Annotated in this window: 50 protein-coding genes (1 of these 50 only partly in view); 15 read left to right on the top strand and 35 right to left on the bottom strand. The window is 70.3% G+C overall.

Annotated elements, in window-relative coordinates; all coding sequences use genetic code 11:
• Both ABT130_RS11430 and betA read right to left on the bottom strand, forming a co-directional pair.
• A protein-coding gene (locus ABT130_RS11430) for a quaternary amine ABC transporter ATP-binding protein (protein ID WP_350954905.1) crosses the window boundary here: on the bottom strand, nucleotides 1–802 show its 5' portion. It extends 278 nt beyond the left edge of the window; only the first 802 of its 1,080 coding nucleotides appear in the window; the start codon lies at nucleotides 800–802; its stop codon lies off the left edge, out of view.
• A 345-nt stretch (nucleotides 803–1,147) separates the two neighbouring features.
• The gene (gene betA / locus ABT130_RS11425) at nucleotides 1,148–2,788 is read right to left on the bottom strand and encodes a choline dehydrogenase (RefSeq protein WP_350926375.1); all 1,641 of its coding nucleotides are present in this window, start codon (nucleotides 2,786–2,788) and stop codon (nucleotides 1,148–1,150) included.
• A 132-nt stretch (nucleotides 2,789–2,920) separates the two neighbouring features.
• Between betA and ABT130_RS11420 the strand changes: the two genes are divergently transcribed.
• Entirely contained in the window at nucleotides 2,921–3,718 is a 798-nt protein-coding gene (locus ABT130_RS11420; protein WP_350926377.1) for an IclR family transcriptional regulator, read from the top strand.
• Here ABT130_RS11420 and ABT130_RS11415 read toward each other — a convergent pair.
• From ABT130_RS11415 to ABT130_RS11405, 3 genes are all read right to left on the bottom strand, one after another.
• On the bottom strand, nucleotides 3,684–5,972 hold the full coding sequence (locus ABT130_RS11415) for an FdhF/YdeP family oxidoreductase (protein ID WP_350926379.1): 2,289 nt from the start codon (nucleotides 5,970–5,972) through the stop codon (nucleotides 3,684–3,686). The genes ABT130_RS11420 and ABT130_RS11415 overlap by 35 nt on opposite strands.
• A 71-nt stretch (nucleotides 5,973–6,043) precedes the next feature.
• On the bottom strand, nucleotides 6,044–7,195 hold the full coding sequence (locus tag ABT130_RS11410) for an aromatic ring-hydroxylating oxygenase subunit alpha (protein ID WP_451936005.1): 1,152 nt from the start codon (nucleotides 7,193–7,195) through the stop codon (nucleotides 6,044–6,046).
• A 46-nt stretch (nucleotides 7,196–7,241) separates the two neighbouring features.
• Nucleotides 7,242–7,589: a bifunctional 3-phenylpropionate/cinnamic acid dioxygenase ferredoxin subunit gene (locus tag ABT130_RS11405; protein WP_350954823.1), complete on the bottom strand. Its 348-nt coding sequence runs from the start codon at nucleotides 7,587–7,589 to the stop codon at nucleotides 7,242–7,244.
• A gap of 226 nt (nucleotides 7,590–7,815) precedes the next feature.
• On the opposite strand from ABT130_RS11405, the gene ABT130_RS11400 reads away from it, so the two are divergent.
• Nucleotides 7,816–8,787, top strand: a complete 972-nt coding sequence (locus tag ABT130_RS11400) for a helix-turn-helix domain-containing protein (protein ID WP_350954902.1) — start codon at nucleotides 7,816–7,818, stop codon at nucleotides 8,785–8,787.
• A 10-nt stretch (nucleotides 8,788–8,797) separates the two neighbouring features.
• On the opposite strand, the gene ABT130_RS11395 is transcribed toward ABT130_RS11400, so the two are convergent.
• Nucleotides 8,798–9,229, bottom strand: coding sequence for a hypothetical protein (locus ABT130_RS11395; RefSeq protein WP_350954822.1), 432 nt, complete (start codon nucleotides 9,227–9,229; stop codon nucleotides 8,798–8,800).
• Between the two features lie 483 nt (nucleotides 9,230–9,712).
• On the opposite strand from ABT130_RS11395, the gene ABT130_RS11390 reads away from it, so the two are divergent.
• A complete protein-coding gene (locus tag ABT130_RS11390) occupies nucleotides 9,713–10,618 on the top strand; it encodes a hypothetical protein (RefSeq protein WP_350954821.1) in 906 nt (301 codons plus the stop codon).
• On the opposite strand, the gene ABT130_RS11385 is transcribed toward ABT130_RS11390, so the two are convergent.
• Both ABT130_RS11385 and tnpA read right to left on the bottom strand, forming a co-directional pair.
• Nucleotides 10,615–10,776 (bottom strand): hypothetical protein, encoded by a 162-nt coding sequence (locus ABT130_RS11385; RefSeq protein WP_350954820.1) that lies wholly within the window; start codon nucleotides 10,774–10,776, stop codon nucleotides 10,615–10,617. The genes ABT130_RS11390 and ABT130_RS11385 overlap by 4 nt on opposite strands.
• 179 nt (nucleotides 10,777–10,955) lie before the next feature.
• Nucleotides 10,956–11,384: an IS200/IS605 family transposase gene (gene tnpA, locus ABT130_RS11380; protein ID WP_350954818.1), complete on the bottom strand. Its 429-nt coding sequence runs from the start codon at nucleotides 11,382–11,384 to the stop codon at nucleotides 10,956–10,958.
• 24 nt (nucleotides 11,385–11,408) lie between these two features.
• Here tnpA and ABT130_RS11375 point away from each other — a divergent pair, with 24 nt between their 5' ends.
• Nucleotides 11,409–12,551: an RNA-guided endonuclease InsQ/TnpB family protein gene (locus ABT130_RS11375; RefSeq protein ID WP_502992120.1), complete on the top strand. Its 1,143-nt coding sequence runs from the start codon at nucleotides 11,409–11,411 to the stop codon at nucleotides 12,549–12,551.
• Between the two features lie 53 nt (nucleotides 12,552–12,604).
• Here ABT130_RS11375 and ABT130_RS11370 read toward each other — a convergent pair whose 3' ends face one another.
• The 10 genes from ABT130_RS11370 to ABT130_RS11320 form a co-directional block, all read right to left on the bottom strand.
• Complete coding sequence (locus ABT130_RS11370) at nucleotides 12,605–12,940, bottom strand: Atu4866 domain-containing protein (RefSeq protein WP_350954814.1); 336 nt, start codon at nucleotides 12,938–12,940, stop codon at nucleotides 12,605–12,607.
• A 77-nt stretch (nucleotides 12,941–13,017) separates the two neighbouring features.
• On the bottom strand, nucleotides 13,018–13,707 hold the full coding sequence (locus ABT130_RS11365; RefSeq protein WP_350954812.1) for an Atu4866 domain-containing protein: 690 nt from the start codon (nucleotides 13,705–13,707) through the stop codon (nucleotides 13,018–13,020).
• A 28-nt stretch (nucleotides 13,708–13,735) separates the two neighbouring features.
• A complete protein-coding gene (locus ABT130_RS11360; protein ID WP_350954810.1) occupies nucleotides 13,736–13,888 on the bottom strand; it encodes a hypothetical protein in 153 nt (50 codons plus the stop codon).
• Nucleotides 13,885–15,957 (bottom strand): flavin reductase, encoded by a 2,073-nt coding sequence (locus ABT130_RS11355; RefSeq protein ID WP_350954808.1) that lies wholly within the window; start codon nucleotides 15,955–15,957, stop codon nucleotides 13,885–13,887. The genes ABT130_RS11360 and ABT130_RS11355 overlap by 4 nt, the downstream gene beginning before the upstream one ends.
• Before the next feature lie 105 nt (nucleotides 15,958–16,062).
• Nucleotides 16,063–16,839: an SDR family oxidoreductase gene (locus ABT130_RS11350; RefSeq protein WP_350925434.1), complete on the bottom strand. Its 777-nt coding sequence runs from the start codon at nucleotides 16,837–16,839 to the stop codon at nucleotides 16,063–16,065.
• Between the two features lie 139 nt (nucleotides 16,840–16,978).
• Nucleotides 16,979–17,821 (bottom strand): SDR family NAD(P)-dependent oxidoreductase, encoded by an 843-nt coding sequence (locus tag ABT130_RS11345; RefSeq protein WP_350954806.1) that lies wholly within the window; start codon nucleotides 17,819–17,821, stop codon nucleotides 16,979–16,981.
• 186 nt (nucleotides 17,822–18,007) lie between these two features.
• On the bottom strand, nucleotides 18,008–18,892 hold the full coding sequence (locus ABT130_RS11340; RefSeq protein ID WP_350954803.1) for a helix-turn-helix transcriptional regulator: 885 nt from the start codon (nucleotides 18,890–18,892) through the stop codon (nucleotides 18,008–18,010).
• 597 nt (nucleotides 18,893–19,489) lie between these two features.
• Entirely contained in the window at nucleotides 19,490–23,059 is a 3,570-nt protein-coding gene (locus ABT130_RS11335; protein WP_350954800.1) for a family 78 glycoside hydrolase catalytic domain, read from the bottom strand.
• A gap of 162 nt (nucleotides 23,060–23,221) precedes the next feature.
• On the bottom strand, nucleotides 23,222–23,524 hold the full coding sequence (locus tag ABT130_RS11330) for an ATP-binding cassette domain-containing protein (protein WP_350954798.1): 303 nt from the start codon (nucleotides 23,522–23,524) through the stop codon (nucleotides 23,222–23,224).
• A 393-nt stretch (nucleotides 23,525–23,917) separates the two neighbouring features.
• Nucleotides 23,918–24,745: a helix-turn-helix domain-containing protein gene (locus tag ABT130_RS11320; RefSeq protein WP_350954796.1), complete on the bottom strand. Its 828-nt coding sequence runs from the start codon at nucleotides 24,743–24,745 to the stop codon at nucleotides 23,918–23,920.
• Nucleotides 24,746–25,114: 369 nt separating this feature from the next.
• On the opposite strand from ABT130_RS11320, the gene ABT130_RS11315 reads away from it, so the two are divergent.
• Nucleotides 25,115–25,663: an NAD(P)-binding domain-containing protein gene (locus tag ABT130_RS11315; RefSeq protein WP_350954794.1), complete on the top strand. Its 549-nt coding sequence runs from the start codon at nucleotides 25,115–25,117 to the stop codon at nucleotides 25,661–25,663.
• A gap of 269 nt (nucleotides 25,664–25,932) precedes the next feature.
• Here ABT130_RS11315 and ABT130_RS11310 read toward each other — a convergent pair whose 3' ends face one another.
• On the bottom strand, nucleotides 25,933–26,679 hold the full coding sequence (locus ABT130_RS11310) for a sulfite exporter TauE/SafE family protein (RefSeq protein ID WP_350954792.1): 747 nt from the start codon (nucleotides 26,677–26,679) through the stop codon (nucleotides 25,933–25,935).
• Nucleotides 26,680–26,832: 153 nt separating this feature from the next.
• Between ABT130_RS11310 and ABT130_RS11305 the strand changes: the two genes are divergently transcribed.
• The gene (locus ABT130_RS11305; protein WP_350954790.1) at nucleotides 26,833–27,177 is read left to right on the top strand and encodes a toxin-antitoxin system YwqK family antitoxin; all 345 of its coding nucleotides are present in this window, start codon (nucleotides 26,833–26,835) and stop codon (nucleotides 27,175–27,177) included.
• 28 nt (nucleotides 27,178–27,205) lie between these two features.
• On the opposite strand, the gene ABT130_RS11300 is transcribed toward ABT130_RS11305, so the two are convergent.
• A complete protein-coding gene (locus ABT130_RS11300; RefSeq protein WP_350954789.1) occupies nucleotides 27,206–27,979 on the bottom strand; it encodes a MerR family transcriptional regulator in 774 nt (257 codons plus the stop codon).
• A gap of 156 nt (nucleotides 27,980–28,135) precedes the next feature.
• On the opposite strand from ABT130_RS11300, the gene ABT130_RS11295 reads away from it, so the two are divergent.
• From ABT130_RS11295 to ABT130_RS11285, 3 genes are read left to right on the top strand one after another with little or no spacing between them, the layout of a single operon-like run.
• Nucleotides 28,136–28,951 carry a carotenoid biosynthesis protein gene (locus tag ABT130_RS11295; protein ID WP_350954787.1) on the top strand — a complete coding sequence of 272 codons (816 nt, stop codon included), beginning with the start codon at nucleotides 28,136–28,138 and terminating at the stop codon, nucleotides 28,949–28,951.
• A 41-nt stretch (nucleotides 28,952–28,992) separates the two neighbouring features.
• Entirely contained in the window at nucleotides 28,993–29,187 is a 195-nt protein-coding gene (locus ABT130_RS11290) for an NAD(P)-binding protein (RefSeq protein ID WP_350954785.1), read from the top strand.
• A 31-nt stretch (nucleotides 29,188–29,218) separates the two neighbouring features.
• The gene (locus ABT130_RS11285) at nucleotides 29,219–30,424 is read left to right on the top strand and encodes a glycosyltransferase family 2 protein (protein ID WP_350954783.1); all 1,206 of its coding nucleotides are present in this window, start codon (nucleotides 29,219–29,221) and stop codon (nucleotides 30,422–30,424) included.
• A 166-nt stretch (nucleotides 30,425–30,590) separates the two neighbouring features.
• On the opposite strand, the gene plsX is transcribed toward ABT130_RS11285, so the two are convergent.
• The 9 genes from plsX to ABT130_RS11240 all read right to left on the bottom strand — a co-directional run bounded on the left by plsX (nucleotide 30,591) and on the right by ABT130_RS11240 (nucleotide 40,894).
• Entirely contained in the window at nucleotides 30,591–31,562 is a 972-nt protein-coding gene (gene plsX / locus ABT130_RS11280; protein WP_350954781.1) for a phosphate acyltransferase PlsX, read from the bottom strand.
• 104 nt (nucleotides 31,563–31,666) lie between these two features.
• A complete protein-coding gene (locus ABT130_RS11275; protein ID WP_350954779.1) occupies nucleotides 31,667–32,044 on the bottom strand; it encodes an NAD(P)-binding protein in 378 nt (125 codons plus the stop codon).
• 282 nt (nucleotides 32,045–32,326) lie between these two features.
• The gene (locus tag ABT130_RS11270; protein WP_350954777.1) at nucleotides 32,327–33,925 is read right to left on the bottom strand and encodes an AMP-binding protein; all 1,599 of its coding nucleotides are present in this window, start codon (nucleotides 33,923–33,925) and stop codon (nucleotides 32,327–32,329) included.
• Nucleotides 33,926–33,966: 41 nt separating this feature from the next.
• Nucleotides 33,967–35,412: a carboxylesterase/lipase family protein gene (locus ABT130_RS11265; protein ID WP_350925404.1), complete on the bottom strand. Its 1,446-nt coding sequence runs from the start codon at nucleotides 35,410–35,412 to the stop codon at nucleotides 33,967–33,969.
• Entirely contained in the window at nucleotides 35,409–36,719 is a 1,311-nt protein-coding gene (locus ABT130_RS11260; RefSeq protein WP_350954775.1) for a M28 family peptidase, read from the bottom strand. The genes ABT130_RS11265 and ABT130_RS11260 overlap by 4 nt, the downstream gene beginning before the upstream one ends.
• On the bottom strand, nucleotides 36,716–37,513 hold the full coding sequence (locus tag ABT130_RS11255; RefSeq protein ID WP_350925400.1) for a carbohydrate ABC transporter permease: 798 nt from the start codon (nucleotides 37,511–37,513) through the stop codon (nucleotides 36,716–36,718). Before ABT130_RS11255 ends, ABT130_RS11260 begins: the two co-directional genes overlap by 4 nt.
• Entirely contained in the window at nucleotides 37,510–38,442 is a 933-nt protein-coding gene (locus ABT130_RS11250) for a carbohydrate ABC transporter permease (RefSeq protein WP_350954773.1), read from the bottom strand. The genes ABT130_RS11255 and ABT130_RS11250 overlap by 4 nt, the downstream gene beginning before the upstream one ends.
• Before the next feature lie 142 nt (nucleotides 38,443–38,584).
• Entirely contained in the window at nucleotides 38,585–39,883 is a 1,299-nt protein-coding gene (locus tag ABT130_RS11245) for an ABC transporter substrate-binding protein (protein ID WP_350954771.1), read from the bottom strand.
• A gap of 135 nt (nucleotides 39,884–40,018) precedes the next feature.
• Nucleotides 40,019–40,894 carry an alpha/beta hydrolase family protein gene (locus ABT130_RS11240; protein ID WP_350954899.1) on the bottom strand — a complete coding sequence of 292 codons (876 nt, stop codon included), beginning with the start codon at nucleotides 40,892–40,894 and terminating at the stop codon, nucleotides 40,019–40,021.
• Between the two features lie 66 nt (nucleotides 40,895–40,960).
• Between ABT130_RS11240 and ABT130_RS11235 the strand changes: the two genes are divergently transcribed.
• Nucleotides 40,961–41,641, top strand: coding sequence for a TetR/AcrR family transcriptional regulator (locus ABT130_RS11235; RefSeq protein WP_350954769.1), 681 nt, complete (start codon nucleotides 40,961–40,963; stop codon nucleotides 41,639–41,641).
• A gap of 43 nt (nucleotides 41,642–41,684) precedes the next feature.
• Here the strand turns inward: ABT130_RS11235 and ABT130_RS11230 are convergent, their stop codons facing one another.
• From ABT130_RS11230 to ABT130_RS11220, 3 genes are all read right to left on the bottom strand, one after another.
• Nucleotides 41,685–43,688 (bottom strand): hypothetical protein, encoded by a 2,004-nt coding sequence (locus ABT130_RS11230; RefSeq protein WP_350954767.1) that lies wholly within the window; start codon nucleotides 43,686–43,688, stop codon nucleotides 41,685–41,687.
• Nucleotides 43,685–45,274 (bottom strand): hypothetical protein, encoded by a 1,590-nt coding sequence (locus ABT130_RS11225; protein ID WP_350954765.1) that lies wholly within the window; start codon nucleotides 45,272–45,274, stop codon nucleotides 43,685–43,687. The genes ABT130_RS11230 and ABT130_RS11225 overlap by 4 nt, the downstream gene beginning before the upstream one ends.
• A gap of 126 nt (nucleotides 45,275–45,400) precedes the next feature.
• Nucleotides 45,401–46,441, bottom strand: a complete 1,041-nt coding sequence (locus ABT130_RS11220) for a LacI family DNA-binding transcriptional regulator (protein ID WP_350954763.1) — start codon at nucleotides 46,439–46,441, stop codon at nucleotides 45,401–45,403.
• Between the two features lie 352 nt (nucleotides 46,442–46,793).
• Here ABT130_RS11220 and ABT130_RS11215 point away from each other — a divergent pair, with 352 nt between their 5' ends.
• From ABT130_RS11215 to ABT130_RS11195, 5 genes are read left to right on the top strand one after another with little or no spacing between them, the layout of a single operon-like run.
• The gene (locus ABT130_RS11215; protein ID WP_350954761.1) at nucleotides 46,794–48,092 is read left to right on the top strand and encodes an ABC transporter substrate-binding protein; all 1,299 of its coding nucleotides are present in this window, start codon (nucleotides 46,794–46,796) and stop codon (nucleotides 48,090–48,092) included.
• Nucleotides 48,086–49,039 carry a carbohydrate ABC transporter permease gene (locus ABT130_RS11210; protein WP_350925383.1) on the top strand — a complete coding sequence of 318 codons (954 nt, stop codon included), beginning with the start codon at nucleotides 48,086–48,088 and terminating at the stop codon, nucleotides 49,037–49,039. The genes ABT130_RS11215 and ABT130_RS11210 overlap by 7 nt, the downstream gene beginning before the upstream one ends.
• Nucleotides 49,036–49,851: a carbohydrate ABC transporter permease gene (locus tag ABT130_RS11205; protein WP_350925381.1), complete on the top strand. Its 816-nt coding sequence runs from the start codon at nucleotides 49,036–49,038 to the stop codon at nucleotides 49,849–49,851. Before ABT130_RS11210 ends, ABT130_RS11205 begins: the two co-directional genes overlap by 4 nt.
• Nucleotides 49,848–50,846 (top strand): serine hydrolase domain-containing protein, encoded by a 999-nt coding sequence (locus tag ABT130_RS11200; protein WP_350954759.1) that lies wholly within the window; start codon nucleotides 49,848–49,850, stop codon nucleotides 50,844–50,846. The genes ABT130_RS11205 and ABT130_RS11200 overlap by 4 nt, the downstream gene beginning before the upstream one ends.
• The gene (locus ABT130_RS11195) at nucleotides 50,843–53,524 is read left to right on the top strand and encodes a family 78 glycoside hydrolase catalytic domain (protein WP_350954757.1); all 2,682 of its coding nucleotides are present in this window, start codon (nucleotides 50,843–50,845) and stop codon (nucleotides 53,522–53,524) included. The genes ABT130_RS11200 and ABT130_RS11195 overlap by 4 nt, the downstream gene beginning before the upstream one ends.
• A gap of 97 nt (nucleotides 53,525–53,621) precedes the next feature.
• Here ABT130_RS11195 and ABT130_RS11190 read toward each other — a convergent pair whose 3' ends face one another.
• The 3 genes from ABT130_RS11190 to ABT130_RS11180 form a co-directional block, all read right to left on the bottom strand.
• A complete protein-coding gene (locus ABT130_RS11190) occupies nucleotides 53,622–54,503 on the bottom strand; it encodes a glycosyltransferase family 2 protein (RefSeq protein ID WP_350954755.1) in 882 nt (293 codons plus the stop codon).
• Nucleotides 54,504–54,623: 120 nt separating this feature from the next.
• On the bottom strand, nucleotides 54,624–55,967 hold the full coding sequence (locus tag ABT130_RS11185) for a hypothetical protein (RefSeq protein WP_350925373.1): 1,344 nt from the start codon (nucleotides 55,965–55,967) through the stop codon (nucleotides 54,624–54,626).
• 7 nt (nucleotides 55,968–55,974) lie between these two features.
• A partial coding sequence (locus ABT130_RS11180; protein WP_350954753.1) for a hypothetical protein occupies nucleotides 55,975–56,286 on the bottom strand: 312 nt, incomplete at its 5' end.

Raw genomic sequence — 56,286 nt, 5'->3', positions numbered from 1 at the left:
GCACGTGCGAGCGGGGCACGTCCCTGACGAACTCGCGCACGTAGTCGTCCACGGGCGCCCCGACGACCTCCTCAGGCGTGCCCAGCTGGACGAGCTCGCCGTCGCGCATGATGAGGATGCGGTCGCCGAGCTTGAGCGCCTCGCTCAGGTCGTGCGTGATGAAGATCATCGTCTTGCCCACCTCGCGGTGCAGCCGGATGACCTCGTTCTGCATGTCCCGCCTGATCAGCGGGTCGAGCGCGGAGAACGGCTCGTCGAAGAAGAGCACGTCGGGATCCACCGCGAGCGCCCTGGCCAGCCCGACGCGCTGCTGCATGCCGCCGGAGAGCTGGTCGGGGTAGGAGTCCTCGGAGCCGGAGAGCCCGACGAGCTCGACCATCTGTCTGGCCCGCTCGTAGCGGGCCTCCTTCCGGGTCCCGCGGATCTCCAGCCCGTAGGCCACGTTGTCCAGGACCCGCCGGTGCGGCAGCAGCCCGAAGTTCTGGAAGACCATGGCGAAGCGGTGGCGGCGCAGCTCGCGCAGCTGCCTGTCACCGGCCTTGCGGATGTCCGCACCGTCGAACAGCACCTCACCGGCCGTCGGCTCGATGAGCCGGGTCAGGCAGCGTACGAGGGTGGACTTGCCCGAGCCGGACAGGCCCATGACGACGAAGACCTCCTGGGGCCGCACGGTGAAGGAGACGTCGCGGATCGCGGTCACACAACCCGTACTGGCCCTCAGCTCGCTTCGCGAGAGCTCCTGGAGCGGGGTTCCGACGACCCTGTCGGCACGCGGGCCGAAGACCTTCCAGAGACCGCGCACGTCGAGGACGGTCCGCTGATCCTCCGCGACGAGATCTCTCCTGTCGCCGTCGAGGTGGAGATCTGACACGAAGGGGCATCCTTCCGGTCATCGCGTAGCTCGTTGCGTATGGCGCATCGGAACGCTTAGCGAGGAACAGAATCGACCCTTTTCCTTCACTCAGTCAAGGCTTTACGAGCTTCGTTACCATGCCAGCCCAATCGTAAGAAACCCACCCCCGCCATTACCTGATCGGTGAACAGGCACGACGGCCGGTTACCCGAACGACTTCTTCAGGGCGCGGGCGAGCGGCACCCCGGCGAGAGTCCGACATGCCAGGTGAAAGCGGACCGAACGGGCCCACGGTCAGCGGGCGGAGCCGTCGCGATGCCGGTAGAAGTCGACGTGCTCGGCGGCGAGCGGGGTGTTGCCCAGGATCAGGTCCGCCGCCTTCTCCGCCACCATCATGACCGGCGCGTAGATGTTGCCGTTGGTCACGTACGGCATCACCGAGGCGTCCACCACACGCAGTCCCTCGAGGCCGTGCACCCGCATGGAGAGCGGGTCCACCACGGACATGTCGTCGACGCCCATCCGCGCGGTGCACGAGGGGTGCAACGCGGTCTCGCCGTCCCTGGCCACCCAGTCGAGGATCTCCTCGTCGGTCTCGACCCCGGGCCCCGGCGACAGCTCTCCCGCGTTGAACTCGTCCATGGCCGGCTGGTTGAGGATGTCCCGGGCGACGCGGACCGCCTCCACCCACTCGCGCCGGTCCTGCGCGGTGGACAGGTAGTTGAAACGGAGCGCCGGGTGGACCCGGGGATCGGTGCTCCTGATCTTCACCGAGCCTCGGGAGTCCGAGTACATCGGCCCGATGTGCACCTGGTAGCCGTGCCCGCCCGCCGGAGCCGAGCCGTCGTAGCGGACCGCGATGGGCAGGAAGTGGAACATCAGGTTGGGGTAGTCGACATCGTCATTGCTCCGGGTGAAGCCGCCCGCCTCGAAGTGGTTGGTCGCACCGGGGCCGCTCCGCGCGAACAGCCAGCGCGCGCCGATCCACGGCCGGTTGCGCCACTTCATCGCGGGCTGCATGGAGACCGGCCGCCTGCAGCCGTACTGGATGTAGACCTCCAGGTGGTCCTGGAGGTTCTCGCCGACGCCCGGCAGGTCGTGCACGACGTCGACGCCGAGGGCACCCAGCTCGGCGGCGTCGCCCACCCCGGAGAGCTGGAGCAGCTGCGGTGAGTTGATCGCGCCGCCGCAGAGGATGACCTCGCCCGCGCGGACCGTCCGGCCGTCGTACTCGACGCCGACGGCGCGCTTTCCCTCGAAGAGGATTCCGGTGACGAACGCCCGCGTTCTGACCTCCAGGTTGGGGCGCTTCGCGACCGGGTGCAGATAGGCGCGGGCGGCGGACAGCCGGCGCCCCCTGCTGATGTTGCGGTCGAACCGGGCGAAGCCCTCCTGGCGGTAGCCGTTGACGTCGTCGGTCAGCGGGTATCCGGCCTGCTGCACCGCCTCGAAGAAGGCCCCGAACAGCGGATTGCGCACCGGTCCGCGTTCCAGCACGAGGGGCCCGCCCCGCCCGCGCATCGGGTCGGCGGGGTCGGCGGCCAGGCAGTTCTCCATGCGCTTGAAATACGGCAGGCAGTGGGCGAAGTCCCAGGTCTCCATGCCGGGGTCGGCGCCCCAGCGCTGGTAGTCCAGCGGGTTGCCCCGCTGGAAGATCATGCCGTTGATGCTGCTTGAGCCACCCAGCACCTTGCCCCTGGCGTGGTAAATGCGGCGGCCGTTCATGTGCGGCTCGGGCTCGGAGGCGTACTTCCAGTCGTAGAGGCGGTTCCCGATGGGGAAGGGCAGCGCGGCCGGCATGTGGATGAAGACGTCCCACGGGTAGTCCGGGCGACCCGCCTCCAGCACCAGCACCCGGTTGGCGGGGTCGGCGGAGAGCCGGTTGGCGAGGGCGCTTCCGGCCGAGCCACCTCCAACGATGACAAAGTCGTACATGTCCGCCTCGCCTCGCTCAAGCAGGAACAGTGTTCGAAATTGTAGCTAATGGCGCAATAAGGTGCACTATTCGCAACGGATATTGTCGTCCCCGATGACGTTCGTTCCCTTTCCAGCACCTACAGTTGCGCTATGGGCAACGATCCTCTCGGCGGTCGCACCGACAGCAGCGGTGGAGTCCAGTCCGTCGACCGGGCCATCACCATCCTGGAGATCCTCGCCGAGCGCCGCGAGGCCGGGGTGAGCGAGATAGCCCAGGAGATATCGGTGCACAAGTCGACGGCGTTCCGGCTGCTGGGCGCGCTGGAGGCGCGCGGCCTGGTCGAGCAGGCGGAGGACCGGGGAAAATATCGCCTCAGCTTCGGCCTCATCCGCCTCGCGGGCGGGGTGGCCTCCCGGCTCGACCTGACCCAGCAGAGCCGCCCGGTCTGCCGCCGTCTCGCCGAGGAACTCGGCGAGACGGTCAACCTGGCGGTGCTGCGCTCCCACTACGCGGTCAACCTGGACCAGGTACGCGGGCCCGCGGCGGTCACCACGCACAACTGGGTCGGCCAGCTCACCCCGCTGCACGCCACCTCCAGCGGGAAGGTCCTGCTGGCCTACCTCGACGAGGCGCACCGGACCCGGCTGGTCACCGCGGCCGGCCTGGAGCGCTACACCCCGAGCACGATCACCTCCGCCGCCGCCCTGGACAAGCAGCTTCTCCAGGCCCGCGAGCGGGGCTACGCGGTCACCGTCGAGGAGTACGAGATCGGCCTGAACGCCATCGCCGCACCCATCCGCTCCTACGACGGTGAGATCGTCGCCGCGGTCAGCGCGTCAGGCCCCGCGTACCGCTTCGGCGAGGACCGGCTGCACGAGCTGGCACCGCTCGTGATCGCCGGCGCCCGCGACATCAGCCATCGCCTGGGGTACGCCGGACGAGCCTGACCACCACGCTCTTGGAGGTGGGGGTGTTGGAGGTCTCCGCGACCGAGTCGAGCGGCACGAGCACGTTGGTCTCCGGGAAGTACGCGGCGCAGCAGCCGCGCGCGGTCGGGTAGGCGACCGCACGGAAGGACTCCGCCCTGCGCTCCCCGTCGGGCCACTCGCTGACCAGGTCCACCATGTCCCCGTCGGCCAGATCCCGCTCGGCCAGGTCGTCGGCGTGCACGAAGACCACCCGGCGGCCGTTGCGCACGCCCCGGTAGCGGTCGTCCATGCCGTAGATCGTGGTGTTGTACTGGTCGTGGCTGCGGACCGTCTGGAGCAGCAACCGCCCCGGCGGCACCCGCAACACCTCCAGGTCGTTGACCGTGAAGTTGGCCTTGCCCGTCGCGGTCGGGAAGCGGCGCTCGTCGCGGGGCGCGTTGGGCAGCGCGAAGCCGCCGGGAGCCCGGACCCGGACGTTGAAGTCGTCGAACCCGGGCACCACCCGGGAGACGCGGTCGCGGATCGCGTCGTAGTCGGCCGCGAACTCCTGCCACGGCACGTGCGGGTCGTCGCCGAACAGCTCCACGGCCAGCCGGCAGACGATCTCCACCTCGGAGAGCAGGTCGTCGGAGGCGGGCCGCAGCTTGCCCCGCGAGGCGTGCACCATGCCCATGGAGTCCTCGACCGTGACGAAACGATCGCCGTCGCGTTCGGTGCGCCCCAGCGTGGGGAGGATGAGCGCCTCGCGCCCGCACACGGCGTGCGAGCGGTTCAGCTTGGTGGAGACCTGCACCGTCAGCCTGGCCCGGCGCATCGCCTCCTCGGTCGCCGCCGTGTCGGGGGTGGCGGACACGAAGTTGCCGCCCATCGCGATGAAGACCTTCGCCTGCTCGGAGCGGAGCGCCCTGATCGCCTCCACGGTGTCGAAGCCGTGCTCGCGGGGCGGCTCGAAGCCGAACTCGTCGCGCAGCGCGTCCAGGAACCGGGCCGGTGGTTTCTCGTAGATGCCCATGGTGCGGTCGCCCTGGACGTTGGAGTGGCCCCTGACCGGGCAGACCCCCGCGCCCGCGCGGCCCACGTTGCCACGGAGCAGCAGGAAGTTGACGACCTCCCTGATGGTGGCGACGGAGTTCTTGTGCTGGGTGAGCCCCATCGCCCAGCACACGATCACCGACTTCGCGCCCAGCACCTCCCGTACGGCCTCCTCGATGGCCGGGCGGTCCAGCCCGGTCGCCTCCTCGACCTCCGCCCAGTCCAGGGAACGCAGGTCCTCGGCCCAGTCGTCGAAACCGTGGGTGTGCGCCTCGACGAAGTCACGGTCGATCACGGTGCCGGGGGCGGCCTCCTCGGCTTCGAGCAGCAGCAGCGACATCGCCTTGAAGAGCGCGAGGTCACCGTTGAGCCGGATCTGCAGGAACCGATCGGACAGCGTCGTACCCTTGCCCACCAACCCCGACGGCCGCTGCGGGTTCTTGAAGCGGAGCAGTCCGGCCTCGGGCAGCGGGTTGACCGCGACGATCCGGGCGCCTTCACGCTTGGCCCGTTCCAAGGCCGAGAGCATGCGCGGGTGGTTGGTGCCGGGGTTCTGACCGACCACGAAGATCAGGTCGGCCCGGTACAGGTCCTCCAGCGAGACCGTGCCCTTGCCGATGCCGAGGGTCTCGTTGAGCGCCGAGCCGCTGGACTCGTGGCACATGTTGGAGCAGTCGGGCAGGTTGTTGGTGCCGAACCTGCGCACCAGAAGCTGGTAGGCGAACGCGGCCTCGTTCGAGGTGCGCCCCGAGGTGTAGAAGAGCGCCTCGTCCGGGCTGTCCAGCGCGCGCAGTTCCCGCGCGATCAGGGAGAACGCGTCATCCCAGCTCACCGGCACGTAGTGGTCGGAGCCCTCGGGCTTGTGCATCGGCTCGGTGAGCCGCCCCTGCTGGCCCAGCCAGTATTCGGTGTGCCCGGCCAGGTCGTCGACGGTGTGCCGGGCGAAGAAGTCACGGGTGACCCTGCGGACCGTGGCCTCCTCGGCCACCGCCTTCGCGCCGTTCTCGCAGAACTCGAACGGGCTGCGGTGCTCGCCCTCGGGCCAGGCGCAGCCCGGGCAGTCGAAGCCTTCCTTCTGGTTGACCCCGGCCAGGGTGAGAAGGGTGCGGCCGACGCCCATCTGGGCGTTGGCGGTCAGTAGCGATCGGGTCACCCCCGGTATGCCCGCTGCCCACTCCTTGGGAGGCCCGATCTCAATGCCGTCCTCGTTGACGTCGTCGCGCGGAGCCTTCCTGGCCATCCTCGCGTCTCCTTCCCTCACCCTGACCCCGTGAATTGCGGGTCGGGCACACTATAGGCGCCTTCCCGCCGTCAGCCGGACCCGGTCCCCAGCTTGCCGATCACCCAGTCGTGGAAGGCTCCGATGTGGTGCTCGCTGGGCACCAGGACCCCGCCCCGGGCGTACGCGCGGGAGTTCATCGCGGGCTGGCACCTCTCACAGGCCGCGAAGTCCTGCTCGTTGACCCGGTGGAAGAGCTCCACGGACGGGCCGAGATCGGTGCCCGCGTCCACGACGTCCTTGCGGAAGAGCCAGTCGCACTCCACGATCGTCCGGTCGGCCGCCAGCGGGAACATCCGGTGCAGGATCACGTGGTCGGGCACCAGGTTGACGAAGACCTGCGGCTTGATGGTGATCGCGTAGTAGCGGCGGTCCTGCTCCTCGCCGACTCCGGGGATGCGGTCCACCCCCGCCGAGCCGTCGACGGTGAACCCCTGGATCTCCTCGCCGAACTCCGCCCCGTGCCCGACGAAGGACTGCGCCGCGTACCCGTCGGCGAACTCCGGCAGCACCTCGGTGAGCTCGGGATGGATGGTGGCGCAGTGGTAGCACTCCATGAAGTTCTCCACGATGAGCTTCCAGTTCGCCCGCACGTCGTAGACGATCCTGCGGCCCACCGCCAGGTTGGCGATGTCGTAGCTCTCGATGGCCCGCTCGTCGCCCAGCCGGGCCGTCGCCTCGCCGATCACGTCCGCCTCGAACGACGGCGGCTCGTCGGCCAGGCAGACCCACACGTACCCGATCCACTCGCGCACGGCCACGTTGACCAGCCCGTACTCGACCCGGTCGAGGTCGGGCATCTTCGTCAGGTTCGGCGCGGCGATCAGCCTGCCCTCAAGGTCGTAGGTCCAGGCATGGTACGGACACTGGAAGGCCCGCTTGACCTCGCCGGACTCCTCGGTGCGGATCCGGGCGCCGCGGTGACGGCACACGTTGAGGAAGGCCCGGATCGAGCCGTCCCTGGCCCGGGTGACCAGGACGCTCTCCCGGCCCACCTGGACGGTTCTGAAGGCCCCCGGCTTTCCCAGATCGGAGGCACGGACGACGCAGAACCACATCGACTCGAAGACGCGGGCCTGCTCCAGGGCGAAGACGTTCTCGTCGGTGTAGTAGCCGCCGGGCAGGGTGGCGATCACGCTGGGCGGCAGGCTTCTCGCGGTCACGATCGCTCCCTGGTCTGCCATGTCGACGGGTTGGGGCGGCCGTTGCCGGGGAGGGCGCGCGCCGGCGTCATGCGGTACCCGCGCGCACACCGGGCGGCAGGTTCGGCGGCTCCTCGGAGGGCACCACGTAGACGGTGTCGCCGGAGACCACCACCCGGTGGGTGCGCAGCGGCAGCTTGGCAGGGGGGCTGCTCGGACGTCCCGTCCGCAGGTCGAAGCTGGAGGCGTGCAGGGGGCACTCGATCTCACACCCCTCCAGCCACCCGTCGGAGAGCGAGGCGTCCTGGTGGGTGCAGGTGTCGTCCACGGCGTAGATCTCGCCGTCCTCGGTGTGGAAGACAGCGATGGGCGGGTCGACGTCGAGCCGATGGGCCTCACCCGGAGGAAGGGCCGCGAGGGGGCAGACAGGGATCATCGCAACAAACCCCGGTTTCGTAAAGCAGAACAAGCAGCGCTATACGCAACAGCGTGACCTCCGGAAATCCCACTGTCAAGGGTCTTCCCCATGGTCACGCGAAGGCCGAGTGGCGCACCCGCCATCGCCGCTCAACCGATCCGCACGACGTTCCCCTGACACACCAAAGGCTCCGCACGTAGCCTGAGGTTGTAAGGACCGTTACAGATACGTGTGGGGCCTGCTCATGCGCGACGGCAGTACGAATGGCCCAGCCGCCGAAGAAGCTGTCGGACGGCGGATCGCCCAGGCTCGTAAGCTGCGCGGTCTGACGCAACAGCAACTCGCTGACCGAGTGCCCTGTTCCAAGAGCCTGATCACCCAGGTCGAACGGGGGCACAAACCGGCCACGCAGGCCCTTATCACCGCTGTGGCGCGGACCCTGCGGATCGAGCTCGGTGAGCTGACCGGCCAGCCGTACCGTGACCCCGGCACGCGAGAGGACCGGATCCACGAGCGCGTCCCGCAGCTCCGACGAGCACTCCTGTCCTGGGACCTGCCCGACGAGGACGTCCCACCGCCGCCGACAGAGCAGCTCCGCGCGGACGTGCGGCGCGCGTCCGCACTGGGCAGGCAGGCCCGGTACATCCAGCTCGGGGAGATGCTTCCGGGCCTGCTGGAAGAGCTGACGCGAGCCGTTCACGCCAGCGAGGGAGCCCGACGTGACGAACTTTTCGGGCTGCTCTCCGAGGCGTACACCGGAGTGACGGCGATCGCCTACACGCTGGGCTACTTCGACCTGCGGGGCCTCGCCATGGATCGCGTGGCATGGGCTGCCCAGGCGTCACAGGACCCGCTGCGGGTCGCCCGCACGCAGTGGCAGCGCTCGACGCTGTTCCTGGCGACGGCCACCTACGACAAGGGGCTGATCCTCCTGGATCGGATACGGCGCGAGGTCGGCGAGGACCTCGGCCGGCTGACCGCCGCCGAACTGAGCGTGTACGGCGCGGCCCATCTCCGATCCGCGATCTTCGCTGCCCGTGCGGCTGACCGGCAGACCGCGTTCGACCACATCGAACACGCCCGCGAGGCCGCCCGCGTACTGGGCCAGGACGCGAACCACTACGGCCTGAGAACTCAGATGCGCGAGGCCGAGACGACCTCGCTCCTCCATCGCTGGGCCCTCACCTCCACCTCGGCCGGTATCGGCCACTTCTGAACGAGCACGCTCATTCCGCGTTCTCGCCTTCGGGGTCGCCGGCGAGTATGCGCGCGGCCGCCACGTCGTTCTCGTCCCAGCCCCAGTGACCGTCGCGTTCCCCGGCCTGTTCGTCGATCCATCGGTTGTGGGCCTCCCACGCCGCCTGCTTGCTGGTTCCCAGGGCGGCACCGATCTGCGACCACGAGGCGCCTGCCTGGCGGGCGGAGCGCACGGAGAGCTGACGTCCGTAGCCCGCCTTCCGCGCGATCACCTCGCCCAGCGCGAGAAGCTCCAGCGCCTCGCCCCGGGTCAGGGGCTCCGCGTCGGGGTCAGGCGGTGTGAGCGCGGGGTCGTCCTCATCGGCCGGTGCGGCCAGGGCGTCACGGGTGCGTAGCGCGTCGTAGCGCGCGGCTGCGGTCAGCAGCGTGAACCGGCGTTCAAGCTCGTCAGGAGTGGACATGGTTCGAGTATTTCGTCAGGCTACCTTGACGTCAAGCCTTCTTGACGTCAAGGTGGCCTGACACATCGAGGTTCCCCGCCCTGATCAGCTCCGGCGGGACGCGGTCAGCGCCGGCATCGGCAGGACGGGAAAGCCCGGCCGTACCGCGGCCAACGTCACGGCGAGAGGCCCCCGGTGTCCCCGAGAATCACCGGAGTCGTCTTCCGTCGAGCCTGGTGACGGCCCCACCGAACACCGCCGGGCCGGCTTTGGGCGAGGAATACGAACGAGCGACATTCCCGAGAGCCACGGGTCGATCACCTGCAAGCCCTAAGGCTTCACCGCCGCCCTGGGCCCGCGGACATCGTGGGCCGGTCGAACGCCTCCAGCGGCATCGTGGCCGCCCACGGTGTCCTCGATTACCGAGCTTTCCTGTCCACGCAGGTTCCGGGCGGCTATGGTGCGTCGTACCCGATTTGATCTAGGTCGCAGGAGTGTGCGGTGGTGAACGGGAGGGAACCCGACTGGGCGTACGTGGCCAGATCCCTGGTCAAGGTCCTGGCCGTCACCACGGCGCTGTTCCTGGCCTTCAGCGCGGTCGACCGGGTTCTGTGGCTGTTCACCGACTTCGACGACGAGCGGACGGCTCGGGTGTACGGCACGGCCGCCCGCGTCGCAAACCCGGACAAGCACCTGTTCTACGGTTACAGCGATGCCGGGGGACTGCTGGAGACGACCTACACGCTGTGGGGGGAGCCGCGCCGGGCCGGCCCCGGCGAGGGAGAGACGAAGTACGAGATCGTGGAGAACCTGTTCGGCGCCGTCCGGGCCCCCTCCCTCGACGGGCCGTCCGGCAGTCTGGCCGACGCGATCGCTTCCGTGGAGGCGGATCCCGACGTCGACAGGGAGCCGACGGAGGAGGCCCGGAAGACCATCGACGGGCTCCCCCAGACGCTCGACGCCGTCGCGGTCATGGAGTTCGCGCGCCCGATGACCACCGATCGGCTCGTCGCCTTCAACCGGAGGCACAAACTCTGCGGAGGGGGAGGCGTCTCCTATATCTATTCCCCGTCCTACTACGACGATTCCAGCGGCGACCCCCCGTTGAACGCGGTCGTCTGGAACCGCGGCATGACCAAGGAGCACAGCTGGGAGGAACTCAACTATCAGTGCGAGACCGAGCCCGAGGCGGCGCTGGCGGAGTTCCGCAGGTGGGTCGGACTGCTTGACGAAGGGGACGACCTCAACGAGTTCGGGTTGAGCCACGGTTGGCTCTCGGGAGCGGCCGAGGAGGGCGTCGTGTACGGGCTCGTCGTCGACCACTGGAAACTCGCCGACCTGCGCAGGCTCCTCGACGACCCGGAGGTGCAAACGGTTCACCTCGCCGACGTCGCCTTCGACCTCGGCTAGTTGTTCAGATCCGCGATGTTGGTCGGATCGAAGGGGCGGCCCCGGTCGGCTGGGGGTGCGAGGGCGGTGGTGGATGGTCGTGGAGCTGTGGCGCACCCGGCGGTCACTATGAGCGCCAGGGCCGCGCAGGCCGTGGAGGTCAGCACGTTGCGTGGCATGGCTTGTCCTTTCTGCGGGCGCGGTGTGCGGGGTTGCAGGGCTCGCCAGGCGGTTGGTGCTGCTGGTGTTCAGCGTGATCTGGCGTGGAACCCCGGGCGTTCACGCCCGAAAGGAAACGACAGCGCGGGAGGGCCGCCAAGGCCCGAGCGGTGCGGTGACCGGTAGGCCGTCGAGCGGCTCAGCCCGGGCGCCTCTGGTCTTCGATGTACTCCTTGATGATCGATAGGGGTGCGCCGCCACAGGAGGCGGCGAAGTACGACGGCGACCACAAATGCCCGCCCCACAGATACTGACGGATATGTGCCGGATACTCCTTGCGAAGTAGCCGGGCGGACACGCCCTTGAGGCTGTTCACCAGCGTCGAGAGAGCGACCTTGGGTGGGTAGTGCACGAGCAGGTGCACATGATCCTCCTCGCCGTTGAACTCGACCAGCTCCGCCCCGAAACTGTCGCACACCTCGATCATGATGTCCTCGCAGCGACGCAGGATCTCATTGGTGAACACACCCCGCCGATACCTCGGGACGAAGACCAAATGCGCATGAAGCGTACAGACCACGCTTCGGCCTCTTCTTACCTCGGGGTTCGGTTCCCATCTCGGTGACATGGACCTAACGCTAGAGTGTTCGATGTGAAGCTGGTGGTGCAGGTCAAGCTTCTGCCGACGCCTGAGCAGGCGGCGGCGCTGGAGGCGACCCTGCGCGCGGCCAACGAGGCGGCCACCTGGGTCTCGGCGCTCGCCCACCACCAGCGGGTATTCCGCAACTACGACCTGCGCAAGCACGCCTACGGGCAGATCAAGGACGACTACGGGCTGGCGGCTCAGGCCGCGCAGCATGTCATCAAGAAGGTCACCGACGCCTACGCCACGCTGCACGCCAATCTCCGCAACGGCAATCTGGGCAGGCCCGGCTCCGCGCGGCGCGAGCGGGCCTTGGCCAAGCCGATCGTCTTTCGCCCCGGCGCGGCCCAGCCGTTCGACGACCGCTGTCTGTCCTGGCAGATGGGCGCGCGGACGGTGTCGATCTGGACCACGTGCGGGCGGATGAAGAGTGTGGCGTTCAGCGCCTCGGCCGATCAGCTCAAGACGCTGGCCGCCTATCGCAAGGGCGAATCGGACCTGCTGTACCGCGATGGCAGGTGGTTCCTCATCGCCACCTGCGACATTCCCGACCGGCCGGTCGCCACCCCGGACGGGTTCCTGGGGGTGGATTTGGGGATCGCGAACCTCGCGACCACCAGTGGCGGGGTTCGCCACAGCGGCAAGGGCCTGAACGCGGTCCGCCGCCGCCACCGCGAGTTGCGCCGCCGCCTGCAGGCCAAGCAGACCACGTCCGCCAAGCGGCTGCTGAGGAAACGCCGCCGTAAAGAAGCGCGTTTTGCCGCCGACACCAACCACACCATCGCCAAACGCATCGTGACCGAGGCGACACGCACCGGGCAAGGCATCGCGCTGGAAGATCTCCAGGGCATCCGCGACCGGGTACGGCTCCGCAAGCCCCAGCGGGTCACGTTGCATTCATGGAGTTTTCACCAGCTCGGCCGGTTCATCGCCTACAAGGCGGCCCGTGCCGGTGTCGCTCTGGTGTACGTGGACCCGGCCTACACCTCGCAGGCCTGCTCGGCCTGCGGGCACGTGGACAAGAAGAACCGGCCCGACCAGGCGACCTTCTCCTGCACGTCGTGCGGCTTCGCTGAGCACGCCGACGTCAACGCGGCTCGTAACATCGCCTCACGCGGTGTCACCAGCTGGGCAGTGAGTCACGCTGCCTGACGCGGACCAAACCGTCGAAGCCACCGACGGCGAGGAGCTGCGAGCTCAATCCTTCAGGGCTGAGAAGCTGACCTCTCGCGGTAGAGCACCAGGTGCTCGTGGTAGAGAACGCCGTCACGAACATCACCGGTGGCGGTGAAGCCCAGGTCGTCGAAGTAGTCGATGTGGGTACCGGTCACGGTGTAACGGCCGGTGTAGGCGCGCTTGCGGCCGTCGCGTTCCTCTTCGTAGCGGCCGCCGGGCAGGAGTTCCTGGCGAATGCGGCCGTCGGCGGTGACCCACATGCCGATGTACGGGTGGGTGGCGGGCGTCGGCCGGCCTCCGCTGGGAGCGGCGCACGCGAGCAGCGTGGCGAACAGCGCGAGGAGGTGAAGGGGGCTTTTGAACATGGGCTGGAATCCTTTGGAGCGGGGGGGAGGGGGCCGGCCGAGGCGGCCGTCGACCGGCCCGTACGTGGCTTGAGGGGTCAGCGGCGGGTGAGGCGGTAGCCGGCGTGCCGCAGGTCGCCGTCCTGGAACTCGCCGTAGGCCCAGAAGCCGAGGTCGTCGAGGTAGTCGATGCGGGTACCGTTGATCCAGTAGCGGCCGGTGTAGGCACTGGTGCGATCGCCGCGGGCCTCGTCGTAGCGGCCGTCGGGCAGTAGGTTCTGCCGGAGGAAGCCGGCCTGGTCCACCCAGAGGCCGACGTACGGGTGGTCGGCGGCGACCGCGGATGGCTCCGCCTCTTCCGTGGTTCGGGCGGGGCCGGTGGGACGGCCGTCGTAGTGGGTGACCTGGCCGCCGTCGAGCAGGATGTCCAGGTGGCGGGCGCGGGCGATGACCGGGCCGTCCGGGGTGCCTTTGGGATCGGCGATGCGGATCACCGCGATGTCGGCGCGCTCGCCGGGTGTGAGGGTCCCGGTCGCGCCGGTGGCGGTGAAATCGGCGCGGGCGGGCAGGACGAGGCGGCCCGTGCAGTCGATGACGATCATGCCGTCGTCGTCTGCGGCGGTCAGGAGACCAGGGCCGACGCCGACGATGGTGTCGCCGCCGATGAGGACGTCGGCCTTCTCCCAGTCGCCCAGCATCGCGTTCATGCTGATGACGGTGCCTCCGGCCAGCAGCAGCGGACGGGTGCCGTTCTTGGTGATCGTGTCGAGGAGTTCGCTGGTGTGCATGTCGAGCTCTTTCCGGGTGAGAAGGAGGTCAGTGCCAGGGCTGCGGCAGGTGGGTGGCCTCGTGCAGGGCGTCCTGGGCGGTGTGGTCGCGGGCCTGACGGCTCGGCCGGGCCGGCTCGCCGTCGTTCGGGTAGGCGCCGTAGGTCAGGCCGGTCTCTGGTGGCGGGCCTGCGCCGGTCATGATCGGGTGTGCCGGTACCCGGCGGCGGCCAGGACGCGGTCGCGCGAGGCGCGCACGTCCTCGCGCAGTCCGGCCAGGTCGATGTCGAGGACGGTGCCGGCCCACTTGCGGACCTGGCCGGCGATGAGGACTGCGTCGATGTTGCGCGGGTCGGAGCCGAGCACAAGGGTGCCGATCGGGTCGTTGAGGGGCATGTTGTTGAGGTCCTCGGCGCGGACGACGAGCACGTCCGCCTGCTTGCCTGGGGTGAGAGAGCCGGTGACGTCACCGAGGCCGATGCTCCTGGCGCCCTGCAGAGTGGCGAAGTCGAGCACGTCGTGCACGCCGATCCGGGTGGGCGACTCGCCGGTGCCGTAGGCGGCGTTGACGGCCCGCATGCGCTGGATGGCGTGCAGGGCGCGCATCTGCGTGAACATGTCGCCGGCCAGCGCGACTTCGACGTCGATGCTCAGGCTCGGCCGGATGCCGACGGCGAGCGCCTCGTCGACGGCCGGGACGGCACTCTCCAAGCCGATCTGGGCATCCGAGGTCGGAGCGAGGGAGACCGCGGCGCCAGTGTCGGCCATCGCCTGCCATGCCTGCGAGGTCAGGCCCGTGCAGTGGATAAGGGCGACGTCCGGTCCGAGCAGTCCTTGCTTGACCCAGTCGAGGATGGCCTCGGAGGAGGGCAGGCCGAAGACGGCGTCGATGCTGACGCCGATACCGAGGTCACGGGCGGTGCGGGCGAGGCGTTCGCCGTAGGCGAGGTCGGGGCCGGCGATCTCGCCGGTGGCGAGTGTGGCCAGGCGCAGGGTGAGGAGCCCACTACTGGAGGTGAAGTAAGTGTCCTGGAGCCGGGTCAGGTCGGCAGGCCATTGGCCGTCCCAGTCGCCGAAGTGCGGGCGCATCGAGGCGTGCACGCCCCGGATGCCGCTGTCGATCAGCGCCCGGATGGCGGCGTCGGAGTGGGCGGCGGTGCGGGAGTTGTGGGAGAAGTCCAGCATGGTGGTTATGCCGCTGTCGATGGCGGTCAGCGCGGCCAGCTTCGTTCCGATGTACATGTCCTGCGGCTGGTACGCCGGAGCGATCCCGGCCAGGGTGGAGGTGACGTACTCGCCGAGGTCGTTGACGTCGGGCATGATCCGGCGCAGTTGGGCCTCCCAGGCGTGCCGGTGGGTGTCGACGAAGCCGGGGGCCAGGACGGCGCCGGTGACGTCGATGATCAAGGCGTCCTCGGCCTGGAGATCCGGGCCGACGGCGGCGATCCGGTCGCCTTCGATGAGCAGGTCGGCACGAGGCATGACGCCGAGGCCGGGGTCCATGGTGACGACGGCGGCTCCGGTGAGCAGGATGCGACGCCCGGGATCGGCGGCACGGCGGCGCAGTTCGTCCAAGATTGTGGTCATGGTGGGCTTCCTTCGAGAGCGTGGAGGGTGACGGCTCGTGCCGAGGGGGCGTGAGCCGAGAAGAGGGTGACGAGGCCGGTACGGCCGGCGCATCCGGTCGGTGTCAGTCGTGAGTCGGTACCGCCACTTGGTCATGCGATGCCGCAGGTCCAAGGTGGTGGCGTTGCCGGCGAAGGTGCCGTTGCCGCAGTGGTGGAACTCGCCCGTTCCGCGCCTGCCAGGATCGATCCAGGCTCGCTCGCCCTTGAGGATCCACAGGTTGTGGTCGTCGACGAGCCGATCGTCGGCGACGGTGCATTCGATGTTGGCGAAGCACTCGGTGACGAGCGGTGCCCGTACCACGGCGCCGGGTGCCGGGGTGAAGCCGAACCGCTGCCATTTGTCGACGTCGCGGCCGGAGACGTTGCCGACGTCGACCACGCGTTCGGCCAGGTCGATGGAAGGGATCGCGATGACGCACTCGCCGGTGGTGCGCAGCGCGTCGTAGCTGTGGTCCCAGGGGCCCAGAATGAGCCCGATGAGGGCGCCGTGGGCAACCGGCATGTTGAAACCGTTGGTCATCAGGTTGGCGCGCCGGCCGTCGAAGGTGGACACCATGATGACCGGTCCGGGTTCGATCAGCCGGTGCACGTGCTCCAGTGGATACTCCACGAAGTCGGGGTGACCGGCGTCGACGGTGGTCATGGTCGGAGCCTTTCGTCGCACGGTGTGATGGCGGGTGTCGTGGTGTCGGCGAGGTGAACGGCCGGCCGCCGTCGGCCGTTCACCCCGCCATGGTGTGCCGGTCGGCTAGATGGCCTGGGCGGTGGGCAGGATGGTGATCTCGGTGAGGTTGACATGGCGGGGCACGGCGGCCATGAACGCCACGGTCTCGGCGATGTCGTCGGACTGCAGAACGTCGATCTGGTCGATGAGATCGGCCATGAGCTTGCTCGCGTCCGGGTCGGTGACGTGATCGGGCAGCTCGGTGTCGACCATGCCGGGTTCGATGGTGGCCACGCGGATGTTCTTACGGCCGAGCTCGACGCGCAGCAGCCGGGTGAGGTGGCTGATGTAGGCCTTGGTGCCGGAGTAGACAGAGAACTTCTCCAGGATCCGGGTCGCGGCGATCGAGGATGTGGTGATGAGGTCGGCCGGCTTGCCCGCTTCGGCGGCAGCGGTCAGGTGCGGCACGAAGGCGCCGATGACGTTCATGACGCCGGTGATGTTGAGGTCGATCTGGCGCTGCCAGTCGTCCTGACGCAGGTCGGTGATCGGGGAGACGAGCTGAACGCCGGCATTGTTGAAGACCAGGTCCGCCTGGCCGAACCGCTCGGCGATCTGGTGGGCCGCAGCGTGGACGGCGTCGCGGTCGGTGACGTCGACGGGCACCGCCATGGCGGTGCCTCCGGCGGCATGGATGCTCTCGACGAGCGCATCGAGTTTGTCCTTGCGCCGGGCGAGCACGGCGACCTTCGCCCCGAGCTCGGCCAGGCGGGTCGCGGTGGCGGCGCCGATGCCGCTGGAGGCGCCGGACACGACGGCCACACGGCCGGCCAGCGGCGTGCCAGTGAGCAGAGCGGACATGACATGTACCTCTTTCGGGGATGTTGTGAAGCTTCCAGTGGTGCTGTGGAGCAGGGCCCGGCCATCGAGGGCCGGTGAGGCGGCACGGTGCGTTGCGGGCAGATCGGCGCCGAGACGGGGCCGTGCGATCGGCCGGGGGTCAGGCGGCGACGTCGTCGTGAGCGGTGGCGGCGGACTTGGCCCGCCAGGCGTTCAGGTCGTCGTGGATCTGATCGAGCTTGACCTGAAGCCGGTCGATGGTGTCGGGCCCGAGGTACAGGTGGGTGGGCAGCGTGTCCTGCGTGGTCACCTCGTAGATCAGGGCCGCGCCCTTGACCGGGTCGCCAAGCTGCGTGTGGCTGGCCGTCGCGGCCCACTCGAGCGTCACATGGGCAGGGGTGCCGTCGTAGGCGGCGATCCTGTTCGCGGCCGTTGACAGCGAACTGGCGTCCAGGAAGTCGGTGCGCAGCACGCCCGGCTCGACCACCATGGACTGGATGCCGAACGGCGCCAGTTCCTTCGACAGTGCCTCGCTGATCCCGGCCACGGCGAACTTCGAGGCGTTGTACATGCTCACCCCGGGCTCGCCCTCGAAACCGGATCGAGAGCCGATGTGCACGAGTTTGCCGGATCCTTGACGACGCATGACGGGCAGCACGGCGCGGGTCATGTCGATGAGGCCGAAGAGGTTCAGGTCGAACAGAGAGCGGGCCTCGACGTCGGTGATCTCCTCCAGGGCGCCGAGCAGGCCGCGGCCGGCGTTGTTGACCAGCACGTCGATGGCGCCGAACCGGTCGGCGGCGGCCTGGACGGCGGCGGGGATGGCCGCGCCGTCGGTGACGTCAAGGGCGACGGTGAGCACGTTGCCCGCCTTGTCGAGGTCCTCCGGCACGCGGTCCGGGTTGCGCACCGCGATCACGACGTTGTCGCCCTTGTCGACGGCGGTGCGGGCGATCTCGGCGCCCAGGCCGCGGGATGCTCCGGTGATGAACCAGGTGGTCATGACGGTGTCCTTCGTTCCGTTCCCTTTGGCTGACACGGATGAGTTTGCCGAGGTCAGCGAGGTGGAAGAAGGTCACGGGTTTCCTGGGAGTGGCTTACCTAGGAACCAGGGCGGACCGGGCCCATGGACGTCGAAGAGGCCGGAGCGTGGCCCCGGCCTCACAGTGTCCTGCCAATTGCTCGCCGCCTAGCCTGGCCGCTTGTCCCCGGCCGCGAGTGCGTCGTCGGCGGCCTCCAGCCTGCGGACCATCGCTTGGTCGGCCCGCGTCCGTAGCCGCCCGAACGCGGCGGCGGTCATGGAGGCGGGCTCGGCCTGGTAGACGACGAGCTGCTGATGAGGGGCACCGTTGACGGTGAACGCGGAGAACAGGATGTGCAGGTCGCCAACGTGTGGGTGGCGCAGGTGCTTGCCCTCCTGCGTCTTGGGCTTCACGTCGTGGCGGCCCCACAACCTGGCGAACTCCGGGCTTCCGGCCGACAGTTCCTCCACCACCTCGCTGAGCCGCACGGACTCTGGATCGTGGCTGTAGGCGGCGCGCAGCTCAGCCACGCAGGAGTGCGCCGCCCGCTCCCACTCCTGGTAGAAGTCACGCCCCGCGGGGTCGAGGAATACCATGCGAGCCAGGTTGTCAGCAGGGGCGAAGCCTTCGTGCAACGCGGCGGCCAGGGTGTTGCACGCCAAGATGTCCAGAGCCGGGCCCAGCGCGAACGCCGGAGAGGTGGACCAGCTGTCCATGAGCTGTAGCAACTGCGGACTGATGGATGTGCCTTGGGCCCGGCTCCAGGCACGGGCCGCCGGTGGCTGGACCAGCCGCCACAGATGCTCGGTGGCCGCCGGGTCGAGCAGCAGTGCGCGGGCCACCGCCTCGACCACCTGCGGAGACGGGCTGGACTCGCGTCCCTGCTCCAGCCGCACGTAGTAGTCGCTGCTCATCCCGGCCAGCATCGCCACCTCTTCACGCCGTAACCCCTTGACCCGTCGGCGCCCGTACTCGGGCAGCCCCACATCCTCAGGTTTGAGCGCCTCGCGACGGGCGCGCAGGAAGTCACCCAAGGGCGTGCCGGCGCTCATCTGGCCACGACCTGGCAGCCGCATGTCGCGGCCGCGCCGAGGTGCCCGTCTCTTACCCGGTTGTGGTGTCGTGCTGCAGGCCTGTACATGGATTCCTCTCCGTCAAAGGGCGATTTGACCGCCATCGACGACGTGGACGCCGCGGTGCGAGCAGTTGCCGCTTAAAAGGTAATCGTGATCTTGCCTTGGACGTGGCGTTCGGCGAAGAAGGAGTTGGCGCCGGAGATCCGAGTCGGCTGACCGGACAGCACGTTTCCCGGGTTCGACACTGCACCCGATGTCTTGTGCATGGCTGTGGGACTCACCGTCCGTGACGTCGGCGAGTAGTTCAACCCGGCCACCGCGGGCGGAGCCGCGGCATCCGCCCCGGGAGAGGCCTGAGCCGGGCTCGCGGCGGCGAGCAGGCTCGCGCTCAACAGGAGGAGCGCCCATCGCCCGCCGATATGGCTAGCGGCCGGCCTGTGCACGTTCTACCTCCGTTTTCTGTACGGGCCGATGACGCCCTGGCTGTAGAGCCACACCGCCTGTCCGTTTCAGCCCGTTCGGGCAACTCTGCTTCACCGGACGCATGGCCGGGCGAGCCGGTCACATGCTCGGTCATGAGGTCTCTCCATTGAAGGTGTGGCTTCCGGAGCCGATCTCGTGCCGGATGCCGGAGGGCAGCTCGACGGTCGCGAGCGCCCCGACCGGCACCGTGACGTGGAGCGTGAACCTGCCGCTGTCGCGCTTCCATCTCACGGACACTCGACCGTCCACCGTCTGAGTCGAGGCCTCGACGTATTTCAGATCGCCCAAGAACCGCGGCGCGACCCTGATCCGGTCGCGTGTCACGTGGAGCCCGGCCAGGTCCTGGAAGAACCACTCCCCGATGGCGCCGCCGAGAAACACGTGGTCGCGCGAGCGGGCGTCGAGGTCCCACCGCTCCCAGAGGGTGGTCGCGCCGTTGTCGGCCCAGTAACCCCAGCTCGGATACGTCCGCTGGTTGGCCACTCTGTAGGCCAGCTCGCCGTGACCTCGCTTGGTCAGCTCGGTCAGCAGGTACTTCGTGCCGAGGGCGCCGGTATTGAGGTGGTCGCCGCGCGCTTCGATGTCCCTGACGAGCCGGTCAGTGATCGCCTTCTCCTGGCCGGCCGGCGCCAGCCCGAGCGCCAGGCCGATAAGAGCCGACGTCTGCCGATAGTCGGGGTCGCTGTTCGTGACGTACGCGTCGCCGCGCAGGAACTCCCGGTTGAAGGCGTCCTTCATCTTCGCCGCCGCTTCTCGGTAACGTGCCGCGTCGGCGCGCTCCCCGAGGACCTCCGCCGCGTCGGCGACGATCAGCGTATTGGAGTAGGTGTACGCGGTCCCCGCCAGCCTCATGTCCTCCGGGCTGTTGCCGCCATAGCCGGGAGCCAGGTAGTCGTTGAGCGTGCTGGGGTACAGGCCTGTGGTGGAACGCTTGAGCCAGCCGTCCAGGTACCTCCGCATCTCCGGGTAGTTCTCGGCGAGCAGGTCACGGTCACCGTAGCGCTGGTACATCAGCCACGGGATCACCGTGAAGGAGGCCTGCCACGGCGGCGATGGCCAGCCTGGGCCAAGCCCCCAGCCGTTGTCGGGGACGATCGCCGGGACAAGCCCGTCAGGCCCCAGGCTGTCGCGGTGGTCGGTCATCCACTTGGTGAACTGGCGGCGCAGGTCGAACTCCGATGTCTCCATCGCCGCCATGAGCTGGGCATCACCCGTCCACCCGTTCTTCTCATACATCGGAGTATCGGTGGGAATGCCGTGCCAGTTGTTGAGCACGGTCTGCCTGGTCATGGCGTTGATCTGGTTGAACAACGGGTTGGAGCTGCGGAACGTGCCCACCGACCGCAGGTCGGAGTGCACCTCGCGGCCGTCCAGGTCGCCGGCGGTCGGCGCGTCTCCCGGCCAGCCGGTCACCTCGACGTACTGGAATCCGTGGTAGGTATAACGAGGTTCCCAGGTCTCGGTCCGATCCTTGCCGGCGAGGACATACTCGTCGATCTGGAACCGGCCGGTGACATGCCCACTGGCAGCCAGCACGGTGCCGTCCGCGTTGAGCCGCTCGCCGTACTTCAGCCTGATCGTGGTCCCCTTCGGGCCGTGCGTACGGATCCGCGCCCATCCCGCGATGTTGCGCGGCAGTTTGAAAACGTACGTCCCCGGCTTGGGCTCGGTGACGGACTCCGGCCGCAACGTGTCCGTGACCCTGATCGGCTCCTGCTCCTGCGGCACGAGTTCTCCCTTGGGGGCCGGTACCACCTTCGCCGCCGCCCATGTCGAGGCATCGAACGACGTGGTGTCCCAGCCGCGCTGTTCCTCGCGAGCGTCGTAGGTCTCTCCGCCGTAGAGCGAGTCGAAGCGGACCGGGCCTTGCGCGTAGCGCCACTGGCCGTCGGTGGCGATCGACTCGGTACTGCCATCGGTGTAGGTGACCACGAGGTCGGCCTTCAGCCGGGGTTCGCCGTTCCAGGCCGTGCTGTCCCAGTCCCAGACGTTTCTCTGGGTCATGCCGTAGAAGCCGCGGCCGAGCCGGGCGCCGATCACGTTGCCGCCCTCACGCAGCAGTTTCGTGACGTCGTAGGTGACGTACTGCAGGCGCGTGTCGTAGCGGGTGAAGCCAGGCTGCAGCACCTGGTCGCCGACGCGGCGGCCGTTGAGGCTCAGCTCCACATAGCCGCCGGCCGCCGCGTGCAGCCTGGCCTGGGCGATGGCTTTGCCGACCCGGAAGGCACGGCGGAGCAGCGGCTCCGGCAGGGTTTCCCGTTCGGGGACGACCTTGCCCCAGGGGCCGTCGCCCCAGGTGGCCAGGTGCTTGGCCACCCTCCACAAGGAGTCGTCGAAGGTCGCCGACGTCCAGCCGGCAGACGGTTCGGTGTCAGTGGTGCGCCACGAGGCGTCCGTGTCGACGAGTCCCTCCAGCCTACCCAGCAGGCCCGCGGGCCCGGGCCTGCCGTTGATCGCCTTGACCGCGATCACGTTCGGGCCCTGGCGCAGCTTGTCCGCCACGTCGACCACGATCGGCCGTCGCCAGCTGTCCTGCGTGGGGTCGGGGTTCGTGGCGCCGACTTCGACGCCGTTGATCCAGGCGGTGAAGCCGTCGTCCGCAGTCATCACCAGGCGGGCCACCTCGGGGATCGCGGCGACATCGAACGTGCGGCGGAAGTATCGGGTGGCGGCGGGCGCGTGCGCGGCGGGGTCGCCTTCCGGATACCAGATCCAGTCGGTGCCGGTCAGATCCGGCGTGCCGGTGCCGCGTGCGGGCTCGGGCACGACTCTGCCCCACGGATCGCCGCCCCAGGTGGTGAGTTCCCTGGCCGCCGCCCAGGAGGAGTCGTCGAAGGCCGCCGACGTCCAGCCGGCAGACGGTTCGGTGTCAGTGGTGCGCCAGGAGGCGTCCGTGTCGACGACGCCCTCCAACCTGCCCAGCACCCCAGCGGGGCTCTGACCGCCGTTGATCGCCTTGACCGCGATCGCGTTCCGGCCCTGGCGCAGCTTGTCCGCCACGTCGACCACGATCGGCCGTCGCCAGCTCTCCAGTCGAGGATCGGCGTCTCTGGCGCCAACCTCGACGCCGTTGACCCAGGCGGTGAAGCCATCGTCGACGGTGAGGATCAGCCTGGCGGTCGATGGCACCTCCGTTAGGTCAATGGATTTCCTGAAGTATCGGGTGCCTGCGGGGGCGCTTCTGAGAGGGTCGCCCTCCGGGTACCAGATCCACTTGGTGCCGGTCAGATCGGGCGGGGCGTCCGGAGTCCCCGGCGCACCGATCCAGGCCCCGTGCACGGTGGCGGGGGCGGTCTCGAACCAGGACTTCCCGCTCCAGGCCGACCAGGTTCCGTTCATGTCCGCGGCCTTGACCCGCCAGGTGTAACGGGTGGCGGGACGCAGCGGCGGCCCGGCGTAGCGGATGTCGTAGTGGCTCTCGCTCTTGACGGCACCCGAATTCCAGACTCGGCGCCCGCCTTCAGAGATCTCGACCTCGTAGGCCGTCTGCTTCTGGCCCTTCCGCTCGGCGCGCAGCAGCCAGCCCAGCCGCGGGTTGGTCGCGGCGATCGCGATGGGGGCCGGGGCGTGCTCGGTCTCCAGGTCGGTGACGCGCAGGTCGGTGTGATTCGGCACGATCACGTTGGTCAGGATCAACGCCGCAGTTAAAACAAGCTTCATGCTCCCCATCCCGCTTGCGACGCGCCGCCCACTCGGTCGGCGCAGGTTTGCGCGAAGTATTCGGACCTGTCGTAGGCCGCCATCGGATCCGGGTCCACGCCCATCTCCATGCGCAGCGAAGCGAACAGGGGCCGGACATCAATGGATGACCGCGACGCCGGCTTACTGCGCGTCGGCGGGCCCGCCGAAGGTGACAGGGGATCCGTTCGGCAGGACCTGGCCGGTGTCCGGCCGGTGCACCCCCGAGAGGATCTTCACCAGCGTCGACCTGCCCGCCCCGTTCTCGCCGGCCAGGGCATGGACCTCTCCCGCCGCCGGCTTCGAAGACACCTCGCGCAAGGCTTGGACGGCGCCGAAAGACTTGCTGACGCCAGACAACGCCAAAACCGCCATCCGCATCGCCTCACTTATCAAATCGTTTTTACGATTGGTGAGGAACGTACGGCCGATCAAGCGAAACGTCAACGGTGTACTTGTCGAAACTTGGTTGTTACGTTTTAATCCAGCTCTAACGGTAGTGAACATCAAGGAGGTCACGCAGCACGTGGAGGCTCGCCGGGCACAGTGTCGAATGTGCTGAACAGGCCGGACAAGGTGGCCGCCGCCACCAGGAACCGAGTGCAGGGCTGTGCCGGCTCACCGCCGATGCCTGCGGCCTGCCGGTCGTCGCCGGGCCTGCGGAGGCTACCGCCATTGGCAACGTTCTCGTCCAGACCGGCGCGGCCACCACCTTGGCCGAGATGCGCGCCTTGGTGGCGCGCTTTCCGGATCGCCCACGGGCCGGGGCAGTCGTTGACGTGGACGTCGGTAAGCCCGTGCGGGCAGCCGGCGAACGGCGATGCCGACCTCCGGGGGAGATCAGGGCTGGACGGACAGCGTGCTCAGCAGGGCCAGAGCCTCCGCCGAACTGGATCCCGGGTCGGCCGGTTGGGCGATCAGACGCTGACCCGGGGCGCTGGTGATCGGGAAGATCTCGGATTTCAGATGCAGTTCGCCCACACCGGGGTGGAAGAACCTGCTGCCCTGCACTATCGCCCCGCGTGGCTCGCGCTCGGCCCACAGCCGCCGGAAGTCGGCGCTGCCGATCGACAGCTCACCGATCAATTCCCGCACGCGCTGCTCCACGGGGGCCTCGCGGGCCGATTGGCGCAGTTCGTGTACAGCGGCTCGTGCGGTGAGGTCCCATTCGTGAAAGAACTCCCGCCCAGCGGGATCGAGGAAGATCATGTGCAGCATGTTGTTGCCAAAGGTGAAGCGGCTGTGCAATGCCTCCGCCAGCGGATTGCGTACAAGCATGTCCTGGGACCGGCCCAGGACGTAGGCGGGGGCGCTGGTCCAGTCGTTGAGCAGCCGCAGCACCCGCGTGCCGACCCGTTCGACGCGATCCGGCCGCCGCCGCCCTTCAATGGGTCGGGCCAGCCGGTACAACTCCACCACAGCCGCTTCGTCCAGCCGCAGCGCGTGAGCCAGACTCTTCACGGTCTGCTGGGTGGGGTGACGCTCTCGTCCCTGTTCCAGGCGGATGTAGTGGCCGACGCTGAGACCGGCCAACCGTGCGACCTCCTCACGGCGCAGCCCGGGAACCTGACGACGACTCTGGATCGCCATCCCCACCTCCTCCGGCCGCAGCCGCGCACGGCGAGCGCGCAGGAACTCTCCCAGAGGATTGGGCGCCTCACTGTCCATGACCTTGAGGTTAGGGGAGGAACCGGCCCTGCGATGCTGCTTAGCCTGGGTGCGTTACCCCCAGCTAACGCCGTGGCAAACCGTCGTACACTCGCTGCTGGTATCCGCCTCATCCGACCGAGCGGCAAATGGTGTTCCTAGGAATCGCGCGACCTTCCTCCGCCCTCGGGGTCTGGACAGACTCGGATCTGTCAGCGGCGGGAGCACCACACCCTGCGCCGGCCGTCCTTGCTGACATGTCATCCAACTCTGGAAGTTTCAACTGCTCGGCAACAACGCCGAGTGACCAAGCGTCCGCCTCTCGGGTGGCACGACCATGCTCGTTCCGGATACGGCATCAACGCACCAGACAACGAACCAGGAGAGACCATGAATGTCACGGTGATCGGACGGGGACGGATAGGGGGCGGGCTGGGCCGTCTGTGGCAGAGTGCCGGCCATCACGTCACCACACTCGGCCGGGAGGGCGGCGAGGCGAGGGAGGGCGACGTCATCGTGGTAGCGGTCCCCGGGCAAGCCATCGCTGACGCCCTGGCCCGGGTAAAGGGGCTGAACGGGCAGGTGACGATCGACGCCACCAACATCTACGTCCCACGGACGAGCTCGTACCCATCGCTAGCCCACGAGATCAAGTCCGTCATCGGGGGACCGACCGCCAAGTCGTTCTCCACCAACTTCGCCATCCTCTACGACGACATCGCCAGGCAGCGGGTCAAGCCGAGCAACCTGTACGCCGCCGACCCCGGCGCCCGCCTGGTGACCGAAAGGTTGATCGGAGACGCAGGCTTCGACCCGGTCTTCGCCGGAGACCTAGACCATGCCGCGCGCTTGCTGGAGGACAGCTCCGCACTCACCCGGGCCATCAGCGGGCAGATCGGCCCCTACTTCTACCGTTACGGGAACGCCGGCGAGTTCTGACTGAGCTGTTCCGCGTTGACGGACGCCATCCCTGACACCGAGGAGGAAGCACACCGAGGCGGCCCGCATGTCTACGAAGGCTGGGAGTATTACCGCACTCCGCGCTTTTGACCTTCCAGCCCGTACGACCCGGCGCCAATGAGCGACCTCCAGCGCTCCCATTTGCCTTAGAGGCGCTTTTCACCATGCGCGGCGCCGTACCTTTCGACGGCGATCGGCTTCCAGCATGGCACCTCGCGGGCGAGGCCCGAATGCTGGTAAAACAAACTTCACCACGCGTAGGCGTCGACGCCGAGTTTGAGCGCGACGAGCAGGCCGCAGGCGGCGGTGCCGAGGCGGAGCGCGCGGCCGGGCAGGCGTCGGGCGATCGACGGGCCAAGCCGGCCGCCCAGCAGGAATCCCAGTGCGAGGGGTACCGCCGCCGACCACTGCACCGGCCCGAAGAGGGCGAAGCCGATCGCCGCCACCCCGTTGGCCAGGGCGGAGGCGACGTTCTTGATAGCGTTGATCTTGACCGGTGACTGGTCGAGCACGGCCGAGAGCACCGCGAACATGAGGACCCCACCGGCGGCCCCGAAGTAGCCGATGTAGATCGCGACGGCGAACATGGCGGCGCGCGCCTTCCATCCGTCCTCGCCGCCGTACCCTCCCATCGTGTTCGGCGGACGGAGCAGCAGCAGCGAGGCGAACGCGATCAGCCAGGGCGCGATCGCCTCGAACGTGTCGGAGGGGGTCGCCAGCAGCAACCCGGCCCCCAGCGCCCCGCCGAGCAGGGTCATCGTGCCGAGTCGCAGGACCCTCGCGCCCTGTCCGGCCAGTTCCGGCCGCGACCCGAACGCCGCGCCCACCCCGTTGAAGGTCAGCGCGACCGTGTTCGTCACGTTCGCGGTCACCGGCGGCAGGCCGAACGCCAGCAGCACCGGGTAGGAGATGATCGAGGCCAGGCTCACCACCGTACCGACCACCCCGGCCAGCACCCCGGCTCCGAACAGTCCCAGCACTTCAACGACGTTCACGGGGGGACAGCCAACCACACCTCCCCGTCTGGCACGGCACCACCCACGGCGCAGATACGGGGTGTCGGATTCCGGGTTTACCAACAGACCTTTCCGGCCGAACACCCGGGAACGAACCAGCACATTCAGCTAGCCCGCTCCTATGCTGTCGTCATGGCGGAGGAATATTTCAAGGACGGGCCCCTGTCGGGTAAGGGCGACTACTCGGACGGGCAGCGGAGTGGACCGTGGACTTTCTACTTTCGGAACGGCCGGTTGAAGGCGGAGGGTGTTTACCAGGCCGGACAGCTCGTCGGCGAGTGGGTCTGGCACCGCGAGGGCGGCGGCCTCCTGCAGCAGGGCGCCTTCGTGGACGGTAAGCAGCACGGCCCGTGGCGCCGCTGGCACGACAACGGCAACCTGCTGGACGAGGGGACGTACAACGTCGGCAAGAAAACCGGCGAATGGGTCACCTACGACAAGACGGGCAAGGAAACGAAGCGGACAACCCACCGCTGACCAGATGGTCGTCTCGTCTGCCCGTCGGCTATCCGGCCTGCCGGGCCCGTTCCAGGTAGTGGACCAGGTCGCGCATCCGTGCCGCGGGCCACGGCAGGCTCCGGCCGATCTCCTCGCTGTTCTCCTGCCATGTCCGCCGCGCCGCGGCTCTGGTCTGCTCCCCGTCGCGGCCGTCGTTGTGGAACCGGTTCGCCAGCGCGTCCCAGCGGCCGACCAGGACCCGCACCCTCGGGTCGTCCACGGGGGTGTCGTCCTGTACGTGCCGCAGGAGTTCCTCGACGAGCCCGGCCCATTCGGTCTTGGCCGCCTCGACGGCCTCCTGGCCTAGTTCGGCCCTGCGCCGGGCCAGTTGCTCTCGCTGCTCCGTCGTGAACGAGGTCTCGAACACAGAGATCATCTCCAAGGTCATCATGAACTGTTCAGCATCGGGCATCGACGCGCTGTCGATCTGCTCCAGCAGCCCGCCAAGCCGGTGCGTCAGCTGCCGGATCCGTGCGGCGTGTGCTTCCAGCTCGCGCAACTGGGCCTTCAGCAGGTCACTCATCACCGCCAGATCGTCCGTGGAGTTCATGAGTACGCTCGCTGTCTCCTCCAGTGACAACCCGAGTGCCCGCAGGGCCCGCACCCGATACAGCCGTCGCACATCACGCCTTGTGTAGCGGCGGTGCCCCGACGCGGTGCGTTCGCTCGCGCTCAGCAGGCCGATCTCGTCGTAGTGGTGCAGCGCGCGCACGGTCATCCCGCTCGCCCGTGCCACCTCGCCGATGCTCCATCTGCGCCCGGCGTCGTCTTTCCCGATCACGCCCGCAACGTTAGGACCTCTCGCCACGGCAGGTTCAAGCCCCGGCCCTTCTGGAAGTCGCGGGCCCCGCCACCGTCTTCCGGGAGATCGGGATTTCAAAGCGAACCTGACCTCGCCCAGCCGATCAAATGACCGTCCATCGGGCACAGCCACCAGGTGAACAGCAGACGGGAGGAGCCCGGTGCGTTGCGGGTGTGGCCACCACCGGCAGAACCCGTGGCCACACGCGCCTCGAAGGCGATGGTCGTGCTGGGCGCGGTGCTGCTGGCCGCGATGGTCGTGGCGCAGGTCGCCTCGGGACTGCAGCCTCGGCCGATCGCGCTGACCGGTGTGGTCGTCCCGCTGCTGGCGGCGAGCGCACTGGTCTTCGCCTCGGCGACCTACTCCCCCACCGGAGCCGTCGCGGCGTTCACCGCCGCGGTCGCGACCGGGTACGCCGCGGAGTGGGTCGGGACCAGGACGGGGGTGCCGTTCGGCGACTACCACTACACCGGCGCTCTCCAGCCGGTGCTCGGCGGGGTACCGGTGATCATGGCGCTGGCCTGGGGTGGCATGGGACTGGCGGCCCATGCGGTGGCCGCCGCGACCGCACCCGGCAGCCGGGCCGCGCGGGTCGCGCTGGGGGCGCTGGCGCTCACCGCCTGGGACGTGTTCCTGGACCCGCAGATGACCCGGCTGGGCCTGTGGGTCTGGCACGACCCCGGCCACTACCGTGGCGTCCCGCTCGGTAACTTCGCCGGTTGGCTCGTCGTCTCACTGCTGGTCATGGTCCTGATCGAGTGCCTCGTGGCCGAACCCGCGGCGTGGAGCCCCGGGCTGGTGTCGATCTACACGACGATGGCGGTCATGGAGACCGTCGGTTTCGCGGTGGTTTTCGACCCGCCGGATCCGCTGGTCGCCGTCGCGGGAGGAACGTGCATGGGTCTGTTCGTCCTGCTCGCCTGGGGACACGGATACCGGAGACAACGGTGATCGGGGGACCCGATTTCCATGAGCCTGCTCACGAGGTGCGGATGCCGGAGGTGACGGTGATCGGGGGTGGTGTCGGGGGCATGGTCTGTGCCCTGCTGCCGGCCCGCGAGGGGCACCGGGTGCGCCTGTACGAGCGGCTCCCCCGCCTCGGCGGCAAGCTCGCCGAGCAGGACTTCCCCACCGCTTCCTCCCATGTGACCACCACCGGAGGCCGCGAACCCGGAACCGTCCGGTGAACCACCTGCCCCAGACCGTGGAGGTGTCGCGATGAGAGCGCTGACCGCGCTGCAGGCCGCCGCCGCGCTGGCGGTGGCGGTGCGCCTGGCTCGGGGGCGGCACCGCCTGCCCGCGCTGAACCCCGTGCCGGCCCACGCGCCGGCCCACGAACCCGCTTCGGCGAGGACGACGCCGCCGCGCGTCTCGGTGGTGATCCCCGCCCGTGACGAGGAGGCCCGCCTCGGCCCCTGCCTGTCGGCGGTGCTCGCCGATCCGGCCGTCGCGGAGGTCGTCGTCGTCGACGACGAGTCACGCGACGGCACAGCGGAACTGGCCGCCCGGCTCGGTGCGAAGGTCCTCATCGGAGCGCCGCTTCCCGAGGGCTGGGTGGGCAAGCAGTGGGCCCTGAAGCAGGGGGTCGAGGCGGCGGGGGGCGACGTCGTGGTGACCCTGGACGCGGACGCCCGGCCCGTGCCGGGACTGATCGGCGCGCTCGCGGCGACGCTGGAGGGCTACGATCTGGTGAGCGTGGGCCCCAGGTACCTGTGCGAGGGGACCGCCGAGCAGGCGCTGCACGCCTCGTTCCTGGCCACACTGGTCTACCGCTTCGGCCCGATCGGTCCGCCCACTCCCCCGGCTCCGCACCGTGCGGTGGCCAACGGCCGGTGCATGGCCTTCCGCCGTACGGCGATGCTGAACGTCGACGGGTTCGCGCGGGTCCGCGGGCACCTGGCCGACGACGTGGCGCTGGCCAGGACGCTGGCGGCCCGGGGCTGGGCGGTGGGATTCCTGGACGCCGGGGGCCTGCTGGAGGTCGACATGCACGATTCGGCCGCCGGGGTGTGGCGGGAGTGGGGGCGGTCGCTGTCACTGCGCGACGTCACAGGGCCCGGCTGGCAGGCCGCCGACCTGGCCGTGGTCTGGCTGGCCACCGCGCTGCCCGTGCTGCGGCTGGCGAGCGGCAGGACCACCCGGCTCGACCTGGGCCTGCTGGCCGTACGGCTGCTGCTGGCCGGCGCGTTGCGCGGCAGCTACACGCGGCCGGGTCCCGGTGTGCTGCTCTCCCCGCTGCTGGACCCGCTGGCGGCGCTGCGGCTGACGCAGACCACGTTGCGCCCGGCACGCGGCTGGCGGGGCCGCGTCTACTCGGCGGCCACGACGGGCGGACGACCGGGCCGGGCAACGGCGGACGGGCGAGCGGGCCGGGTCACGACGGGCGGGAGGCCCGCGCCGCCTGACCGAACCGCAGCCCGATGAGGCACATGAGCAGGCCGGTCCCGATCACGTGCGTGACCGGCGCGAAGAGCAACTGGAACAGCGAGACACGCGGCGACGCGATCCCCGCTTCTCCCCCTGCACGAGCGAGGGCACCTGGGACGGAGCCGACCCGCCGGCCCGCCGCGACGAGGCTCCGCCGCGCCGCTCAACGGGCGGCCTCCGCGGTGAGCCGGTCCACGAGCCGGGTGACGACCCCGCCCTCGGCGAGATCGTGCGCCAGCGCGCAGGCGCGCGCGATCGTCGCCGCCCGCGAGGAACCGTGCGCGACGACGACAGTGCCGATCAGGCCGAGCAGCGCCGCCCCGCCGTAGGCCTCCGGGGCGTAGCGGCGGGCCACCGCCCGCAACTCCTCGGCTCCGGCGGCACCGGAACGCGCCACCAGCGTCAGCGCGGCCCGCACCGAACCCTCGACGTTCTTGAGCACCACGTTCCCGGTGAAACCGTCGGTGACGATCACGTCGACGGTGCCCGCGAGCACGTCGTGTCCCTCCACGTTGCCGCAGAAGCGCAACGGCAGCCCGGCGAGCAGCTCACCGGCCCTGCGGGTCAGCCGGTTACCCTTGCCGGGTTCCGAGCCGATCGACAACAGGCCCACCGACGGGTCGGCGACACCGAGCACGAGCTGGGCGTAGGAGGCGCCGAGCAGCGCGAACTGGGCGATCATCTCCGGGGTGGGGTCGGAGGTCGCCCCGGCGTCGATCAGCACGGTCGCGCCGCCGGTGACCGAGGGCAGCGCGATGGCCAGGGCGGGCCGCAGGACGCCCGGGGCACGCCCGATGCCGTGGATGGCGCACGAGACGACCGCGCCCGTGGAACCGGCCGACACGAACGCCGACGCCTCCTTCCGCCGTACGAGGTCGCAGCCGACCGTCAGGCTGGTCGTGGTGGAGAAGACCGCTCCCGCGCCCCGTTCGGTCATCGGGACGACGTCCTCGGCGTGCACCACGCCGATCTCGCCGACGGCGCCGTGTCGGGCGAGCTCGGCGCGGACGGCGCCGGAGCGGCCCACGAGCACCACGGGGATTCCGAGCTCACGCCGGGCCGTGACCGCCCCGGCGACCGTCTCGCCCGGTCCGTGGTCTCCGCCCATCGCGTCGACGGCCACCGGCTCCGACATCACACCCTCCCGACGACAGCATTGGACGACCTCGCACCGGACGATCTCGTGCCGGCCGCACCCGGCCGGTTCACGGCACCTCGGCGATTCGTAGCGGGCCACGGTCAGGTCGGCCCGCGTCGAGCGCAGGACGCCTTCACGTCATCGTGATCGATGCGGGACAGGTCGCCGTGGCCGGGGTCGGCGAGCCTCGCCGGCAGCCGGTCCTCCGACTCCGGGGTGAGCCGGTCCCGGTCGGCACCGCCACGCAGGTTGGCGGTCGGCTCCAGCACGGTGAGGGTGGCGTGGCCGGCCGCGGTGAAGACGTCGGCGAGGACCTCGGGCATGGTCAGCACGGAGGGGCCGGTGTCGAAACGGTACTCGCCGACGGCGGCCGTACCGCAGCAGCCGCCGGGCGCCCGGCCGGCTTCCACGATCGTGACGTCCCGCCCCGCGGCGGCAGGGCCGCCGAGGCCCGCGCCGATCACCACGACATGGCTCACGCGCTCCTCCTCGTCGCCAGGTCCGCGGGGTCCGCGCGTACGCGTTCGGATGCGTCTATCCGGTGGCAGGCGCACGGCCCATGATCAATGGCGTCGGACGACCCATCCCCGGGCCGGGCTGCGGATAAATCAACTCATCGCGCAAGAAGGCGTAAAGACGGCGTCGGCTCCCCGGCCCTTGAAGGGCCGGGGAGCCGACGCGTGGTGAACGACGGGGCGTACCCGCCGCGACTCCGGTGAAGTGCCGGCCGGTGTCCGGCTCGGCGGGAGCGGGGACGGGGATCAGAGGTCGAGCAGCCGCATCGCCTGCTCGCGCATCTCGATCTTGCGGATCTTGCCCGTCACCGTCATGGGGAACCCGTCGACCAGGTGGACGTAGCGGGGGATCTTGTAGTGGGCCAGCCGCCCGGCGCAGAAGTCCCTGACCGCCTCGGCCGTCAGCGGGACGGCCCCCGGCCGCATGACGATCCAGGCCATCAGCTCCTCGCCGTACTTCGGGTCGGGCACACCGATCACCTGGACGTCGTCGATGTCCGGGTGGCCGTGCAGGAACTCCTCCAGCTCGCGGGGGTAGACGTTCTCACCGCCCCTGATCACCATGTCCTTGATGCGTCCGACGACGTTGACGTAGCCGTCGTCGTCCATGGTGGCCAGGTCGCCGGTGTGCATCCAGCGGGCGGCGTCGATCGCCTCGGCGGTCCTGGCGGGCTCGTCCCAGTAGCCGAGCATCACCGAGTAGCCGCGGGTGCACAGCTCGCCGGGCTCACCGCGCGGGACGGTCAGGCCGCTCTCCGGGTGCACGATCTTGACCTCGATGTGCGGCATCGCCCGGCCGACCGTCTCGGTACGGCGGGCCAGGTCGTCGTCGACCCTCGTCATCGTGGACACCGGCGAGGTCTCCGTCATCCCGTAGCAGATCGCAACCTCGCGCATGTTCATCTCGGTGACCACCCGCTTCATGATCTCCACCGGGCAGGGCGAGCCCGCCATGATCCCGGTGCGCAGGCTCGACAGGTCGTACCCGGTGCGGCCGAGCTCGCCGAGCTCGGCGATGAACATGGTCGGCACCCCGTACAGGGAGGTGCAGCGTTCCCGCTCCACGGCCCGCAGCGTGGCGGCGGGGTCGAAGCCCGGCGCGGGGATGACGACGCAGGCCCCGTGGGAGGTCGCCCCGAGGTTGCCCATGACCATCCCGAAGCAGTGGTAGAAGGGCACCGGCAGGCAGACCCTGTCGGTCTCGTCGTAGCCGACCAGCTCGCCGACGAAGTAGCCGTTGTTGAGGATGTTGTGGTGCGACAGGGTCGCACCCTTGGGGAAGCCGGTGGTGCCCGAGGTGTACTGGATGTTGATCGGGTCGTCGAAGGTCAGCGAGGCCATGCGCTCGCGCAGCCGCTCGGGGCCGACATCCGCGGCCCCGGCCAGCAGGCGGTGCCAGCTCTCCTCGCCGATGTAGGCGACGTCGGCGAATCCGATCCCGGCGACCATCGCGCGGTAGTCGCTCGTCTTGTGGCTCACCGCGCTGATCAGCAGCCGCATTCCGGACTGGCGGACGACGTAGTCGAGTTCGTGACCGCGGTAGGCGGGGTTGACGTTGACCAGAATCGCGCCGACCTTCGCGGTGGCGTACTGGACGATCACCCATTCGGCGCAGTTGGGCGACCAGATCCCGACCCGGTCCCCCTTGGCGACGCCCCGGGCGATCAGGGCCCGGGCCAGCCGGTCGACGTCGGCGTTCAGCTCGGCGTAGGTCCAGCGGCGCTCGCCCGGCAGGTCGACCAGGGCTTCCCGGTCGCCGAAGCGGGCCACGATCCGCTCGAAGTTCTCGCCGATGGTCTCACCGAGGAGGGGGACGCCCGAGACGGCGCACGAGTAGGACAGCATGTGGAAAACCTCCGGTCGCTGAGTAACAAGGTGCACGCCGCTCACGGCTCCCGCAAGAGGTGCCGTTGCGGCCGCAGGGGATCGTCGGCGACCTCCGACTCGGTATCGAAGATCATTACTTGCCTGCGGGCGCGGTCGTAGCCGGGCCATCCCGGGTCGCCGTCGCGGGCGAACCGCACCCAGGCGCCGTGCATCGCCTCGGCGAGCGCCCTCGGGGGCCGCTGCCCCGCCGTACGCTCGACGCCCGGCGCGTCCAGCACGTCGAAGGCGAAGGGCAGGTCGATGTTGTGCGCGGCGCCGACCTTCCCGCCTCCGATGGGAGAGGGCACCGGCGACTCCCAGCGGAACTCGTAGGCGTGGGTCGGGGCGGAGGCGGTGGCCGCGCGGGCCTCCTCGATCCAGATCGTCTCCCTGCGGAACAGGTGGTCGCCGGCCGCCCTGCCGACGAGTTCCTCGGGCGACAACCCGGGATGCGCGTCCCGGTAGCCGGGCGGCAGGCCCATCTGCGCCAGCACGGCCGCGGCCGTCGCCTCGTCGATCCCCCGCGCCATCGCGCGCACGAAGACACCGGCCTCGTCACAGGTGCAGCCGACCAGGAGCGGGATGTGTCCGCCCACCCCCGCGCGCAGCGCGTCCAGTGGCACGGAGGGCACCAGGTCGCCGTCCACGACGGGCTGGATCGGCACCGCCCCGCTCAACGCGCCGGACTCCCCGCCCGACAGCGGCGGCGGCTGCTCGGCCACCAGCGCGGCGGGCGGGATGGTCAGGAAGTCCTCCCTGGCCGGCCGGACGCCGAGACGGGCGGCGAGCTCACCGGCGTACCCGCGGGCCCGCTGTTCCGATACGGCCAGGCTCGCCGACCCGCTCATCACGATCGCCCGGCGGAACAGGCCCGCCGCGCGGGGCATCGTCAGGAGGGTGACGCACGCCGCGCCGCCCGCGGACTGCCCCGCGATCGTCACGTTGCCCGGATCACCGCCGAACGCCGCGACGGCGGAGCGCACCCACTCCAGCGCGGCGAGCCAGTCGAGCACGCCCCGGTTGAGCGGCGCCCCGTCCAGCGCGAGGAACCCCTCGAAGCCCAGCCGGTAGTTGACGGAGACGCACACTACGCCGTCGCGGGCGAAGCGGTGTCCGCGGTGCCAGGCGGCTCCGTTGCCGCCGATGGCGAAGGCCCCGCCGTGAAACCAGACCAGCACCGGCAGGCCGGCGGCACCGGGGTCGGGGGTGTGGACGTCGAGGTTGAGGCAGTCCTCTCCGGAGGCGAACACCTCGGGGGCGTACAGCCCGATGTCGTCGGTGGCGCGCTGCGGCGCCGCCGCGCCCGGCAGGAGCGCCGGGCGGATCCCGTCCCAGGCGGGCGGCGGGACGGGCGCGCCGAAGCGGTGCTCGCCGAAGGGCGGGGCGGCGTACGGAACGCCGAGGAAGGAGGCCACCGTCCCGTCGAAGCGGCCCCTGACGAGGCCGGAGGGAGTTCGCACGATCATCTGGGGCTCCATCCCTCGGTGCCCTCGACGATGCGGATCGCCGCGCGGGTCAGCGGCACCAGGCTCGCCTCGTCGACCTTGTCGAGGGTGTCGGCGGAATCGAACAGGTACATGGGAGCCGCGAGGAAGTGCACCAGCGGCACCCCCTCCGGGTGGAAGAACGCGCCGTCGGTCGGCGGCATCGGCGAGAACACGTCGGGCGGCAGCACGAACGACCTGCGCAGGTCCTCGGCGACCAGCGCCCGCTCGACGAGCCGCTCCAGCTCGGGGCGCCGGGTGGTGAACCACCAGCGCGGTTCGGGGGCACCGGTGGGCACCAGCGTCCCGCCCTCCGCGCGGCACTCGCGGGCCGCGTGCTCCAGGTGGACCTGGAGCACGACCCGGTCCAGCAGGGCCCGGTTCTCCTCGATGAACGCCCGGGTGCCCGCCGCGTGAGCCATGTGCCCGGCGGTCAGCAGGAAGAGCAGGTTGTGCGGCCTGTCCTCCTCCGGCACCCGCGACCAGTGCCTGGCGGCGGCCAGCACCAGCGCGACACCGGAGGCGTCCTCCACCGCGGAGGCCCAGGGGGCGTCGTGGTGCGAGGCGACGATCACCCAGCCGTCGCCCCGCCCGGGCAGGGTGGCGATCACGTTGTGCGAGGTCGCGGTCGAGGTCTCCGACTCCACGGACAGCGTGCCGGCGCAGGGCCCTTCGTCCATCAACGCCAGCACCCGCCGCGAGTCGGCCGCCGACAACCAGACCGCGGGTACGGACCGGTGCACCGCGTCGTAGGGCACGTAGTAGTCGCGCGTCTCCCACGGGAGGCCGGTCAGCGCCCCGACGTACCCGGCCGCCCCCGAGGTGACCGCCCCGTCGAGATCCTCCAGGTAGCCGGGCGCGAACGGCAGCGTCTGCACCAGGCCGTCGAAGTCGCCGTCGGGGTCGTGCACGGCGGTGGCGATCTCCCGTACGAGGGCCTGGGGCAGCTCGGCGAAGGTGTGCTCGCGCACCGCGATGCGGCCGGGGACCACCGACCGGGTGAGCGGCGCGGTCACCGTCGCCTTCGGGGTGGTGTACGGCAGGGCGAAGGCCGCCACCTCGACGGCGCGGGACGGGTCGGCGTCCAGGTGGGCGCGGAGCGTGGCGGTGACAGGGTGCCAGGTGGGCACCTCGACCGGTGCGAGGCGCACGTCGAGCCCGAAGCCCGCCAGCAGCCCGGCCGCCCACCTCTCCGTCCACGCGTCGGCGGGGTATCCGGGGCGCCGGATACCCCTGGCTGTGATCGCCTCGATCCACGCCATGATCTCGGCGGTGTCCGGGACCATCATTTGACCCCTCCGAAGGTGAGCCCCGCCACGTAGTAGCGCTGCAGCCCGGCCAGCAGCAGGAACGGCGGCACGGCGGTGACCAGGGCGGCGGCGGTCATGAGGTGGTAGTTGAAACCGTGCTCGCTCTGGAAGTTGGCCAGTCCCACGGGCAGCGACCACAGTGCGGGGTCGTTGGCGACGATGAGCGGCCAGAGCAGGTTGTCCCACTGGGCGAGGAAGTGGATGAGGAAGAGCGTCACCAGCGCCGGCCGCAACAGCGGAAGCGCCACCCGGAGGAAGATGCGCAGCTCCCCCGCCCCGTCGACGCGCGCCGCGAAGATCAGCTCTTTGGGGACGCCGAGGGCGAACTGGCGGACCAGGAAGACGCCGAAGGCACTGATCATGCCGGGGACTATCACCCCCTGGAAGGTGTTCACCCAGCCCAGCTCCTTGACGATCAGGAACACCGGAATGATCATGACCATCGGGGCGAGCGCGAGCGTGCCGACCACGAGCGCGAACAGCACGCGCCTGCCGGGGAAGGACAGCTGGGCCAGGGCGTAGCCGGCCGCCGAGGAGAAGAGCACGTCCAGCGCCCCGCTGCCGACGCAGTAGATCACGCTGTTGCGGAAGTAGACGGGGAAGCCCTCGCCCGCGAACAGCTCGGCGAGGTTCCGCGGCAGGTGGAAACCGTTGAAGACCAGCCCGCCGAGGTCGGTGTCGTCGGGAGCGGAGGCGACCACGAGCATCACGTAGATCGGCAGCAGCATCGCGCCCACGGCGCTCAGCAGCCAGACGGTCCGGAGCACCCTCATTCGTCCCCACCCCGCAGGAAGCCGAACTGGACGATCGAGACGACCAGCATCGCGACCAGCAGCATCATGGCCAGCGCGGAGGCGTAGCCCATGTGCTCGTAGGGGAAGGCGTTGGCCCAGATGTAGTAGGGCAGCACCTGGGTGGCGTCGGCCGGGCCGCCGCCGGTGAGCAGGAAGGCGGGCACGAAGGCCTGCATCGATCCGGCGACGGAGATGACCAGCACGAACAGCAGGGTCCTGCGGAGCAGCGGGACGGTGATCCTGCGGAACGTGGTGACGGTTCCGGCACCGTCGATCGCCGCGGCCTCGTAGACCTCCCGGGGCAGCGCCTGCAACCCGGCCGTCAGGATGATGACGAACAGCCCCAGGCTCTTCCAGACGACCATGACGACCAGCGCCCAGATCGCCAGGTCCGAGTCGGTCAGCCACGACTGCGGCTCGATGCCGACGGCGCCGAGCAGCGTGTTCGCCAGACCCCGGTCGGAGTAGATGATGACCCACACCATCGACGTCGCGGCCAGCGGCATCACCGCGGGCACCATGACCAGCGAGCGGAGCACGCGGTTGAGGCGGCCGGGCCCGCTGAGCGGCACCGCGATGAGCAGCGCGAGCAGGATGGTCGGCAGGACCGTGAAGACCGTGTAGACGACGGTGATCCACGCCGAGTTCCAGACCCCGGGATCCTGGAGCATCCGCGCGTAGTTGTCCAGCCCGATCCACCGCGGGGCGCCGGCCATCTCGTAGTCAGTGAAGCTGAGGTACACGGCACCGCAGAACGGCACGAGCCAGAAGACGACGAAGAAGACGGCCACCGGGATCGTCAGCACGATCCCGGCCCCCGCCTCCCGGCGCGACCTGCCGCGCCCGCTCCCCGGCCTCGGCGGGGGTGCGGGTACGGGCGCCTCGACGGCCTCGGTGGTCAGGGTCATCGGGTGCCCGCCACGTCACCGCGTGCCCCGGGCGGGCGGCCCGGTTCCGTTCGCGGACGGCTCGGGTCCCGGTACGGGCGGCCCGGACGGCCGGGCGGGCGGCCCGCGCGCCCGGTGTCCACGGTCACCGCGTTCACCGCGTTCACAGCGCGAGCCGTACGGTGGCGTCGAAGTCCTTGGCCGCCCGGGCGGGCGTGGAGCGGCCGTGGGCCACGGCGTCGCAGGCGCTGGAGGCGGCCTTGGCGAGCTCCAGCGCGGCGGGGATGGCCGGCCCGAAGTCGGCGTCGGGTATGCCGGAGGCCGCGATCCCCATCAGTTCGGAGGTGCCGCGCGGCCCGGCGTCCCGCCAGCCGGTGGCCGGGATGACGATCCCGTTCTCCAGGTTGGCCGTGACCGACTCCCGCCCCTGGAGGTAGTTGATCAGGTGCCAGGCGGTGAAGCCGTTCTTCGACGCGGCGGCGACGCCCCAGCCCCACGTGTAGGCGGGCACGACGGCCCTGCCGCCCTCCCAACGGGGCATGGGCGCCACGCCGTAGTCCTTGCCCGGCTTGAGGGTGTCCTCGCCTAGCCGCTCCAGCGCGGGACCGAGGAAGGCCCCGCTGACGACCATGGCGGCCTCACCCGAGTAGAACAGCCCGAGCGCGCCGAGCGGGTTGGAGAGCTTGGGGTTGCCGATCCCGGCGAAGTACTCCAGGGCCCGGATGCCGTGCTCGGTGTCGAGGGAGGCGCGGGTGCCGTCGGCGCTGACCAGCTCGCCACCGCCGCCCTTGATGAGCGCGGTCAGCGTCATCAGCGCCCACTGCGGGTCGCCGTAGAGCCACTGCAGGCCCACCCGCCTGCCGTCGGCCGAGGTGAGTCTCTTGCTGTGGTCGGCGACCTCCTCCCAGGTCGTGGGAGGTTTGTCCGGGTCGAGACCGGCCTCCTCGAAGCGGTCCCTGCGGTAGTACAGCATGGCGGGGTTGAGGTCGATCGGCACGCCGTACGCCTGGCCGCGGTAGCTCAGCGGGGCGACCGTCCCCGGCTCGTACCGTCCCAGGACGGTCGCCACGTCCGGCGCGCCGAACGCCCGGGGGTCGATGGGCGCCAGCCGCTCCTTTCCGGCGTGGGAGGGGAAGCTCCAGTGCCCGATCTTGAAGACGTCGGGTGGAGTGCCGCCGCTGAAGGCGGTCAGCAGCTTGGCGTCCAGCTGGGCGACGGGCAGGTAGAGGAGCTTGACGTCCACGCCGAACTCGTCGATGTAGCGGTGCACCAGCTTCTCGAACTGCGGGCCCGTCTCCTGCGAGCCGTGCAGCCAGACGCTGACCTCGCCGTGCGGCCTGCCGTCCTGGGCCTGCCGATCGGGCCGCTCGGGCCGGTCTGCGCCGCAGGCCGCCAGCACGCTGGGCGCGGCCAGGGAGAGCGCGCCGGCCGCGAGCAGCCGGCGCCGTGTCAGATCCGCCATCGCGGTTCTCCTGGGGGGTGATCCCGTGCGGTGGGCACCGCGCGGGATGAGGTGGTCACGGGAGGTTCTCGGCGACCCGGGGCCGCCGGGAGGTGCCTGGCGGCCTCCTGCCGGCGGGCCGCGTCGGCGTGGTGGTCAAGGGAGGTTCTTGGCGGCCTGGTTCTGCCAGGCGGTGTTGGCGGTGAACTCGGGGGCACTCCCGGCGAAGGCGCCTCGGGCGTAGGCGTCGTCCTGGAGGCGGTACATCAGCCAGGCCGTCAGGTAGCCGAGGAAGCCGCCGCCGGTGCCCTGGATGTCGTTGTGACCCGCGCCCTTCAGCAGTGCCATGGCCGCCGCCCCGGGCACCTGGTCGTAGTAGCCCCGCAGCGCCGAGGCCGGTGAGATCAGCCAGTCGTTGCCCCCGCTCATGAACAGGACCGGGCAGGCCAGCTGGGAGACCTGGAACCGGTCGCCGGCCCCCACCCAGAGCTGCGCGGGCAGTGCGATCGGCACGGCCGTGGTGACGAGCCCCGCGGAGAGGTTGGCCGCGTTGACCGTGCCGCCCGCGCCCTGGGAGTGCCCGGCGGCGCCGACCCTGGTGGTGTCGAGCCTCTGATGGAACGGGCTCGCGGGGTCGGCGTTCCTCGCCACCAGGTATTGCGCGGCGGCGAGCATCTCGGTGCCCGTTCCGGTGGTCGTGTCGGTGGAGGCGATCGCGGCGAAGCCCCAGGAGGCGAGCTGGTCGAGCACGCCGGGGTAGAGGGCGGGGGTGGCGTGGGAGCCGTTCCCCCAGGTGACGATCGGGTGCCGGAAGCCACCGGCGCCGAGGTTCGCCGGGTGGTGCAGCCGGTAGGTTCCCGAGGCGTCGCCCGCGTCGGAGGCGGTGACCGCCCAGGGGCCCCGGACCGCGTAGTGCGCCTCGATCGTGCCGGCCGCCACCGCCTGGGTGGTCCGCGACACGAGGCCCGCCGACAGCAGCCCGACCGCCGCCACGCGCAGGACCCGCCGCCGGGACATGCCCTTGTCTTCCATGGTCACCTCACCGATTCTTTGGAGACGTGAACGTCTCCTAACAGAGGGAAGTACGATCTGTGATTGATGTCAAGACAGGATCGGAAGAAAATTCCGGAGGGTGAGCCCCTCCCCCGCGGCCGTCACGGGCTGCCCCCAGAAGTGGTCCGCACCTCGCAGCGCGACCGCCTGATCCAGGCGATGCTGCTGCTGGTCGCGGCCCGGGGGTACGCCGCCACGACCGTGCCCGATGTGATCGCCGCCGCGCGGGTCTCGCGCAACGCCTTCTACGCCAACTTCCACGACAAGGAGGCCTGTTTCCTCGCCCTGTGCGAACGGGACCTGCCCGGCGTGGTCGAGACGATCCTGGCCGCGGCCGAGGGCACCGGCCACGACTGGGTCGCCGCCGTCCGCCAGGGCCTGCACGCCTACCTGCGGTGGTGGCAGGACCGTCCCGAGTACGCCCGCGCCTACTTCGTCGAACTCCCCGCGGCGGGCCGGCGGGCGATGGACCAGCGCGACCGCGCCTACCTGCCCTTCCTGGAGATGCTGCGTGCCCTCGCCGCGCGGGCCAGGGCGGAGACCCCCTCCCGGGGACCGGTCAGGGAGAGCGTGCCCGCCCTGATCGTCTTCGGCGTCACCGAGTTCATCGCCGCCGAGGTGCGCGCGGGGAACGCGGAGCGGCTGTCCGCGCTGGAGGAGGACGTGCTGCACTACACGGTCACGCTGCTCGCCGACCGCGCGACGGCCGACAGGGTACTCGGCTGACCCGCGGCACCCGCGCCGCGAGGGCACGGGTGCCGCGTCCGGGTCAGGGCATCGCCCGCACCCCCTCCACCTGGACGTTCCAGCCCGCGGGGAAGCCTGGCGCGCACCTGTCGGGCCCGCCGTCCCAGCCCGCCGCCATCAGCGCGACGGCCGCCAGCAGGCCGCCGTTGCCCGGCAGGTAGAGCGGCAGGATCCCGGGCCACTGCCGGTTGTGACCCGAGACCAGATGCGCGTTCTTGGGCGCGTCCATCAACAGCGCGTCGACCGCCTTGCCCGGCTCGCCCAGCCTGGCCGCGCACATGGCGAGCATCGGGTAGTCCCAGCCCCAGGTGCTCGGCAGGTCCCAGGTCTCCAGCACGTCGTCGAGGGTGGCCCGCATGGTCTCCGGATCGATCAGCGGCGTCGCCGGAACGAGGCCCAGGGCCCCGGTCATCGAGGGGTGGTCCGTCCTGAGCGTGTACGGCTCCACCGCGATGGCCGCGTAGACGCCGTCCCTGACGCACGGCGCGGCCAGCCCGTCCCGCACCCTCTCCCACTCCGGGTCCCGGGCGAGGCCGAGACGCTCACGCCACCGCTGCGCGGTCTCCAGCCCCCACCACCAGTAGGCCAGCTCGAACGTGGGATTCCTGACCGTCGTCCTGATCTCCGCGTACGACTCCTGCGCCGGGATCAGCGGTGGCCCGAGTACGTGGCGGCCGTCCTCCTCGACGGGAAAGGACGCCATGAACTCCGCGGTCTCGAAGACCAGGTCCCGGTAGTCGTGCAGTGCCTCCGGCCGGACCCGGTAGAGGAGTTCGGCGAAGTAGATCGGGTGCGGCTGCTGCCAGATCAGGAACGGCCCGATCGTGCTGGGGCTCTCCCTGCCCTCGGGGCCGACCTGCTTGGGCCAGCGGGCCCCGCGACACCCCTGCCCGGCGGCCGTGGCCTGCGCCATGGGAAGGATGCTCCGGTACCACGGCAGGCTGCGCTCCAGCAGTTCCGGCCTTCCCCACAGCGGGAAGTGCGCCGCGTGCCACCAGTGCATCTCCAGGTGGAACTTGCCGCTCCAGGAGTTGCAGACCAGGCCGGTCTCCTGCGGCGGCAGCGAGCCCGCGCAGTTGACCGCGGTCAGGTACTGCGAGAGGACCACGCGCCGTTCCAGCTCGGGCGCGCGCGGATCCGAGCTGCCCTCGAAGCTCACCGCGCCGCCGTCGGTCCAGAAACGGGCCCAGTGCCGGGCGGCGGCCGCGCGGACCTCCGCGAATCCGGGAAGGCCGGGCTCCGCGGGGTCGAGCCCGAAGGCCACCACGAACTCGGTGGCGCCCTCCAGCCGGTAGCGGTGCTCGGCGATGGGCGTGAGCCGGGCCGGCCCCTGCCAGGCGAGGGCGACGTGGTGGCGGTCGCCGTCCAGCACCCGGGTGAAGTCGCAGCGTGCGGCGCCGACGACGTGGCCGGTGACGTGCCGCTCCGGACCGTCCCAGTCGGCGGCCACGTTCCAGGCCGCACAGGCGTACGGGAAGGCGATCGTCACCGCCGCCCCGCCGGTGACGCGCACCGCCAGCAGGTCGCGTCCGGGGTGGCAGACCGTCTCCACCTCGTACGGCACGCCGTCGAGCGTGAACGAGCTGCGCAGCAGCCCGCTCCACAGGTCGAGCCGCTGGTGGACGCCGGTGAGGTCGGTGATCTCCGCGTGCTCGCCGAGGTCGAGCCCGATCCTGCCCAGGTCGAGCCGCTGGGGGTTGCCGTGCAACCACGTACCGGCCTCGAACTCCGGCGCCACCGGACCGCCGAAGGTCATCCGGTGCCGGTCGGGATAGCGGGCCCGGCCGTAGCCGGTCATCGTGTCCTCCAGGGTGAAGCCCCGGGGGTTGGGCATCGTGTGCCAGCCCCACTGCGACTGGGTGCCCAGCGGCATGCTCGCGGCGTGGAAGGCGGGGAAGGTCTGCAACCCGGTGACATCGGCGGTGAAGGCGAACTCGCCGTTGCCGACGGTCAGCGGGGACTCCGCGTCCGGCTCGGTCAGCACCACGGCGTGCCGCCGTACCAGCGCCTCGCGGTCGATGCTCACGAACACCCCGGCGTACCCGAGGCACGCTGGGCGCGCATGAACGTGACGTCGCCCGCGACGTCCGCCTGTGGCATGGTGCCGAGGTCGAGCACGACGTCGGTGAAGGCCAGCGACGCCCGGCGCATCACCGCCACATCGATCGCCTCGGCCCCGAAACGCGGTGAGAAGAGCGTCTTGGGGGCCGCGATCGGCGCGATGGTCGGCAGCAGGTGCCGGTTGTACGGCGTGCCCTCGCCCCCGAAGCCGCAGTGGTGCGGCACGGTGCCCAGGTCGGCCGCCGACAGCCCCTTCAGCACGGCCGTGCGTCGCACGTCCCAGTGCTGGACATGGCCCTTGACCAGCTCACGCAGGGGCGTGCTCTCACTGACCGGGACCCAGAGCAGCTCGGTGAGCGAGGGATCGGCCACGAGCTCCAGTCCGGGCAGTCCTCCGGCACGGGTGACCGCGTTGTAGCGCCGGGCGCCCAGGTGCTCCAGGACGACGACCGAGGAGACCTTGCCCTGGTCGTACTCGGCGTCCAGCATGGCCGCCAGCTGCCCCGCGCCTCCCTCACGGACGCCGGGTCCGGTGAGGTGCTGGTAGAGGTGGCCGGTGACGAAGGCGAACTGGACCGTACGCGGGCGGCAGCTCACCGGCAGCGACGCCAGGTAGCGGGCCATCTCCACCATCGTGAGCGGGCCGTTGTCCCACACCGGGCTCATGCCGTCCGTGTGGCTCTCCACGACGATCTTCTGCTCGCTCACCCCGGGCAGGGTGGCGAGGACGGTGCGGGTCGTCTTCGGCGTCCACGCCGCGTCGACGGTCAGCACGGCCTCGACCGGCTGCCCGGCGGCGAGCGCCTGCTTGATCCGCTCGCCCTGGTCGACGCCGAGATAGGCGCCGGGAACCTGGTACGGCAGACCCTCGTAGGGCGCGTACATCCCCTCGATCTGGGCGTGCGGCAGGCGGCTCACCTCCAGCACCCCCGCCGCGCCCGCCGCGGCGGCGGCTTTGAGGTCGGCGTCGGCCCCGGCGGGGGCCTCCATGGAGTCGGAGCCGAGCAGGTTGATCGTGAGGCCGGGGTCGTACATGTGGTAGCCGAGCATGGGCGGGTAGAAGAGCAGGTTGGGCACTGTCGACCAGGGCAGATCCCTGACGACGATCTTCCCCGCGGCGTTCGCCGCGGTGATGGCGGTGCCCGCGGGCAGGTAGGTGAGCGGGGCGGTCACCCCGCCCGGCCCGGTGGAGGAGGAGAAGGGCACGGGCGCGGCGACCGCCACGTCCTGGCCGCCGACGGTCAGCCCCGTGGCGAGGCCGTCCCAGCGGTCGATCTCGTAGGGCAGTGAGGAGAGCTGGACGCCGGGGACCGCGCCGATCTCGTCCTCCAGCCAGTCGATGTAGTCGTCGTGGGCGGCCGAGCCGGTCGGCCGAGGGCCGAAGTCCTCCTGCCGCTCGGCGAGTTCGAGCAGGCGGGCCTCGCTCGCGAAGCTCGCCGGGTCGATTCGCACCGGGCAGGTCGTCGCCTGGGCGGCGAGCGCGGCTCCCGGCAGGGAGACGGGGAAGGTGAGGGCGAGAAGCAGCGGTCCGATGAGGATGAGACGTTTCATGGGGGGTTCCTTCGCGTCGGAACACGGTGACATGGCGGTCCCTCGCGGGGACCGCTCAACGGGATGCTCGTGCCGGGGCGGGGTGCTTCAGGAGATCCCGGTCAGCGGCGGGTCGACGCCGTCCGGTCACTCCTGTCCGGCCGGTGGGCCGGTGGTGCCGCGGACGACGAGGGTGGGTGAGACGGAGGACAGGACGGACCGCCCGCGGCCCTCGATGCGCTCGACGAGCAGGCGCGCCGCGGTGGCCCCGATGACGTGTCCGTCCTGGTCGACGCTGGTCAGTGAGATGGGCTTGAGGGAGGCGATGCCGATGTTGTCGTATCCGGTGACCGACAGGTCACCGGGGACCGACAAGCCGGCCTCGTAGGCCGCGCGCAGCACCCCGAGGGCCGCGACGTCCGCGCCGGCGAAGATCGCGGTGGGCCTGGCCGGCCGGGCGAGCAGCTGCCGCGCCCCCTCGTAGCCGCCCTCCTCGGTGAAGGAGGTGGCCACCACGTCGATCTCCTCCGCCAGGCCCCTGGCGCGCATGGCCTGGCGGTAGCCCTCGGCGCGGACGGCCTGCGGGGAGTCGGCGCCGGAGGCGCGCCCCCGGTCGAGATGGGTGATGTGGGCGATCCGCCGATGGCCGAGATCGGCCAGGTGGTCGACCACCAGGCGGGCGCCGACGACGTCGTCGTCGACCACGGAGTCGTACTCGGCGGCACTTCCGTGACGGCCGATCACCACGATCGGCGTCGTGGTGGCGATGGCGGCGAGTTCCGCACTCGACATGACCGGAGATATCAGGATGATTCCATCCATGCTCCGGTCGATCATCGCGTCGATCACCCTCGCCTGACTCCTGGGCTCGTCCCCGCCGGGGCCGAGCAGCACCTGGTACTCGGTGCTGCCCAGGTGGCCGGTGACGCCCTCGATGATGTCGGGGAAGAACGGGTTCCTGGTGTCGGACAGCATCACACCGAGGGTGTAGGTACGGCCCCGCATGGCCCTGGCCGCGGCGTGCGGCCGGTAGCCGAGCTCGTCCATGGCCTCACGGACCTTGGCCCGCATGCCGGGACTGACCCCGTAGGCCCCGCGCAGCACCTTGGACACGGCGGCCGTGGAGACGCCGGCCCGGCCCGCCACGTCGGCGATGGTCACCCGGCGCGGTGCTGATCCTGTGGTCACGCGAGTCCTTCGGTAGGCGAAAGCGGGAACGGCCCCGCGGCGAGCCTCGGGGGGAAAGCGGGGAAAATCGCCGGGCGAGCGTGGCGCCCGAGTGTAGAACGAAATACATTCTGGCAACGCAGAGGCGACGGTACCCGGTCGAAGCCATCCCCGCCAGACCCGAGTTTTACCACTTCTTAACGAGTTGGTCACCTCGAACGTAGCCCTTGACGCCGCAAACACCCCTGGTCTAACAATGGAGAACGTTCTACGAAACATGACGGAAACCCGCATGTCTTGTGGCCCGGAGGCGTGCAGGCGTCCGCCCGGAGGCCGGCTATCACCAACCCCGTGACGAACAGGAATAACGAGCATGAGGGTATCGAAACGACTGCTTGGAGCCGCGGCCTGCGCCGCCCTCACCCTCACCGCGGCGGGCTGTGGCGGCGCCGCCGAACCAGGCGGAACCGACGGCGGGAAGGTCACGCTGACGCTCTGGCACAACACCGCCGACCCCGCCCCGCTGGTGGAGATGTACAAGCGGTTCGAGCGGGAGTCGGGCCACACGATCGAGCTGGTCCCGATCCCCTCCGACGGGTTCGAGGACAGCACCCAGACCAAGTGGGCCACCGGCGAGCGGCCGGACATCCTCGAATACCACGCCACGGTGAGCAACCTGCTCGCCCTGAACCCGTCGGAGAACCTCAGGGACCTGTCCGGCGAGGCGTACGTCGCCAGGTCCGGCGACCTCTACAGCAGCGCGGGCGCCACGGGAGGAAAGGTCTACGCGGCCATCACCGGCTTCCCCCAGGTCTTCGGCCTCTACTACAACAAGAAGGTCCTCGCCGACGCGGGCGTCAAGCCCCCGGGAACGTTCGACGAACTCTCGGCGGCCTGCCGCGCGCTCTCCGCCAAGGGCGTGACGCCCGTGTTCGAGTCGGGCGGATCCATCTGGCCGGTGCAGATCCTGCCGCTGCTGTACGTCAGCGCCAGCAACGAGGCCAACGCCTACGGCAAGGCCATCGCGGGCCACACCGCCTCGCTGGCCGACCCCGGCTCGCCGTTCGTGGCCGGGCTGAGCTCCTACAGGAAGCTGCAGGACGACGGCTGCTTCAACAAGGACATCACCACCGCCACGTTCGAGAACTCGATGAAGGCCCTGGTGACCGGCAAGGCCGCCATGGTCGCCCAGCACTCCGACATGCTGCCGGCCATGCTCGCCGCCGCCGGCGGCGACCAGCAGAAGGTGGACGACACCGTCGGGTTCACCGGGCTGTCGAGCACCAAGGCCGTGGTGACGTACGCGCCGGGGCCGATCGGCACCTTCTACCTGCCCAAGACGGGCGACGCAGGACGGGAGCAGGCCGCGCTGGACTTCGTCCGGTTCATGACCGGCCCCGCCTACGCCGACTACGTGAAGTCCGCGAAGACCTTCCCCGTGCTCCAGGGGGTGGACGGTCCGCAGGACGTCTCCCCCGTGCTCCAAGACGTCAAGAAGGCGTACGACAACGGCGCCGTCATCGCCTTCAACTCCGACATCCCCGGCATGGCCGGGCTGGCGCCGCTGATGTCGGAGCTGATCGCCGGGCAGAAGGATCCACAGAAGGCCGCCACCCAGTTGCAGGGCCAGGTCGAGCAGGCGGCGAAGGCCGCCGGGCTGCCCGGATGGTGACCTCGGTACCCCCGCGCGAGCGTCCCCCAGGCAGCGAGGCCACCGAGACCACACCTCCCGCCCCGCACCCCGCCGGCGGGGGCGGCGGCGAGACCGGGGACCCCGGGCGGCGGGGCTGGCTGCCCTGGGCACTGCCCGCCGTGCTGCTGGTGGCGCTCTTCTTCGCGCTGCCGTTCGCGCTCAACGCCCGCTTCGCCTTCTCCGCCTGGACGGGGTTCCGCTCGGAGATCACCTGGAACGGCCTGGACAACTTCCGCACGCTCGTCGAGCAGGATCTCCTGACGAACGCCGTCACGGTGACCGTGCTCTACGCGATCCTGTGCATGGCCATCCAGAACACCGTCAGCCTGAGCCTCGCGCTCGCCCTGCAGCGGACGGACCGGGTCAACACCGTGTTCAGGTCGGTGTTCTTCCTGCCGACTCTCGTCTCGCCGCTGGCCGCCGGTTACATCTGGCGGGGCATCCTCGATCCGGCGGGCCCGGTCAACTCCTTCCTCGGCATCGACTGGGCCTGGCTGGGCGAGCCCGCGACCGCGTTGCTCACGGTCGCGTTCGTGGACGCCTGGAAGTGGAGCGGGCTGATCACCCTCGTCTACATCGCGGGCCTTAACTCGGTGCCCAGGGAGCTCATCGAGTCGGCCACGGTCGACGGCGCGGGCCCCTGGACCCGCTTCGCCCGGGTGAGGTTCCCGCTGCTGGCCCCCGCGATCACCTTCAACGTCGCGGTCACCCTGGTCGGCGCGCTCAGCGCCTACGACGTGATCGCCGCCACCACCGGCGGCGGCCCCGGCGACCACACCAGGGCACTGAACATCGTCATGCGCCAGCAGTGGGGTCAGGGGTTCTTCGGCTCCGCCAGCGCGCTCAGCCTCACGGTGACGCTGCTCGTGATCGCGACGGCGGTACCCCTCGTCTGGTGGCTGCGCCGCAGGGAGGTCACGAGATGAGAGTCGTCAAGTACACACTGCTGTCGCTGTTCGCGATCCCCTGGGTGGTCGTGCCGTTCTGGCTGGTCGTGGTGAACTCCTTCAAGCCCGCGGGCGAGGCGGCCGAGCTCGGCCTCGGCCTGCCCCGGCAGTGGGCGATCGTCGAGAACTACACGACCGTCGTCGACACCGGCGACTACCTGGGCGGGCTCGCCAACAGCCTCATGATCGCGGTACCCGTCGTGCTGGCCGTGCTGCTGCTCGGCGCGGCGGCAGCGTGGGCCTACGGCCGAGGCGACTCGCGGTGGCTGCGCGCGACCTACTTCGTACTCAGCCTGTCGATCCTCATCCCCCCGTCGATCATCCCGACCGTCCACGTGCTGCGCGGGCTCGGCCTGGACGGCACGCCGTTCGGCTACGCGCTGGTCCTGATCGGCACCCGGCTGGGCATCGTGGTCTTCCTGGCCACCGGGTTCGTCAGGGCCTTCCCGCCCGACCTGGAGGACGCCGCCGCCATCGACGGGGCGTCCCGACTGCAGATCTTCGCGCGCATCCTGCTGCCGCTGCTGCGCCCGGTGCTCTTCGTCGGGAGCGTCATCCTGGTCATCAACGTCTGGAACGACTTCTTCTTCGGGCTGTTCCTCCTCAAGGGGCAGGACAACGCGACCCTGCCCCTCACCCTCTTCCAGTTCGCCTCCGGCACGCTGCAGACCCTGCAGTGGAACCTCGTCTTCGCCCACGTCCTGCTGACCACGCTGCCGCTGGTAGCGGTGTACGTGTTCGCGCAGAAGCACGTCCTCGCCGGGCTCACAGAAGGAGCACTCAAAGGATGACCGACCAACCGTTCGCGCTCGCCGTCGAGTGGGTGAGGCGCATGGTCCGCGAGGGGAAACTCCCGTGCGCGGTGCTCGGGGCGGCCACCTCGCAGGGCACGGTGCTGCTGGAGTCCTTCGGAGAGCACGACGGACGCGCGACCCGCGCCGACGACCACTTCGCGCTGTTCTCGGTGACCAAGCCACTGGTCGGCCTGCTGGCCATGCGCCAGGTGGAGCGGGGCCTGCTCTCGCTGCGCCGCCCGCTCCGTGACGCGGTGCCCGGCTTCGGCGGGCTGCGCTCCGACGAGGTCACGCTCTGGCACCTGCTGACCCACACCAGCGGCATCGCCGAGCAGACGCTCACCCCCGACGACCTGGTGGAGCACCTGATCGCCGCCCCCGCGCTGTTCGAGGCGGGCACGCTCAGCCAGTACTGCAACATCGGCTTCGCCGGCATCTCCGAGATGATCAGGGATGTCACCGGCAGGGATCTGGCCGACGTGATCGACACCGACCTGAACGCGCTGGTGCCCGGCGGCGGGCGGATCACCTTCGACCCGGCCTGCGACCCGGCCGAGGTCAGGGCCGTCGAGCTGCTCGGGGTCGACTACGACAGGTTCGTCCGGCTCCGGCATCCGGCCGGGGGCCTGTTCTCCCGTGCCGAGGACCTGCTCGCGCTGGGCAGCGCCCTGCTCCGCGGCGACCGGGCGCCGGTCCACCCGATCACGCTGGCCGCCATGACGGAACCCCAGACCACAGGCCTGGTCAAGCTGCAGCCCGACCCGGTCAACGCCGGCCAGGACTGGGGGCTGACCTGGAACCTGCGCCACTCCGCGCCCGGCCTGCTGGAGCGGCGGCTCTACGGGCACGGCGGCGCCTCCGGATGCCAGTGGTGGATGTATCCCGACCACGACGCCTGCTTCGTACTGCTGATCAACGTGATGGCGCCCAGCCTGCACGGGGTCGACATCGACGGACTGCACAACGCCTTCACGACGGGTCTCGGCGCATGATCCACGTCCCGGGAACCCCCGGCATGGCACGGGCCGTCTCGGGCGGCCAGGTGCCGGTCGGCTCCTCCCCGCCCGCCGAGGCGGTCGCCTGCCACACCTGCGGGCTCACCGACCCGGTCGGCGTCGACGATCCCTCCCCGCGCCTGTCCTGGGCGGCCAGGCTGCTCCATCCCGAGCGGCTGACGGTGTCCACCGGCGGGCGCGAGGTGTGGGCGCGGGACCTCCCGCCGGGCACGAGCTGGGCCGATGTCCCGGAAGAGGTGCTGGAGCCGCTCACCCCGTACACCTGGTCGGTCGCCGGGCACCTCGGCGGCACCTTCGTGACCGGCCTGCGCGCGGGCGGCGCCTGGGACGCCCCCTGGGTCGAGGACGGCGGGAACGAGAGCGGCGAGGGCGCCGTCCGCCTCCGCGGGACGTTCGGCTGGGAGCCTCGGCCGGGACGGGTCTGGCTGGCGACCACCGCGCTGGGCGTCTACCGGGCGCTGCTGAACGGTGAGCGGCTCGGCGACGAGGAACTCGCCCCCGGCTGGACCGACTACGGCCGCCGGGTCCGCTACCGGCTGGCCGACGTCACCGCGTTGCTCCGTACCGGGGAGAACCTGCTGGAGATCTGGCTCGCCCCCGGCTGGTACGCCGGTCACGTCGCGGCGGGTGGGCCGCGCCGATACGGCGACCACCCCGCCGCCAGCGCGCGGCTGTTCCTGCGCGACCCGGAGGGCGTTCATCCGCTCGCGGCCACCGGCCCCGGCTGGACGGCCGGAGACCTGGGCATGCCCCGCGCCGACCTGGTGATGGGCGAGACCGCCCGCCTCGTCTCCTCCCCCGATCTCGAACCCTCGCCCCGCACCGGCGAAACCCCACCCGGCCGGGAGCGGGCCGTGGCCGTGGCGCAGCCGCCGCCCGGTCTGCTGGTGGAGGCCGACCCCGCTCCCCCCGTGCGGGAGATCGGCACCCTGGCCGCGGTGTCGGTCACCGAGCCCGTCCCGGGTGTTCACCTGCTCGACTTCGGCCGCAACGTCGTGGGACGGCTCCGGCTGCGGATCGACACGCCCCACCCGGTCCATCTGGTGGTCCGCCACGGCGAGGAGCTCACCGCGACCGGCCGCCTCTACGACGCCAACCTGCGCACGGCCGAGCAGCGCGACGAGTTCCTGCTCCCCGCCGGACGCCACGTCGCGGAGCCCGTGTTCACCTTCCACGGGTTCCGCTACGCGGAGGTCACCGGATGGCCCGGCGGCATGTCCGAGGGCGACGCCGAGGCGGTGCTCCTGTCCTCGGCGCTGCCCGTCACCGGCACCCTGACCGCCTCCGACCCCGCCGTCAGGCAGCTGCTCTCCAACATCGTCGCCTCCGCCGAGGGCAACCTGCTCAGCGTGCCCATGGACTGCCCGCAGCGTGACGAGCGGGCCGGCTGGACCGCCGACATCTCGGTGTTCGCCTCGACGCTGAGCTTCCTCCGGCACACCCAGGCGTTCCTCTCCGGCTGGGTGACGACGCTGATCGACGGCCAGCGGCGGGACGGGGCCGTCCCGCACGTGGCCCCGGTGCTGCCCGAGTACGGCTTCGACTCGCCGGTCTGGTCCGACGCGATCGTGGAGGTGCCCTGGCTGCTGTGGCGGCGCTACGGCGACGACCGGACCCTGCGCCGGGCGTACGGGCCGATGCGGCGCTGGGCCGACTACTGCCTGGCGCAGTGCGACGACGGGGTCCGCCCCGGCCGGGCGCTGGGCGACTGGCTGGCCCCCGGCACCGTGGAGACGCCCAAGAGCCTGATCGCCACCGCCGCCCTCGCGCGGAGCCTGCGCCTGATCGCCGACGTCGCCGGCGTGCTCGGCGAGCCGCACGCCAGGGAGTACGGCGAGGCCTCGACCATGGTCTCGGGCGCCTTCCAGCGGGCCTTCCTCACCGAGCATCGGCTGCGCACCGAGACCCAGACGGGGTACGCCCTCGCCCTGGCCTGGGACCTCGTCTCGCCTGAGCACCGCGCCCGGACCGCGGCGGCGCTCGCGGAGCTGGTCAGGGCGGACGGCCACCGGCTCATGACCGGTTTCGTCGGCACGCCGCTGCTGCTGCCGACGCTCTCGGAGACCGGCCACCACGACGTCGCCTGCCGGGTCTTCAACCAGGAGGGGCACCCTTCCTGGCGCTACCAGCTGCGGGCGGGCGCGACCAGCATGTGGGAGCGGTGGGACGCCTGGCACCACCGGCGGGGCATGCACACCCCGACGATGAACTCCTTCAACCACTACGCCTACGGCTGCGTCGGCGACTGGCTCTTCCGCCACGTCGCCGGGGTCGGCGACGACCCCCGCGGGGTGAACGGCGGGTTCACCGAACCGCTGCTGCGCCCGGGGCCCGTCCCGCTGCTACGACAGGCACACGCCAGGTACGACAGCCCCGCGGGCACCGTCGAGTCGGGATGGCGCGCCGGGCCCGATGGCCTGCAGTTCGTCTTCCGCGTCCCGCCCGGCGTGACCGCCCGCGCGGTGCTCCCCGTCCATGGCACCTGGGACGGCATGACCGTCAACGGCACCTTCCTGATGGGGCTGGCCGAGCGGCTCCCCACCAGGCGGCTGGCCGACGGCTCGTGCTCGCTGGAGCTGCCGTCGGGCCGCTGGTCGATCACGGCTCCGGCCGCCGCCGCCGACCCGCTGCTCTCCGCCTGGGACGAGTTGTGACCACCTCCCCTCCACGCAGGGCGAGAGCCTTTTTGTATGTCTGGGGTCAGGGGAGACGGCGGTCACCGAGGAGCGGCAGGCCGAGGATCCAAGGCGCTCAAACGATCGGGGGCCGACCAGCAAAAGTCAGCCGCAGCACAGTAGCCCAGGACATCGGCCGGCGCTGTCCGTGTCCCCCGCGCAAGCCTTCCCAGAGGCCGCCAACCCAGACGGCGAGGTTCGCCCGCGACCGGATCCGGATGACGCTCAGCAGTGTCCAGGTAGCCAGGTAGATGGGGATCAGGGGAGCGGGCAGGCGGCGGTAGGCGAGCCAGACCCGGTTGCGGGCGACGAGCCGGTAGAACGCGGCGTGCCGGGCGGGGTCAGTGGCTGGGTGGTGGATGACGATGTCGGGTGCGTACCAGCCGGTGCGGCCGAGGTCCCACAGCCGCCAGGACAGGTCGATGCCCTCGTGGAAGAGGAAGAAATGGCCGGGCCATCCTCCGGCCCGCTCGTAGGCGCTGCGGCGGACGAGGACCACGCCCTCGGCCATGACGGTGACGGTGCCGGGCCGGACGGCGCGGCTGGCGCGCAGTCGCGGGACCCAGCGACGCAGGGTGACTCCGGTGTCAGGGTCGGCGATGCGGGGCTGGATGTAGGCGGCCCCGGGGCGGCGGCGGGCTTCGTCGACGAGCCGGGCCAAGACGTCGTTGGTCGGGAGGATGGCGTCGTTGTCGAAGAAGAAGATGAACTCGCCGCTGCCCGTTCCGGCGAGGGCGTCGGCGCCGACGTTGCGGCCTTGGGGGATGCCCTCGTTGACGGGCAGGGTGACGGTGTGCACGCCGCCGGGCACGTGGTCGGGTGTGACGCCGTTGCCCACGATGACCACGCGCAGGTCGACATCCTGCTGAGCGAGGAGGGAGGCCATCGCCTGAGGGAACACGTCAGGACGGTCGTTCATGGTGAGGACCACTACGTCGACGGTGGCCTTGTCGGTCATCGGCGTCTCCCGGACAGGTGAGTGCTCGGCACGTAGAGGAGGTGCTACCTGCCCGGGGGCAGCAGGTTGTCGCGGTTTGTTCATCTCACGGTCAGGCCGTCGTCATCTCGGCGGCCTACCCTAACAAGATGCGGTCGGCGTGGCTGCGTTCTTGGGGGGACCGGCGTGGCCGATGGCGGTCAGGTATAGGTCGGTGAGGCGAGGAACGAATATCACGTCGAGCTGCTCGACCGGGTGGAGCAGGCCCCGATCGCACGTCTCGACCGCCCACACCTTGGGGCTGGCCGGCCAGGCCGGGTTGACGCCGATCTCGCCCTTTGGGAGGACGCCGTTGAATGGGGCCGGAATGTGTCGGCTGTTCCAGAAAACGTGTGCCTCCAGCGCCTTGGCCTGCTCAACGGCGGGGTAGAGCCGTGGGTAGCGGGCACTGGTGCGCATATCCCGGAAGACCAGCTGGCCAAGCAGGTGCGGCGCGACCTCGGTGAGCGTGTCGAAGTCGGCGCCGTGGAAGGTCACGGATGTCGCGTCCTGGCCCGGGGGAAGCGCCAGGCAGGTGAACAAGTACGGCAGGCGGCGTCGAGTGTAGGCGGGCGCGCCTGCCGCCAGGCCAGGCTCGACCTGCCCGACGAGGTGCAGCAGCTGGCGGTGGTCCGGGTTGAACAGCGCCAGGTCGAACAGGCGGCCCATGGTGGCTACCGCGCTGAACGCGATCTGTTTGTACAGGCGGTTGTTCATCTCCCCGGCGTCGGCGTACGCCTTGGTCTGGGGTGCTGTGGAGTGGAGCAGCAGGTACTCCGACAGCACCTCGAAGTACAGGTAGCCGATGTACGGGAAGATCGGCACGGCCGCGGCGAGACGGTCGACGAATTCACCGTCCGGGATGTCGACCCTCTCGCAGGCGATGGCCATCAGCAGGTCGAGGAAACCGGCCGCCGTGCGCACCCGGTCTACAGCCGCCAGGCGCAGTCGGGCGTCCTCGGCGTCGGTGAGAAAGGCGCGGTGGGTGAGGTAGGTCCGCAGGTGGATACCGCCTAGCCGCAGGTAGTCCAGCCCCTTGGCGGGCATCGGCGTGTCGCGGGGGATCTCGATGACCAGAGGCTGCTGGGTGCCGCGTTTGGTCTCGAGCAGGTAGGCGCCCAGATTGTGAGGGCGTAGCCCGTCAGGTTCGGCGGTGAGCGGGGCGCAGTACAGCGCCCCCACCAGGCAGCCGGCGGACGGGCTCACCTGCCCGCTGGTGCGGATCGCCTCCAGCGCCCTGGTCATGTGCATCAGGTAGATCGGCTGTCGGCTGGTCAGTGTCCGCAGCATGGCGTTGCCGTCTGGCCGCAGCAGCCACCCGTTGGGTGTGTCGTGTTCGAGGTGGTGGCGCCAGTCGGCGTCGCTGGTGGCGAGTCCTGCCGGGCCAGGTCGCGTGGTGGAGGCAACGTAGTCGGTGTGGGCGTGTTCCCAGTCGTCGAAGTTCATGACGCTCCTACTGGTCCTGGCCGAGGAGGGCCAGGGCGTGGGTGAGGGCATCGTGGTGGGTGGCGCCGTCGAAGCGGGCCTGCTCGCTGCGGACCACGAGGTCGAAGGCCACGGCGTGCAGCCAGCTGGGAACGGTGATACGCAGGTACGACGGGTCGGGCCACCAGTGCGTGAGGGGTAGCCGGTAGCGGTCCAGGCAGTCGGCCGCCTTCAGCAGGTCGACCGCACCTTCTTCCAGACCGATGCCGGCGGCAAGACGACGGTGAAGGTGGGCGCCGAGGAGCGCGAGGTGCTCCAGCGCATCCACGACCAGCTCCAC

The sequence above is a fragment of the Streptosporangium sp. NPDC001681 genome (assembly GCF_040298085.1).
Classification (GTDB): domain Bacteria; phylum Actinomycetota; class Actinomycetes; order Streptosporangiales; family Streptosporangiaceae; genus Streptosporangium.
The sequence above is the reverse complement of the archived record's forward strand: the minus strand, read 5'-3'. Positions and strand labels throughout refer to the sequence as shown.

Bases quoted from the DNA above. Each gene is read 5' to 3' on its own strand.
- ABT130_RS11265 (WP_350925404.1), bottom strand. From the start codon at position 35,412: ATGATCGTGCGAACTCCCTCCGGCCTCGTCAGGGGCCGCTTCGACGGG.
- ABT130_RS11225 (WP_350954765.1), bottom strand. From the start codon at position 45,274: ATGAAACGTCTCATCCTCATCGGACCGCTGCTTCTCGCCCTCACCTTC.
- ABT130_RS11200 (WP_350954759.1), top strand. From the start codon at position 49,848: ATGACCGACCAACCGTTCGCGCTCGCCGTCGAGTGGGTGAGGCGCATG.
- ABT130_RS11195 (WP_350954757.1), top strand. From the start codon at position 50,843: ATGATCCACGTCCCGGGAACCCCCGGCATGGCACGGGCCGTCTCGGGC.
- ABT130_RS11335 (WP_350954800.1), bottom strand. From the start codon at position 23,059: ATGAAGCTTGTTTTAACTGCGGCGTTGATCCTGACCAACGTGATCGTG.
- ABT130_RS11285 (WP_350954783.1), top strand. From the start codon at position 29,219: ATGAGAGCGCTGACCGCGCTGCAGGCCGCCGCCGCGCTGGCGGTGGCG.
- ABT130_RS11345 (WP_350954806.1), bottom strand. From the start codon at position 17,821: ATGACCACCTGGTTCATCACCGGAGCATCCCGCGGCCTGGGCGCCGAG.
- plsX (WP_350954781.1), bottom strand. From the start codon at position 31,562: ATGTCGGAGCCGGTGGCCGTCGACGCGATGGGCGGAGACCACGGACCG.
- ABT130_RS11395 (WP_350954822.1), bottom strand. From the start codon at position 9,229: ATGTCCACTCCTGACGAGCTTGAACGCCGGTTCACGCTGCTGACCGCA.
- ABT130_RS11235 (WP_350954769.1), top strand. From the start codon at position 40,961: ATGTCAAGACAGGATCGGAAGAAAATTCCGGAGGGTGAGCCCCTCCCC.
- ABT130_RS11360 (WP_350954810.1), bottom strand. From the start codon at position 13,888: ATGACCGGCGCAGGCCCGCCACCAGAGACCGGCCTGACCTACGGCGCC.
- ABT130_RS11240 (WP_350954899.1), bottom strand. From the start codon at position 40,894: ATGGAAGACAAGGGCATGTCCCGGCGGCGGGTCCTGCGCGTGGCGGCG.
- ABT130_RS11315 (WP_350954794.1), top strand. From the start codon at position 25,115: ATGAATGTCACGGTGATCGGACGGGGACGGATAGGGGGCGGGCTGGGC.
- ABT130_RS11270 (WP_350954777.1), bottom strand. From the start codon at position 33,925: ATGCTGTCCTACTCGTGCGCCGTCTCGGGCGTCCCCCTCCTCGGTGAG.
- ABT130_RS11405 (WP_350954823.1), bottom strand. From the start codon at position 7,589: ATGATCCCTGTCTGCCCCCTCGCGGCCCTTCCTCCGGGTGAGGCCCAT.
- ABT130_RS11260 (WP_350954775.1), bottom strand. From the start codon at position 36,719: ATGATGGTCCCGGACACCGCCGAGATCATGGCGTGGATCGAGGCGATC.
- ABT130_RS11400 (WP_350954902.1), top strand. From the start codon at position 7,816: ATGCGCGACGGCAGTACGAATGGCCCAGCCGCCGAAGAAGCTGTCGGA.
- ABT130_RS11215 (WP_350954761.1), top strand. From the start codon at position 46,794: ATGAGGGTATCGAAACGACTGCTTGGAGCCGCGGCCTGCGCCGCCCTC.
- ABT130_RS11385 (WP_350954820.1), bottom strand. From the start codon at position 10,776: ATGCCACGCAACGTGCTGACCTCCACGGCCTGCGCGGCCCTGGCGCTC.
- ABT130_RS11250 (WP_350954773.1), bottom strand. From the start codon at position 38,442: ATGACCCTGACCACCGAGGCCGTCGAGGCGCCCGTACCCGCACCCCCG.
- ABT130_RS11210 (WP_350925383.1), top strand. From the start codon at position 48,086: ATGGTGACCTCGGTACCCCCGCGCGAGCGTCCCCCAGGCAGCGAGGCC.
- betA (WP_350926375.1), bottom strand. From the start codon at position 2,788: ATGTACGACTTTGTCATCGTTGGAGGTGGCTCGGCCGGAAGCGCCCTC.
- ABT130_RS11185 (WP_350925373.1), bottom strand. From the start codon at position 55,967: ATGAACTTCGACGACTGGGAACACGCCCACACCGACTACGTTGCCTCC.
- ABT130_RS11350 (WP_350925434.1), bottom strand. From the start codon at position 16,839: ATGTCCGCTCTGCTCACTGGCACGCCGCTGGCCGGCCGTGTGGCCGTC.
- tnpA (WP_350954818.1), bottom strand. From the start codon at position 11,384: ATGTCACCGAGATGGGAACCGAACCCCGAGGTAAGAAGAGGCCGAAGC.
- ABT130_RS11340 (WP_350954803.1), bottom strand. From the start codon at position 18,892: ATGAGCGCCGGCACGCCCTTGGGTGACTTCCTGCGCGCCCGTCGCGAG.
- ABT130_RS11320 (WP_350954796.1), bottom strand. From the start codon at position 24,745: ATGGACAGTGAGGCGCCCAATCCTCTGGGAGAGTTCCTGCGCGCTCGC.
- ABT130_RS11410 (WP_451936005.1), bottom strand. From the start codon at position 7,195: ATGGCAGACCAGGGAGCGATCGTGACCGCGAGAAGCCTGCCGCCCAGC.
- ABT130_RS11370 (WP_350954814.1), bottom strand. From the start codon at position 12,940: ATGTTCAAAAGCCCCCTTCACCTCCTCGCGCTGTTCGCCACGCTGCTC.
- ABT130_RS11245 (WP_350954771.1), bottom strand. From the start codon at position 39,883: ATGGCGGATCTGACACGGCGCCGGCTGCTCGCGGCCGGCGCGCTCTCC.
- ABT130_RS11365 (WP_350954812.1), bottom strand. From the start codon at position 13,707: ATGCACACCAGCGAACTCCTCGACACGATCACCAAGAACGGCACCCGT.
- ABT130_RS11420 (WP_350926377.1), top strand. From the start codon at position 2,921: ATGGGCAACGATCCTCTCGGCGGTCGCACCGACAGCAGCGGTGGAGTC.
- ABT130_RS11305 (WP_350954790.1), top strand. From the start codon at position 26,833: ATGGCGGAGGAATATTTCAAGGACGGGCCCCTGTCGGGTAAGGGCGAC.
- ABT130_RS11255 (WP_350925400.1), bottom strand. From the start codon at position 37,513: ATGAGGGTGCTCCGGACCGTCTGGCTGCTGAGCGCCGTGGGCGCGATG.
- ABT130_RS11290 (WP_350954785.1), top strand. From the start codon at position 28,993: ATGCCGGAGGTGACGGTGATCGGGGGTGGTGTCGGGGGCATGGTCTGT.
- ABT130_RS11415 (WP_350926379.1), bottom strand. From the start codon at position 5,972: ATGGCCAGGAAGGCTCCGCGCGACGACGTCAACGAGGACGGCATTGAG.
- ABT130_RS11190 (WP_350954755.1), bottom strand. From the start codon at position 54,503: ATGACCGACAAGGCCACCGTCGACGTAGTGGTCCTCACCATGAACGAC.
- ABT130_RS11355 (WP_350954808.1), bottom strand. From the start codon at position 15,957: ATGACCACCGTCGACGCCGGTCACCCCGACTTCGTGGAGTATCCACTG.
- ABT130_RS11205 (WP_350925381.1), top strand. From the start codon at position 49,036: ATGAGAGTCGTCAAGTACACACTGCTGTCGCTGTTCGCGATCCCCTGG.